The organism is Gallaecimonas xiamenensis 3-C-1, assembly GCF_000299915.1.
Taxonomy (GTDB): Bacteria; Pseudomonadota; Gammaproteobacteria; order Enterobacterales; family Gallaecimonadaceae; genus Gallaecimonas; species Gallaecimonas xiamenensis.
This window is the reverse complement of the sequence record NZ_AMRI01000012.1, coordinates 1-57,351: the sequence shown is the minus strand read 5'-3', so window position 1 is coordinate 57,351 and position 57,351 is coordinate 1. Positions and strand designations below refer to the sequence as shown.

General features: G+C 62.0%; 46 protein-coding genes (1 of these 46 only partly in view). 18 read left to right on the top strand and 28 right to left on the bottom strand.

Going from position 1 to position 57,351, the window contains the following annotated elements; genetic code table 11:
• The 3 genes from gluQRS to sfsA form a co-directional block, all read right to left on the bottom strand.
• Positions 1–362, bottom strand: the start of a protein-coding gene (gluQRS, locus tag B3C1_RS09815) for a tRNA glutamyl-Q(34) synthetase GluQRS (protein ID WP_008484556.1). The gene continues 496 nt to the left of window position 1, outside the view; the window shows 362 of its 858 coding nt (coding positions 1–362); it begins with the start codon at positions 360–362; its stop codon lies beyond the left edge, outside the window.
• Positions 362–811, bottom strand: coding sequence for an RNA polymerase-binding protein DksA (gene dksA, locus B3C1_RS09810; RefSeq protein ID WP_008484553.1), 450 nt, complete (start codon positions 809–811; stop codon positions 362–364). Before dksA ends, gluQRS begins: the two co-directional genes overlap by 1 nt.
• 88 nt (positions 812–899) lie before the next feature.
• Positions 900–1,595: a DNA/RNA nuclease SfsA gene (sfsA, locus tag B3C1_RS09805; protein ID WP_008484552.1), complete on the bottom strand. Its 696-nt coding sequence runs from the start codon at positions 1,593–1,595 to the stop codon at positions 900–902.
• Between the two features lie 81 nt (positions 1,596–1,676).
• On the opposite strand from sfsA, the gene pepB reads away from it, so the two are divergent.
• The 3 genes from pepB to B3C1_RS09790 all read left to right on the top strand — a co-directional run bounded on the left by pepB (position 1,677) and on the right by B3C1_RS09790 (position 6,213).
• Positions 1,677–2,948, top strand: a complete 1,272-nt coding sequence (gene pepB, locus B3C1_RS09800; protein WP_336391116.1) for an aminopeptidase PepB — start codon at positions 1,677–1,679, stop codon at positions 2,946–2,948.
• 77 nt (positions 2,949–3,025) lie between these two features.
• Positions 3,026–4,975 (top strand): alpha/beta hydrolase family protein, encoded by a 1,950-nt coding sequence (locus tag B3C1_RS09795; RefSeq protein WP_192813365.1) that lies wholly within the window; start codon positions 3,026–3,028, stop codon positions 4,973–4,975.
• A gap of 83 nt (positions 4,976–5,058) precedes the next feature.
• On the top strand, positions 5,059–6,213 hold the full coding sequence (locus tag B3C1_RS09790; protein WP_008484549.1) for a dicarboxylate/amino acid:cation symporter: 1,155 nt from the start codon (positions 5,059–5,061) through the stop codon (positions 6,211–6,213).
• On the opposite strand, the gene thpR is transcribed toward B3C1_RS09790, so the two are convergent.
• Complete coding sequence (gene thpR, locus B3C1_RS09785) at positions 6,186–6,680, bottom strand: RNA 2',3'-cyclic phosphodiesterase (RefSeq protein WP_192813364.1); 495 nt, start codon at positions 6,678–6,680, stop codon at positions 6,186–6,188. The genes B3C1_RS09790 and thpR overlap by 28 nt on opposite strands.
• 49 nt (positions 6,681–6,729) lie before the next feature.
• On the opposite strand from thpR, the gene hrpB reads away from it, so the two are divergent.
• The 4 genes from hrpB to B3C1_RS09765 all read left to right on the top strand — a co-directional run bounded on the left by hrpB (position 6,730) and on the right by B3C1_RS09765 (position 12,877).
• A complete protein-coding gene (gene hrpB / locus B3C1_RS09780) occupies positions 6,730–9,162 on the top strand; it encodes an ATP-dependent helicase HrpB (RefSeq protein WP_008484547.1) in 2,433 nt (810 codons plus the stop codon).
• Positions 9,159–11,447: a penicillin-binding protein 1B gene (gene mrcB / locus B3C1_RS09775; protein WP_008484545.1), complete on the top strand. Its 2,289-nt coding sequence runs from the start codon at positions 9,159–9,161 to the stop codon at positions 11,445–11,447. Before hrpB ends, mrcB begins: the two co-directional genes overlap by 4 nt.
• A gap of 105 nt (positions 11,448–11,552) precedes the next feature.
• Positions 11,553–12,020 carry a MarR family winged helix-turn-helix transcriptional regulator gene (locus B3C1_RS09770; protein ID WP_008484543.1) on the top strand — a complete coding sequence of 156 codons (468 nt, stop codon included), beginning with the start codon at positions 11,553–11,555 and terminating at the stop codon, positions 12,018–12,020.
• 98 nt (positions 12,021–12,118) lie between these two features.
• The gene (locus tag B3C1_RS09765; protein WP_008484540.1) at positions 12,119–12,877 is read left to right on the top strand and encodes a protein kinase family protein; all 759 of its coding nucleotides are present in this window, start codon (positions 12,119–12,121) and stop codon (positions 12,875–12,877) included.
• Here the strand turns inward: B3C1_RS09765 and B3C1_RS09760 are convergent.
• From B3C1_RS09760 to B3C1_RS09745, 4 genes are all read right to left on the bottom strand, one after another.
• The gene (locus B3C1_RS09760; protein ID WP_008484539.1) at positions 12,874–14,718 is read right to left on the bottom strand and encodes a putative bifunctional diguanylate cyclase/phosphodiesterase; all 1,845 of its coding nucleotides are present in this window, start codon (positions 14,716–14,718) and stop codon (positions 12,874–12,876) included. The genes B3C1_RS09765 and B3C1_RS09760 overlap by 4 nt on opposite strands.
• Positions 14,709–15,761 (bottom strand): FIST N-terminal domain-containing protein, encoded by a 1,053-nt coding sequence (locus tag B3C1_RS09755; protein ID WP_083858298.1) that lies wholly within the window; start codon positions 15,759–15,761, stop codon positions 14,709–14,711. The genes B3C1_RS09760 and B3C1_RS09755 overlap by 10 nt, the downstream gene beginning before the upstream one ends.
• A gap of 89 nt (positions 15,762–15,850) precedes the next feature.
• Entirely contained in the window at positions 15,851–17,131 is a 1,281-nt protein-coding gene (hemL, locus tag B3C1_RS09750; RefSeq protein WP_008484537.1) for a glutamate-1-semialdehyde 2,1-aminomutase, read from the bottom strand.
• A 12-nt stretch (positions 17,132–17,143) separates the two neighbouring features.
• On the bottom strand, positions 17,144–18,163 hold the full coding sequence (locus B3C1_RS09745) for an aspartate carbamoyltransferase (protein WP_008484536.1): 1,020 nt from the start codon (positions 18,161–18,163) through the stop codon (positions 17,144–17,146).
• Between the two features lie 161 nt (positions 18,164–18,324).
• On the opposite strand from B3C1_RS09745, the gene clcA reads away from it, so the two are divergent.
• The 3 genes from clcA to erpA are packed head-to-tail and all read left to right on the top strand — an operon-like array spanning position 18,325 to position 20,671.
• Positions 18,325–19,677: a H(+)/Cl(-) exchange transporter ClcA gene (gene clcA / locus B3C1_RS09740; protein WP_008484535.1), complete on the top strand. Its 1,353-nt coding sequence runs from the start codon at positions 18,325–18,327 to the stop codon at positions 19,675–19,677.
• Positions 19,664–20,299 (top strand): DUF6776 family protein, encoded by a 636-nt coding sequence (locus B3C1_RS09735; protein WP_008484534.1) that lies wholly within the window; start codon positions 19,664–19,666, stop codon positions 20,297–20,299. Before clcA ends, B3C1_RS09735 begins: the two co-directional genes overlap by 14 nt.
• Positions 20,300–20,329: 30 nt before the next feature.
• On the top strand, positions 20,330–20,671 hold the full coding sequence (gene erpA / locus B3C1_RS09730; RefSeq protein ID WP_008484533.1) for an iron-sulfur cluster insertion protein ErpA: 342 nt from the start codon (positions 20,330–20,332) through the stop codon (positions 20,669–20,671).
• 65 nt (positions 20,672–20,736) lie between these two features.
• On the opposite strand, the gene B3C1_RS09725 is transcribed toward erpA, so the two are convergent.
• From B3C1_RS09725 to B3C1_RS09710, 4 genes are all read right to left on the bottom strand, one after another.
• Positions 20,737–22,092 carry an MATE family efflux transporter gene (locus tag B3C1_RS09725; RefSeq protein ID WP_035481699.1) on the bottom strand — a complete coding sequence of 452 codons (1,356 nt, stop codon included), beginning with the start codon at positions 22,090–22,092 and terminating at the stop codon, positions 20,737–20,739.
• Between the two features lie 25 nt (positions 22,093–22,117).
• The gene (locus B3C1_RS09720; RefSeq protein ID WP_008484531.1) at positions 22,118–22,543 is read right to left on the bottom strand and encodes a MarR family winged helix-turn-helix transcriptional regulator; all 426 of its coding nucleotides are present in this window, start codon (positions 22,541–22,543) and stop codon (positions 22,118–22,120) included.
• Between the two features lie 70 nt (positions 22,544–22,613).
• On the bottom strand, positions 22,614–23,045 hold the full coding sequence (locus B3C1_RS09715; protein ID WP_008484529.1) for a hypothetical protein: 432 nt from the start codon (positions 23,043–23,045) through the stop codon (positions 22,614–22,616).
• 88 nt (positions 23,046–23,133) lie between these two features.
• On the bottom strand, positions 23,134–23,979 hold the full coding sequence (locus B3C1_RS09710) for an N-acetylmuramoyl-L-alanine amidase (protein ID WP_008484528.1): 846 nt from the start codon (positions 23,977–23,979) through the stop codon (positions 23,134–23,136).
• Positions 23,980–24,114: 135 nt separating this feature from the next.
• Between B3C1_RS09710 and B3C1_RS09705 the strand changes: the two genes are divergently transcribed.
• Positions 24,115–24,972 (top strand): oxygenase MpaB family protein, encoded by an 858-nt coding sequence (locus B3C1_RS09705; protein WP_008484527.1) that lies wholly within the window; start codon positions 24,115–24,117, stop codon positions 24,970–24,972.
• A 103-nt stretch (positions 24,973–25,075) separates the two neighbouring features.
• A complete protein-coding gene (locus tag B3C1_RS09700) occupies positions 25,076–25,939 on the top strand; it encodes a dioxygenase family protein (protein WP_008484526.1) in 864 nt (287 codons plus the stop codon).
• Position 25,940: 1 nt separating this feature from the next.
• Here the strand turns inward: B3C1_RS09700 and B3C1_RS09695 are convergent, their stop codons facing one another.
• Genes B3C1_RS09695 through B3C1_RS09680 form a run of 4 tightly spaced genes read right to left on the bottom strand, consistent with a single transcriptional unit; the run spans position 25,941 to position 33,797 of the window.
• A complete protein-coding gene (locus B3C1_RS09695; protein ID WP_035481740.1) occupies positions 25,941–26,876 on the bottom strand; it encodes a DUF4331 family protein in 936 nt (311 codons plus the stop codon).
• A 14-nt stretch (positions 26,877–26,890) separates the two neighbouring features.
• Positions 26,891–29,260: a hypothetical protein gene (locus B3C1_RS09690; protein ID WP_008484523.1), complete on the bottom strand. Its 2,370-nt coding sequence runs from the start codon at positions 29,258–29,260 to the stop codon at positions 26,891–26,893.
• A 58-nt stretch (positions 29,261–29,318) separates the two neighbouring features.
• Positions 29,319–31,289, bottom strand: a complete 1,971-nt coding sequence (locus B3C1_RS09685) for a GMC family oxidoreductase (RefSeq protein ID WP_008484522.1) — start codon at positions 31,287–31,289, stop codon at positions 29,319–29,321.
• A gap of 12 nt (positions 31,290–31,301) precedes the next feature.
• A complete protein-coding gene (locus tag B3C1_RS09680; protein WP_008484521.1) occupies positions 31,302–33,797 on the bottom strand; it encodes a c-type cytochrome in 2,496 nt (831 codons plus the stop codon).
• Between the two features lie 403 nt (positions 33,798–34,200).
• Between B3C1_RS09680 and B3C1_RS19375 the strand changes: the two genes are divergently transcribed.
• Both B3C1_RS19375 and B3C1_RS09670 read left to right on the top strand, forming a co-directional pair.
• The gene (locus tag B3C1_RS19375) at positions 34,201–34,641 is read left to right on the top strand and encodes a lysozyme inhibitor LprI family protein (protein WP_008484520.1); all 441 of its coding nucleotides are present in this window, start codon (positions 34,201–34,203) and stop codon (positions 34,639–34,641) included.
• A gap of 79 nt (positions 34,642–34,720) precedes the next feature.
• On the top strand, positions 34,721–35,458 hold the full coding sequence (locus B3C1_RS09670; RefSeq protein WP_008484519.1) for an endonuclease/exonuclease/phosphatase family protein: 738 nt from the start codon (positions 34,721–34,723) through the stop codon (positions 35,456–35,458).
• Positions 35,459–35,485: 27 nt separating this feature from the next.
• On the opposite strand, the gene B3C1_RS09665 is transcribed toward B3C1_RS09670, so the two are convergent.
• Both B3C1_RS09665 and B3C1_RS09660 read right to left on the bottom strand, forming a co-directional pair.
• The gene (locus B3C1_RS09665) at positions 35,486–35,830 is read right to left on the bottom strand and encodes a hypothetical protein (RefSeq protein ID WP_156804517.1); all 345 of its coding nucleotides are present in this window, start codon (positions 35,828–35,830) and stop codon (positions 35,486–35,488) included.
• A 62-nt stretch (positions 35,831–35,892) separates the two neighbouring features.
• On the bottom strand, positions 35,893–37,134 hold the full coding sequence (locus B3C1_RS09660) for a glycerophosphodiester phosphodiesterase family protein (protein WP_336391115.1): 1,242 nt from the start codon (positions 37,132–37,134) through the stop codon (positions 35,893–35,895).
• A 283-nt stretch (positions 37,135–37,417) separates the two neighbouring features.
• On the opposite strand from B3C1_RS09660, the gene B3C1_RS09655 reads away from it, so the two are divergent.
• Complete coding sequence (locus B3C1_RS09655; RefSeq protein ID WP_008484514.1) at positions 37,418–38,584, top strand: acetylornithine transaminase; 1,167 nt, start codon at positions 37,418–37,420, stop codon at positions 38,582–38,584.
• A gap of 33 nt (positions 38,585–38,617) precedes the next feature.
• Here B3C1_RS09655 and B3C1_RS09650 read toward each other — a convergent pair whose 3' ends face one another.
• From B3C1_RS09650 to B3C1_RS09630, 5 genes are all read right to left on the bottom strand, one after another.
• Positions 38,618–41,431 carry a hypothetical protein gene (locus tag B3C1_RS09650; RefSeq protein WP_008484513.1) on the bottom strand — a complete coding sequence of 938 codons (2,814 nt, stop codon included), beginning with the start codon at positions 41,429–41,431 and terminating at the stop codon, positions 38,618–38,620.
• Positions 41,424–41,957, bottom strand: a complete 534-nt coding sequence (locus tag B3C1_RS09645) for a condensin complex protein MksE (protein ID WP_008484511.1) — start codon at positions 41,955–41,957, stop codon at positions 41,424–41,426. The genes B3C1_RS09650 and B3C1_RS09645 overlap by 8 nt, the downstream gene beginning before the upstream one ends.
• A complete protein-coding gene (locus B3C1_RS09640; protein WP_008484510.1) occupies positions 41,947–43,167 on the bottom strand; it encodes a hypothetical protein in 1,221 nt (406 codons plus the stop codon). The genes B3C1_RS09645 and B3C1_RS09640 overlap by 11 nt, the downstream gene beginning before the upstream one ends.
• A 16-nt stretch (positions 43,168–43,183) precedes the next feature.
• Positions 43,184–44,254 (bottom strand): anhydro-N-acetylmuramic acid kinase, encoded by a 1,071-nt coding sequence (locus B3C1_RS09635; protein ID WP_008484509.1) that lies wholly within the window; start codon positions 44,252–44,254, stop codon positions 43,184–43,186.
• A 91-nt stretch (positions 44,255–44,345) separates the two neighbouring features.
• Entirely contained in the window at positions 44,346–45,638 is a 1,293-nt protein-coding gene (locus tag B3C1_RS09630; protein ID WP_008484507.1) for a peptidoglycan DD-metalloendopeptidase family protein, read from the bottom strand.
• Between the two features lie 143 nt (positions 45,639–45,781).
• Here B3C1_RS09630 and tyrS point away from each other — a divergent pair, with 143 nt between their 5' ends.
• The gene (gene tyrS / locus B3C1_RS09625; RefSeq protein WP_008484505.1) at positions 45,782–46,981 is read left to right on the top strand and encodes a tyrosine--tRNA ligase; all 1,200 of its coding nucleotides are present in this window, start codon (positions 45,782–45,784) and stop codon (positions 46,979–46,981) included.
• Between the two features lie 61 nt (positions 46,982–47,042).
• Here the strand turns inward: tyrS and B3C1_RS09620 are convergent, their stop codons facing one another.
• Complete coding sequence (locus B3C1_RS09620) at positions 47,043–49,055, bottom strand: S8 family serine peptidase (RefSeq protein ID WP_008484504.1); 2,013 nt, start codon at positions 49,053–49,055, stop codon at positions 47,043–47,045.
• Between the two features lie 169 nt (positions 49,056–49,224).
• Entirely contained in the window at positions 49,225–49,809 is a 585-nt protein-coding gene (locus B3C1_RS09615; RefSeq protein ID WP_008484503.1) for a nucleoside deaminase, read from the bottom strand.
• Positions 49,810–50,021: 212 nt separating this feature from the next.
• Between B3C1_RS09615 and B3C1_RS09610 the strand changes: the two genes are divergently transcribed.
• Complete coding sequence (locus tag B3C1_RS09610) at positions 50,022–51,539, top strand: OpgD/OpgG family glucan biosynthesis protein (RefSeq protein WP_008484502.1); 1,518 nt, start codon at positions 50,022–50,024, stop codon at positions 51,537–51,539.
• Entirely contained in the window at positions 51,536–53,644 is a 2,109-nt protein-coding gene (mdoH, locus tag B3C1_RS09605) for a glucans biosynthesis glucosyltransferase MdoH (RefSeq protein WP_008484501.1), read from the top strand. Before B3C1_RS09610 ends, mdoH begins: the two co-directional genes overlap by 4 nt.
• A gap of 2 nt (positions 53,645–53,646) precedes the next feature.
• Here mdoH and B3C1_RS09600 read toward each other — a convergent pair whose 3' ends face one another.
• From B3C1_RS09600 to B3C1_RS09590, 3 genes are all read right to left on the bottom strand, one after another.
• On the bottom strand, positions 53,647–55,386 hold the full coding sequence (locus B3C1_RS09600) for a sugar phosphorylase (protein WP_008484500.1): 1,740 nt from the start codon (positions 55,384–55,386) through the stop codon (positions 53,647–53,649).
• A 2-nt stretch (positions 55,387–55,388) separates the two neighbouring features.
• The gene (locus tag B3C1_RS09595; RefSeq protein WP_008484499.1) at positions 55,389–56,615 is read right to left on the bottom strand and encodes a glycosyltransferase family protein; all 1,227 of its coding nucleotides are present in this window, start codon (positions 56,613–56,615) and stop codon (positions 55,389–55,391) included.
• Positions 56,616–56,617: 2 nt separating this feature from the next.
• On the bottom strand, positions 56,618–57,351 hold a 734-nt coding region (locus tag B3C1_RS09590; RefSeq protein WP_008484498.1), incomplete at its 5' end, for an HAD-IIB family hydrolase.

Here is a 57,351-nt window from a genome sequence, read left to right as displayed (position 1 = left end):
TCCGGCGGGCAACAATGCTGGCGCTGGTGCAGCCCCTGGGCCTTGAGCTGCTTGCGGGTGCAGGCGCAGCGGTACAGCAGGCCCTGGCTCTCCAGGTGTGCCAACAGGGCGTCATAGTCGCCGTGATGCTGGCTTTGGTAGCGCACCTTGTCGTCCCAATGCAGGCCAAAGGCTTCCAGGGTACGGAGGATGGCGTCGCTGGCGCCTGGCATTTCACGGGGAGGGTCTATGTCTTCGATGCGGACCAGCCAGCGGCCTTGGTTGGCGCGGGCGTCCAAAAAAGAACCTAGGGCCGCCACCAGGGAACCCAGGTGTAGCGGCCCAGAAGGACTGGGGGCAAAACGCCCCACATAACCGGCCATCAGCCAGCCATTTGCTTCTCGCGGATCTCCGCCAGGGTTTTGCAGTCGATGCAAAGCTCGGCAGTAGGACGGGCTTCGAGGCGGCGGATGCCGATCTCAACGCCACAGGACTCGCAGAAGCCGTAGTCACCGTCTTCGATGATCTGCAGGGTTTTTTCAATCTTCTTGATGAGTTTGCGCTCGCGGTCGCGGGTGCGCAGCTCCAGACTGAACTCCTCCTCCTGGGAGGCCCTGTCCGCCGGGTCGGCGAAGTTGGCTGCTTCATCCTTCATGTGGGTCACGGTGCGATCCACTTCTTCCCTGAGCTGGCGACGCCATGCTTCGAGGATCTTGCGAAAATGCGCAAGCTGACCCTCGCTCATGTACTCTTCGCCTGGCTTCTCTTGATAAGGCCCCACGCCGGCAATCGCCAGTACCCCCAGGGAGCTTGTCTTTTTGATTTCAGCCATGCTGACTCTCCTAATCACCAGGATGATGTGAGCCTTCAGCTCGTTTAAGGCGGCTATCTATAGCAGATAGTCCCGGCCAGGACAACGTCTAGATGACGACTTTCACAGGCCTGTCAAGAACCATTGTGTCTTTATCGATCCGGGCCTTGCGGGCCAATACCTTTACACCGGCCTGTACCACCTCTGTAAGCCTTTGAGCATAGGCCGGATCGATGTGGCTGGCCGCCTGCACTTTATCGATACCTGTGTGCAGTACTGTAAACAAAAGTGCAGCTTCCTCGCCTGCCTGCACCTTGGCGACCAGAGCGTCCAGATGCTTGAGGGCCCTTTGGCTTTTCGCGTCGGGAAAAGCACCCAGGCCATCCCCCAGGTGCAGGGTGACGCTTTTGACCTCCAGCCACAGCCGTCGGCCCTGGCCTTCCAGTACGAAGTCGACCCGGCTGCCATGGCCGTCGGCCTGTTCAGGCAGCACCTTGTCTGCCCAGGCCAGCTCTTCGATGCTGCCCTCGGCCAGGGCCTCTTTTACCAGGCTGTTGGCCCTGGCAGTATTGATGCAAATCAGGTGGCCGTCCTTTTCGGTCAGTTCCCAGCTGCCTACCAGTTTCTTTTTGGGACTGGGGTCGTAGCGGTACCAGATGCTGTCGCCACTGTCGCCACAGCCGGTCATGGCGCCGGTGTTAGCACAGTGGATGGTCAGTTCACCACGGGGGCTGTCGATGTCGGCCAAGAAACGCTTGTAACGGCGGATAAGGGTCGCCCTTTCCAAGGGCGGCTGAAACTTCATGGGGCCTCTCTGGGTTCGCCAAAGCCCCTAGTGTATGCTCTTTATCTTGTTTATCCCCAATTCGCCGTCCCTAAGGAGTCTTTGATGAGTGATTGGTTGAAGGTCAATTTGTCTGCCCAAACCGCAGCCGCCCAATGGGGCCCCAATGCCCTGCTGAGCTTTAACGAAGGCAGCGCCACTGTCCACGCCACCGAGCGCCGCCGTATCCAGCAGGCCGGCCGCCGCCTGCGCAGCCAGGGCCTGACCCAGGTCGAGTTGGGCGAAGGTTTCGGCCAGGAGCAGCAGTGGGCCTTTGCCGAAGGCTTCATGTCCGCCCTGGGCGGCGAGCAAATTCGTTGGGCCGGTGACAGCGCTGAACTTGAAGCCCGCTTCAAGGTAGCCCGCTGGGTGCGCGACATCACCAACAAGGGCCCCGAGCAGCAATCTCCCCAGATGCTGGCGTCCGAAGCTGCTTCCTTTATTACTGCTCTGGGTGGTGAAAAGGTCAGCTATAAGATGATCTCCGGCGAGGCCCTCAAGGATGCCGGCTGGACCGGCCTATACAATGTGGGCCGAGGTTCAGAGCGCCCCCCTGTGATGCTGGTGCTGGACTATAACCCCGGTACCGAAGACACCCCGGTGGCCGCCGCCCTGGTGGGCAAGGGCATTACCTTTGACTCAGGTGGCTACTCCATCAAGGCCTCCGAAGGCATGCTCTATATGAAGGCCGACATGGGCGGCGCCGCCATGGTGGCCGGTGGCCTGGCCCTGTCCATACTGCGTGGCCTGCAAAAGCGGGTGCGGCTGATCCTCTGCTGCGCCGAGAACCTGGTGTCCGGCAATGCTTACAAGCTAGGTGACGTGCTGACTTATAAGAACGGCACCACAGTCGAGATCGTCAACACCGACGCCGAAGGCCGCCTGGTATTGGCCGACGGCCTGTTGGTGGCCAGCGAGTCCGGTGCGCCGCTTATCATCGATGCCGCCACCCTCACCGGCGCCGCCGTTACCGCCGTGGGCAGCAGCTACAACGCCCTCTTTGCCCTGGACCGGGAGATGGCCGCCAAGGTTAACGCCATTGCCAATGCCGAAGACGAGCCAGCCTGGCCGCTGCCCTTGGAGCCCTTCCACCAGTTCGAGTGCCCCAGTGCCTACGCTGACACCGCCAACAGCCGACCGGTTAAAGGTGGCGGTGCCGGTGGCGCGTCCAATGCCGCCGGCTTCCTGTCCCGCTTTGTGCGTGACCAGGGGCAAGGCTGGGTACACCTGGATTTGGCCGCCTGTTTTAACAACAACGAGAACGGCCTCTGGTCGGCCGGTGCCACGGCGCGGGGTATCCGCACCATAGCCCGCAGCTTGTTGGACTTGACCTGAGTTGCAACGATGTTAAAAAAGAGGGCTTAAGCCCTCTTTTTTATATCTAGGATTTAATGATTATGACAAGGACGTGGTTGTTCCTGCTGTCGTTGCTTCCCTGCCTGACCTTGGCTGCTGAAGCGTTACCCTCCGACATTCCTCTGGCTGACTTTGCCAGCCACCCGAAATTCCAAGAGATCAAGATCTCGCCTGACGGCAGTTATTTGGCCGCCAAGATCCAGAATGATGAAGGCAATATGGGGTTGGCCGTGCTTAAGCGCGGGGAAAGGGATCTCGGTATTGCTTCGGTCATGCAGTTCAACGGGCAGGATTCCCTTGGCTCATTCTACTGGGCGAATAACGAACGCTTGATCATGACGATCACGCGCCAGTTGGGTTCATTCGATCGGCCAGCAGGAACCGGTGATTTGTTCGCCATGAATGCTGATGGCAGTAAAAAGATGATGATCTTCGGCCCCAGAGGCGAACGGCAGAAAACTTATGCCGGATCACAGATCATCAGCTTCCTCAAAGGCAATGATGATGAAGTGCTACTGGCTACTCAGCCGTTTGGCCTGAAAGATGCGTCTTATCCCACCGTCTATCGCCTCAATATCTACTCTGGTCGTCTGATCAAGGTGACCAAACCGCCAGTCAAGGGCTTCAATGTGTTGGCGGACAATAAAGGACAGGTGCGATTTGCTGTCGGTGCCGATTTGAAGAAGGGGAATGAAAACGTCGTCATCTATCGTGACAGTGCTGATGATGACTGGCGTGAATTGGCGCGTTTCAGTGAAGAAAAAGGCGAAGGCCTTATGCCCATTGCCTTTTTCAAAGACAACAAGAGGGTGATCGCCAGTACCCAGGGCGGCTCTGCCGGCGACACTGCGGGCATTGTTGTCCTCGATACCAGTACTGGTAAGAAAACCAAGCTGTATCAGCGGGATGATGTAGATGTCTCACCTATCATCGCTATCGACAGTGAGGGTGAGCGACAGGTTATCGGTGCGACTTGGAATTCGGGAAAACCAGAGCAGGTGTTCTTTGACTCGGCAAACGATCAAGACTACGTATCGGATTACAAAGGTTTGATTGCGGCTTTCCCTGACAAGGCGGTCAGCATCACGTCTGCAACCCGCGATATGCGGGAAATGGTCATCGCCGTATATGCGGATAATGAGCCCGGTCAGTTTTATCTGTTCAATCGAGAAAGCAAGCAAGTCACTTTCCTGCTGAGCGCAATGCCCTGGCTTGACTCTAAGTTGCTTGCCAAGGTCCGGCCCATTTCCTATCAGGCCCGGGATGGCAAAACCATACACGGCTATTTGACGCTACCCAAAGGCAAAAACAAAGACTTACCGCTGGTAATGATGCCTCACGGCGGCCCCCATGGTGTCCGTGATGAATGGGGCTATGACCCTTCCGTACAGGTCCTTGCCAGCCGTGGTTACGCTGTCTTCCAGCCAAACTTTCGTGGGTCAGGTGGCTTTGGCAGTGATTTCATGGCTGCGGGCTATAAGAAATGGGGCACCAGCATGATCGACGATATGACCGATGGGGTTAACTACCTTATCGGCCAGGGGATCGTTGATAAAAACAGAGTCTGTTCCATGGGTGGATCCTATGGTGGCTATGCGGCGGTGATGAGCGCCGAGCGCGAACCTGATCTGTACCGCTGCGCCGTGGGTTATGTGGGAGTCTATGACCTGGAAATGCTATCCAGCCATCCAGGCGCTTACCGTGGCTTGGGCTCTGACAACTTCCGCAAGAAAGTCTTGCCAGATAGCGAAGCAGAATTGCGGGCCCAGTCGCCTCGGTACCAGGTGGCCAAGCTTAAGGCGCCGGTGCTGATCGTAGCCGGTGGTAAGGATGAAATTGCTCCTATAGAGCACTCCGAAGCCCTGCGCGATGCCATGGAGGCGGCAGGTAAGCCCTACGAGTGGTATGTAGAGCCCAATGAGGGGCACGGGTTTTACCTGCCAGAGCATAACCAGGAACTCTACAAGCGGGTACTCACTTTCCTGGATAAGCACATAGGCCAGTGATCGGGCTTGTTTGAAAGGTCGCTTTAGGCCAAGCTGTGACGCCTCCTTCGGGAGGCGTTGTTGTTTTAATCGGCAGGTGATGGATGAATTTGGTAGTACGTTTGCTGATCGGCTTGGCTTTCGGGGTGCTTTGCGGCCTGCTGGCGCCGGAGTTGTTGGTCAGGTTGTTGATGACGGTGAAAGCCATAGTGGGTGAGCTGATCGGCTTTTCGGTGCCCTTGATATTGCTGTTCTATATCAGCTCTGGCATCGCCAGCCTGCCGGCCGGGTCGGGCAGGTTATTGGGGCGGACCCTGGGCCTGGCCTATGGTTCAACCTTGCTGGCCGGTACCCTGGCCTTCCTGGTGGCGCGCTACGTGTTGCCCATCTTGGTCAGTCCCCATCAGTTGGCTGGCGATACCGGCCAGCAGCTGACGCCCTTTTTCACCCTGGCTATTCCTGCCCCCATGGCGGTGATGACGGCCCTGGTGCTGGCCTTTGTGCTGGGCCTGGCCCTGGCCGGTCGTGAGTCGGCCTTGCGCCAGGTGCTGGAAGACGGCAAGGGGGTGGTGGAAAAACTGCTGGCCAATCTCATTATCCCGGCCCTGCCATTCTATATTGCCGGTGAGTTCGCCCAGATGACCTTCGAAGGCAAGGTATGGTCAACCTTGCAGACTTTCGGCCTGGTGCTGGTGATGGCGGTGATGCTGCACTGGCTTTGGCTGGCGGTGCTCTACGGGGCGACGGGGGCAGTCCGGGGGCGCTCTGGGCTGCTGCTGCTCAAAACCATGGTGCCGGCCTATGTGACGGCCATCGGCACCATGTCCAGCGCCGCCACTATCCCGGTGGCCTTGCGCCAGGCCAAGAAGAACGGTGTATCCGAGCCGGTGGCCGATTTTGCCATGCCGCTGCTGGCCAACATCCACCTGTCCGGTTCCACTATTACCCTGGTCAGCTGCACCACGGCGGTGATGCTGCTCAACCCTGAACTGGGTATTCCCGACTTGGGCACCATGCTGGGCTTTATCCTGATGTTGGGGGTAACCATGATTGCGGCCCCCGGCGCACCGGGTGGAGCGGTAATGGCGGCCCTGGGCTTGCTGTCCTCCATGTTGGGCTTCAGCGAAGCCAACCTGGCGCTGATGATTGCCCTGTATCTGGCCCAGGACAGCTTCGGTACCGCCTGTAACGTTACAGGGGACGGCGCACTGGCTCTGCTGGCCGACTCGGCTCAGCCGAAGTTGGCCACCGACAGGTAACGCCCCTGGTCTGAATGGAAGAGGTCAAAGCCGGTCACCGACAGGGTCAGGGCCGGTGGCGCCAGGCGCGGCACCAGGGGCTGGTGCTGGGCCCTGGCCAAGGTCAGGTGCGGCTGGTAGCGGCGCTTGTCACAAAAGCCCCCCAGGTCGCAGCTGAGCTGCTGCAGGGCGGTAGCCAAGGCCAGCAAGGGCGCTGGCGGCTGGCTGGGGGCCAGAAAGCTGATGCCGCTGCGTGGCCATTGGCCGAAACTGTCCAGGGTCAGGGAAAAGGGACTGAAGGGCAGGGCGGCGGCCCCGGCAAGGGCTTGCTCCAAATGACCCTGGGGCAGCTCCCCCATAAAGGCCAGGGTCAGGTGATAGTTGCGGGCCGGCACCGCCTTGGGCAGATGGCCAAGGGCTGCCCGGCTCCACTGCTGCACCTGCTCGCTGTCGGCCCTGTCCAGGGCAATGCCGAAAAATAGTCTCATGCTCATCATGTTACACTGCCGCTTCCCCTTTCATTGAGGAAGTTCGGCCTTGCATTCCCTGCCTGTGGACGAGGTACTGGCGCAATTGGTCACAGACCTGGCCCGCCATGACCGCGTGATCCTTGAAGCTCCCCCCGGCGCCGGTAAATCAACCCAGGTCCCTTTAGCGCTGCTTAAGGAGCTTGAAGGCCGCATCATTATGCTTGAACCACGGCGCCTGGCTGCCCGCAGCCTGGCCCGTTACTTGGCTGCCCGTTTGGGGGAGAAACCGGGAGAAACCGTTGGCTATCGAACCCGTACCGACAGCGCCGTGGGGCCAGCTACTCGGCTTGAGATCGTCACCGAGGGAATACTGGTTCGCCGCTTGCAGCAGGACCCGGAGTTGGCCGGGGTCAGCCTGGTCATCTTCGACGAATTCCACGAGCGCAATTTGTTTGGGGATCTGGCTCTGGCCCTGATCCTGGACGTTCAGGAGGGGCTGCGGGACGATCTTAAGATCCTGGTGATGTCTGCCACCCTGGACGGGGAGCGCCTCAAGGCCTTCCTCAGCCCCTGCGCCAGCCTTAAGAGCGAAGGGCGCAGCTTCCCGGTGGAGGTGCGCTACCAGGCCCCCAAGGCCAACCAGCCCTGGGTGGGCCTGTGCGAGTCGGTGGTGCTCAATGCCTTGGCCGGTGAGCCCGGCTCCATGTTGGTATTTCTACCGGGTGGCGGTGAGATACGCCGCCTGGCCGAACGCCTGGAAGGGCGGTTGCCGGCGGATGTCAGCCTCTACCCCCTCTATGGCGATCTAGACAAGGCCCTGCAAGATGCCGCCATAGCGCCGCCGGCCCAGGGCCAGCGCAAACTGGTGCTGGCCACCCCCATTGCCGAGACCTCCCTGACCATCGAAGGGGTGCGGGTGGTGGTGGACAGCGGCTGGTGCCGCCGCCCTGTGCTGGACAGTGCCACCGGCATGAGCCAGCTCAAGCTGTGCCGCATCTCCCAGGCTTCCGCTACCCAGCGGGCCGGCCGGGCCGGGCGTCTGGCGCCGGGCATTGCCATCCGTCTGTGGGGGGAAAGCCAGCAGCAGAGCCTGGTGGTCCAAACCCCGGCAGAGATCATGGAAGCAGATCTCGGTCCCCTGGCCTTGGAACTGGCCCTGTGGGGCATAGCCCAGCCGGCGGAACTGCGCTGGCTGGACCTGCCGCCGCCACGCCCCTGGCGTGACGCCCAGACGTTGTTGGACCAGCTTGATGCGGTGCAGGGCGGCAAGATCACCGCCGCCGGCAAGGCCATGGGCCGGCTCGGTTGCCATCCCAGGCTGGCCCACATGCTGACCCGGGTGGCCTCTGAGGCCAGCGCCAGCCTCAAGGAGGCCTGCCTGCTGGCCGCCCTTTTGGAAGAGCGCGATCCCATGGGCCACTGGGACAGCGATCTGGCCAGCCGCCTGTCGGCCCTGGGCCAGCATCCCATCCGCCGCCAGGCCGAGCGCTACCAACGCCAGCTAAAAGGGCAGGGCGGTGCTGCCTGGTCTTTGGGCGCCATCTTGAGCCTGGCCTACCCCGAACGCATTGCCCAGCAGGTGGCGCCTGGCCGCTATCGCCTGGCCATGGGCCGGGGCGCGGTGCTGGCCGAAGGAGACAGGCTCTGGGGCAGCCCCTGGCTGGTGGTGGCGCAGATGAGCGGTGACAAGGGCGACGCCCTTATTCGCCAGGCCGCCCCTGTAGATGAAGCGGACTGGCGGGCCCTGCACCAGCGCCATATCCAGTGGCAACCCAGGCTGGACTGGGCCGGTGAGCGGCTGGTGGCTGTTGAGGAAGAGCGCTACGGCGCCCTGGTGCTGGCCAGCCGGCCCTTGCCCAAGCTGGACCAAAGTGAAAGGACCAAGGCCCTTTGCGACTGGCTACGCCGCCAGGGCAGCGATGCCCTCCCTTGGGACGAGCAGTGCCGCCAGTGGCAGACCCGGGTGCAGTGTGCCGCCCGCTGGCTGCCCGAGCAGCCCTGGCCGGTGGTGGATGATGCCAGCCTGCTGGCCGAACTGGAAAACTGGCTGGGGCCCTATCTTGGCAATATCACCAGCAAACAGGCCCTGGCCAAGGTGGATTTGTTCGCTGCCCTGCAGTCGCTGTTACCCTGGCCCTTGCCGTCTGTGCTGGCCAGCCAGTTGCCGACCCGCCTGGAAGTGCCCACCGGCCAGCAGTTCGCTCTGGAATACCGGGAGGAGGAGCCGCCGGTGCTGTCAGTGCCGATTCAGGCCCTTTATGGTCAATTGGCGTCTCCTACCATCTGCGAAGGCCGGGTCACCGTCACCTGCGCCCTGTTGTCGCCGGCCCGCCGGCCCTTGCAGGTGACCCGGGATCTGGCCGGCTTCTGGGCCGGCAGCTACGGTGAAGTGCGCAAGGAAATGCGTGGCCGTTATCCCAAGCATGAGTGGCCGGAAGACCCGGCTAATGCCAAGCCCACCCGCTTTACCAAGAAACGCCAGCAGAGTGAGAGCCAGTGACTAAGAAGAAGACCACCGCCAAGAAAAGTGCCCCGGCCAAGGCCAGCCGGCGCAAGCGCATACTGATGTGGACCCTGAAGATAGGGCTGGCCCTGCTGGCGGCCCTGGCCCTTTATTGTGTTTACCTCGACGGCCAGGTACGTAGCCGTTTCGAAGGGCAAACCTTCCAGCTACCGGCGCAGATCTACTCGCGCCCCCTGGCCCTCTATGCGGGGGCGCCACTGTCCCGAGACCAGCTCATCGAAGAGCTGCGCCTGCTCAAGTACCGCAAGGTGGCCAACCCGGACCAGCCGGGGGAGTTTTCCGCCTCCGACACCAAGGTGGAAGTGTTCAGGCGCACCTTCCTGTTTCCCGAAGGCCAGGAACCGGCCCGCCGACTGATGGTGGTGTTTGACGGTGACAGGGTTGATGAGGTCTACGACAGCCAAAGCCAGCAGCCCCTGGCGGTAGAGCGGGTTGAGCCGTTGCTGGTGGAACTGCTGTCCCAGAGCACCGACGAGGAAGAACGGATCTTCGTGCCCTTGGAAGAAATGCCGCCGCTGCTGCCCAAGACCCTGATCCAGGTGGAAGACCGCAAGTTCTATGAGCATTACGGTGTTTCTCCCCTGTCCATTGCCCGGGCCTTCTGGGTCAATATGAAGGCCGGCCATACGGTGCAGGGAGGCTCCACCCTGACTCAGCAGCTGGCCAAGAACTTCTTCTTGACCAGGGAAAAGAGCCTGGTGCGCAAGTTCAATGAAGCGCTGATGGCGCTGATCATCGATCTGCGTTACGACAAGGACAGGATCCTTGAGGCCTATCTCAACGAGATCTTCCTGGGCCAGGCCAGCGCCCAGGCGGTGCACGGCATGGGCCTGGCTTCGCGTTTCTACTTTGGCCGCCCCGCCTCTGAACTGACCCCGGACCAGGTGGCACTGCTGGTGGGTATCATCAAGGGCCCCTCCTATTACGACCCCCGCCGCCACCCCGACCGGGCCCGCAAGCGCCGCGATCTGGTGCTTAAGGTGATGCTTGAAGACAACCTCATCGACAGCAACACCTATCAGCGCTCGGTGATGGCGCCCCTGGGGGTCAGCAAGGAGCGCAACCTGCTCAGCGCCACGGTACCTGCCTATATGCAGGCGGTGCGCCGTGAGCTGGCCGGCATAGTGCAACCCTTTATCGAAGACGAGCAGGGAGTCAGGGTCTTCACCGGCCTGGAGCCTTTGGCCCAAAAGGCCCTGGAGAAGGCCATCGACAGCAGTTTTGCCAACATTGCCGGCAACAAGCCCCTGGAGATGGCGGCGGTGGTCTCCGACCCCCGCACTGGCCTGGCCAAGGCCATGGCCGGCGGCAAAACGGTGGACTTTGCCGGCTTCAACCGGGCCCTGGATGCCAAACGGCAGATCGGCTCCCTGGCCAAGCCGGCGGTGTACCTGACCGCCCTGTCCGAGCCCGAGTTCAACCTGGCCACGCCCCTGGACGACCAGCCCGTCACCCTGCGTTCGCAAAACGGCGATGTCTGGGAACCCAAGAATTATGATCGCCAATTCAGGGGCAAGGTCGCCTTGGTGGATGCCCTGTCCCACTCCTTGAACGTGCCCACCGTCAACCTGGGCATGAAGCTGGGAGTGCCGGCGGTGCTGGATACCTTCAGGGCCCTGGGGGTCCATGGTGACCTGCCTCCCTATCCCTCGGTGTTCCTGGGCACCGCTGCCCTGTCGCCCTGGCAGGTCAACCAGATGTATCTGACCCTGGCCAAGGGAGGCGCCCAGGTGCCCCTGGCTGCCGTGTCCGAGGTGACCAGTGGCAACGGCAAGCTGCTTTGGAAGCGCTCCGACAAGGCGGTGCAGACCGTCAGCAAGGAAGGGGCCTTCCTGACCGACTATGCCCTGACCGAGGTGATGAACCAGGGCACCGGCCGCTTCGTTGGCCGCCGTTTCCCCGGCAAGCTGCTGGCGGGTAAGACCGGCACCACAGACGATCTGCGCGATTCGTGGTTTTCCGGCTTTGACGCCCGCGACGTGGCCACCTTCTGGGTGGGCCAGGACGACAACGGTGCCACCAACCTGACCGGTGCTACCGGTGCCCTGCGCCTTTATGGGCGCTACCTGGATTACCGCCGTCCCATCAGCCTGCGGCTGCGCCCACCCAGTGACGTGGTGGATGCCCTTTTCGACGAAGAAGGTAACTACCTGGGGGACTGCAACCGCACCGGCCGTCTACTGCCCGCCGACGGCCGCAACCTGCCCGAGGTCAAATGCGACCGATTGCGGGGCTTCCTGGACCGCCTTTTTGGCAATTAATCGAAAAAGCCGGAGACTGTCTCCGGTTTTTTAATACAGCCTTAAGGTTGAATAAATTGCTGCCTAGGCAATAAAATAGATGTCAGTTTTATTGCAGAGTCAGCCATGGTCCGCGCCCGTACTCCCACCTGCCAGCATGAAGAGACCGTCGACCCCGTCGGCGATCTGGGCTGGCTGTTGGTTACCGCCCGTAACCAACTGATGCGCAAAGTCGACAAAGTGTTGGCGCCGTTGGACCTAACCACTGCCCAGTACGGGGTTGTCGCCAGCCTTGCCAAAGGCCGGGCCGATACCCCGGCCCAGCTGTGCGACCTGTTGGATTATGACAGGGGCGCCATGACCCGGCTGTTGGACAGGGTGGAGGCCAAGGGCCTTATTCTGCGCCTGCCCAACGAAGCAGATAGGCGTTGTGTCACCCTGAAACTGACGGACAAGGGCCTGGCCCTGTATCCCCAGGTCCAGCCGCTGATCCGCTCTGTCTATTTGTCCGCCCTGGGTTGCTTTGACGAAGCCGAGGCCGAGGCGAAGCAACTGGCCACCCTGTTGTGCCGGCTCATCGCCAACCTGGACTGACCCTGCTCTTCTTTTTCGGTTGAGGCCCCCGGCTTAGCGCTGGCGGGGGCTCTTTGGTCCCTCTGGGATAGTGCGCTTTTGCTGTAGAGGTTTGCTTTATGGATAAGCTGAAAAGCCGGGTGTTGACGGCCCTGGCACGCCAGTTCCCCGATCGGTCCTTCGCCTATGACAAGCTGACGGTGATGCACAAAGGGCGTTTTGCCAATGCCATCGTCTTTCGTTACTGCGATGACGGCCTTGACCTGGTTATCAAGGATTTCTCCCATTGCCCCCTGCCGGTGCGTTGGACCGCCGGGCGCTTTTTTATCGGCCGTGAAGCCAAGGCCCTTGGCCGCCTGGGGGGGATCAAAGGGGTGGCGGCCAGCTACTATCGCCTCAGCCCACTGATGCTGGCCTATCCCTTTATCGCCGGCCAGCCCCTGCGCAGCCTGACCCGCAGCGGAGAAACCCTGCCCAGGGGCTTTTTCGAGTCACTGGAAAAGATGGTGGGGCAGATGCACCGCCGGGGCGTGGTGCATCTGGATCTTCGCAACCTGGGTAATGTACTGAGGGGAGACGACGGCCAACCTTATTTCATCGACTTTCAGTCATCCATGCGCTTTGGGCCTTTCCCCCGTTGGGTGCAGACCTTTATGCGTGGTGCCGACCTGTCCGGTGTCTACAAGGCCTGGCGGGCTCTTTGTGACGAGCCCCTGCCGGCACGCAAGGGGCGCTTCTTCGACAACTTCGCCCAGGTGCGCAAACGCTGGATCTTCAAGGGTTACCCTCTGACCCGCACCGCCAACAGAATGAAACTGCTCAGCACCCAATTGGCCAGCGGTGAGCTGCTGCGCAACTTCCTGGAGCGTTTCTTCTAGGCCTTGAGGTGCCAGGTAGCGCCCTGGCACTGCAAGCGTGCCAGCAGCGTCAAGGGATCCAAGGGGCGGCTCAGCAGGTAGCCCTGCACCAGGGGGCATTGCAGGGTTTCCAGCAATGCCTGCTGCTCGGCCGTCTCCACCCCTTCTGCCACCACATCCATGCCCAGCTTCTGGGCCGTGGCCACAAAGGCTGCCACCAGGGCGTACTCGCGGCCCTTGGCCGGCAGCGCCTGCACAAAGCTCTTGTCGATTTTCACCACCGTAAAGGGGTGCTCGGTGAGGTAGCGCAGGGACGAGTAGCCGGTACCGAAATCGTCCAGGGCCAGCCTGACCCCCAGCTCCGCAATGCGGGCCAGGGACAGGCGAACCTGGGGATGGGTGTCGTCCAGTACCACCCTTTCCGTCAATTCCAGTTCCAATTGCCCCGGCGCCAGCCGGTAGCGGGCCAGCAGGGCTTCGAGCTGCGGTATCAGTTCTGGACTGCGCAGCTGCCGGGCTGACAGGTTGACGGCCATGGTTGGGGCAAAGCCCTGGTCACGCCATTGGGCCAACTGCCGGCAGGCTTCTTCCAACACCCAAAGGCCTATGGCCAGGATCTGGCCGTTCTCTTCGGCCAGGGGAATAAACTGGTCTGGCGGTACCAGGCCCAGCTTGGGGCTGTGCCAACGCAGCAGGGCTTCGACCCCGGTAACCTGGCCATCTGCCAGGCGCAGCTGTGGCTGGTAGACCAGGGTGAACTCACCATTGGCGATGGCCTGGCGCAAGGCCGACTCCACCACCAGTCGCCTGGACAGGGACGCATTCAGGGCCGGGGTAAAGAAGCGGTAGTGGGTGTCGTCGGACTCTTTGGCCTGGATATGGGCCACGTCGGCATTGCGGATCAGTACCGACGGGTCTTGGCCGTCTTCGGGGTAGATGGCGATACCGATATGGGCGTCCGCCTTGATCAGCTTGCCGTTGATGCTGAACGGCTCGGCTAGGCAGTCCAGCAGCTTCTGGGCTACCACTTCGGCGGTCTTGGCCTTGGCGGCCCTTTCCAGCAGCACCAGAAATTGGTCGGAACCTAACCTGGCCAGGGTGTCGGCAGGGCGTAGGGCGGCCCGCCAGCGCGCGGCCACCGCCGCCAACAGCTGGTCTCCCAGCCAATGGCCATGGCTGTTGTTGATGTCTTTGAAACGGCTCAGGTCGGCAAAGAGCACCATGATGTGACCGTCCTCCGGCTCATGGCTGACCATGGCCTGCTGCAGGCGGTCAAAGGCCAGGATGCGGTTGGGCAGTTTGGTGAGCGGATCCAGGGTGGTCTGTTGTTTGAGACTCTGGCCCATGCGAAAACGCTGGATGAGTTCGGAAAACAGCGACAGTACCGCCTCGATAAAGCTGGCTTCTTCCGGGTCCAGGCGCAGCCCTGCGCCTTCGTCCAGGCCCAGACCCAGCAGCAAGGCCCATTCGCCGTTGCAGGCCAGGGTCAGGTGGCGAAAGTGCCCCTGCCCGGGGTGCAGGGGAGCCAGTTGGGCGGGCAGGGCTGCGCCTGCCTGCCAATGGCAATTGGCACTGTCCCTGGGTAGAGGAGGCAGGGCCCCTTGCCAGCGGCCCAGCTGGCTTTGGCAATACCAGACCTGGTCACCCCGGCAGTAAAGGGCCACCCCGTCCAGCAGGCTGCTTTTAAGCAACAGGTGCAGCAGGGAACGCACCAGGGCGCTCTCTTCCTCGGCTTCGCTGGCTTCCCGGTAACCTTCCCGCACCAGCAGCGACAGGATGCGGCTGCGCCTGACCTCACGGGTCAGGTGGTGCTGGGTGGCCAGGGAGGCGGCCAACTGCTTGCGAAGTTCCGTCAACTCCATTGCATCAAGACCCCTGTCCAGTTCATCAGCCTGGGCTGGCCATTAAGGCTGGCCAGTTCGGCACCGGAGAAGATCCCGGCCATCTCCCGGCCCAGGTATTGGCGTACCAGCTCGGACTCTTCCTGCAAGGCGCCGCTGAAGGCGGCGGTACGACCGGCACAGTTGATGTAGAAACTGGGTTTGTCTTTACCAAAAGCGGCCAACTGCATACGGGTGTCCTGCCAGGTGCTGTCCACGGAGCGGCTCATCAACACCACCTTCTGGCCCGTCTCGAATTGGCCCGTACCCAGGTGCAGGCTGCGGCTCTGGCTGTCTAACTTGGCGATCATGTGACTCGAATAAGTATTGTTCCAGGGTTGGCCGAGGGAAAGTTGGTGCAGCAACGAGCCGCGCAGCTTAGCCTCGTCCTGGCCCAGGAGAGCCAGCAGGCAGTCCAGGGCGGGTTGGCCGTCCAGGCTTTGGACCAGGCCACCTTGGCCGGCGGTGATGGTCAACGGATCGCTGATGGGAATGGCGCCGTGGCTGACGGCCATGGTCGTTGGAGCGGGCAGCTTGATGGCCAACAGACAGTCGTTGGCCACCTTGTCGCCGCAGAACATGAAACTGGTGCGAAGGCCGAAATCCCCCAGCAGGGCAGCTCCTTGCAGCTGCTGATGGCGGGCCGAGTCGAACAGATCCCTGACCGGACTACCCAGCAGATCGAAAAAGCACAAGGCGTGATCATTACCGATCCAGTTCAGCAGCCCTTGCTGGTCTTGCTGGGGCAGGCAGAGGCTGTCGCAGGGGCTGTCGAACAGCAGCAACAGCGCCTCAAAACCGCCGTAGTCAACGCCGGCCGGGGTGATGATACCGCAGCAGCTGCCGCCAAACAGGGGCTTGTCCCCCAATAGGCGGCGAACCTCGGAAAACAGCCACTGTGGCTGGTGAAAACCGCTGGCGAAAAGCATTCCCCAGCGTGCCGAAGCGGCAAAAGGTTGGTGCCTGACCAGATCCATCGCCGCCAGGCGGCTATCCGGTTGCAGGCTCCAGCTCGCATTAAACATGGTTGTAATAGTGTTAGGAGCGTCAGGCCAATCTAGACCTGCATCAGACAGTTGTAAAGGGGCTGTTGCAACAGCCCCTTTAGCATTGCTTAAAGTGCGGCGAAGGCACGTTCGGCGGCGGCCAGGGTGGCCTGGATATCGGCCTCGGTATGGGCCAGGGACAGGAAACCAGCTTCGAAGGCGCTGGGGGCCAGGTAAACCCCTTCGGCCAGCATCAGGTGGAAGAAGCGCTTGAACTTGTCCACGTCACAGGCGCAGGCCTGGGCAAAGTTGCTAACGGAGGGCTCTTCGGTGAAGAAGAAACCGAACATGCCGCCGGCATAGTTGATGGCCAAGGGCACGCCGGCCTTTTCGGCTGCGGCCTTAAGGCCAAGGGCCAGCTGTTCGGTAAGCTTGGCCAGGTGGGCTTCGTTGCCGGGCTGGTCCAGGGTATCCAGGGCGGCCAGGCCGGCCGACATAGCTACCGGGTTACCGGACAGGGTGCCGGCCTGGTAGACAGGGCCTATGGGGGCCAAGAATTCCATGATCTCCCGTTTGCCACCGAAGGCCCCTACCGGCATGCCGCCGCCGATGACCTTACCCAGGGTGGTCAGATCCGGCTTGACGCCGTAGAAGGCCTGGGCGCCGCCCAGTGCAACCCGAAAACCTGTCATCACTTCGTCGAAGATCAGTACGGCGCCGAAGCGGTCGCAGATGGCCCGCAGCCCTTCCAGGAAGCCTTCGATGGGCGGGATGCAGTTCATGTTGCCCGCTACCGGCTCCACTATGATGGCGGCGATGTCGTCACCCACTTCCTGGAAAATGGCCTCCACCGAGTCGAGATCGTTATAGGTGGCGGTCAGGGTGTGCTGGGCGAACTCGGCAGGCACCCCGGGGGAGGTGGGCACCCCCATGGTCAGCATGCCGGAGCCGGCTTTGACCAGCAAGGTGTCGGCATGGCCGTGGTAGTTGCCCTCGAACTTCACAATCTTGTTGCGGTTGGTGTAGCCCCGGGCCAGGCGGATGGCGCTCATGGTGGCTTCGGTACCGGAGTTGACCATGCGCACCATGTCCATGCTGGGCACCAGGGTGCAGACCTTTTCGGCCATGGCCACTTCCAGGGCGGTGGGGGCGCCGAAAGACAGCCCCTTCTGGGCGGCCTTGATCACGGCGTCGCGGATGGCGCTGTGGTTGTGGCCCAGGATCATCGGGCCCCAGGAGCCGACGTAGTCGATGTAGCGCTTGCCGTCTTCATCAAAGACGTAGGCGCCGTCGGCGTGTTCGATAAAGAGCGGGGTGCCCCCTACACCGTTAAAGGCGCGCACCGGGGAGTTGACGCCGCCGGGGATGCGGCGGCGGGCTTGGCTGAACAGATCGTCGGAACGGGACATGAAACTTTCCTTTTAAAGGCCCTGGGCCTTGGTGGAGTGCCAAAGCACGGGGGCGTCGTATTTTTCCAGCAGATGGTCCACCCCCAGGGTCAGGGCGAACAGGGCCATGCGGATCAGCACGCCGTTGTCGGCCTGGCGGAAGATGGCCAGGCTGGGGTTCTCGTTTAGGTCATTGTCCAATTCGTTGGCCTCGGCCCGTGAGTCCCGGGGCAGGGGATGCATGATCACGGTGTTGGACTTGCAATGCTGGGTGTAGATGGACTGGTTGAGGCGAAAGCGGCCACGGTACTGGCGGGCATCTTCCAAGGAAGGGAAGCGCTCTTCCTGGATACGGGTCAGGTAGCAGATGTCGGCCTGGCTGAGGCTGCCTTCCAGGCGGTCTGTTACCACCACCTGGTGGCCGGCGTCGTCGAGGATGGCGATCACTTCGTCTGGCATGGCCAGCTCAGGGGGGGACACCAGGGTGAAACGGATGTTCTTGTACAGGCGCAGCAGTTTGGCCAGGGAATGGACGGTGCGGCCGTGCTTAAGGTCGCCGACCATGGCGATGTGCATGCCGTCTATGCCCTGGCCCCGGCCCTGGAGTTCTTTTTCAATGGTGTAGAGGTCCAGCAGCGCCTGGGTGGGGTGTTCGTTGGCGCCGTCGCCGCCGTTGATGACCGGCACCCTTGAGCCCTTGGCAAACTCGGCCACCGACCCGGCGTCGGGGTGGCGCATGGCAATCACGTCCGAGTAACTGGACAGCACCCGGGCCGTGTCGAACAGGCTTTCCCCCTTGGAAAGAGACGAGCTGGCCAGGCCTACGGTTTCACGCACCATGCCCCCCAGCAGGTTGAAGGCACAGCCAAAGCTGACCCGGGTGCGGGTGCTGGGTTCGAAAAACAGGTTACCGAGGATGGCCCCTTCCAGCACCTTGGTGCGCTTACGGCGATGGGCATAGGGTTCCATCCGATCCGCCACCGCAAAGATCTCGCCAATGGCGTCGCGGTCCAGTTGTTTGACGGAAAGGATATTGGCTCCGGTGAAAATCATGGGCGTCCTCATAGGGTGGGGAGAAGGGCGCCGTCCAGCCGTAGAGTGGACTGGCCTGGCTGGACGCACATTATAGTGGTTAAGGCCCTCGTACAAAAGCCAACTTTTTCAACACATTTGATATACTGCCAAGCCTTCGCAACCCACTGTCTCCTAACGCCATGGCATTCAAAGCCCAGTCAAGCAGTCTGGTCCGGCTTTTTCTCGTAGCCGACAAGGCTCCGCTTTGGCTGTTGCTGCTGGCGGCTCTGGTGGGAGTGGTTGCCGGGCTGTTTGCCACCGGTTTTCAATTGGGGCTACACCAGGTGCTGGCCTGGCGTGTCGAGGGGCTGAGCCTCTGGGCCCAATGGGGCCTGCCGCGCTGGCTGCTGGCCATGGCAATGACGGCGGTGATGACGGTGCTGGCCCTGTGGTTGACCTTCCGCTTTGCCCCTGAGGCGGCTGGCTCCGGCATTCCCGAAATCGAAGGGGCCTTGGACAACCTGCGCCCGGTGCGCTGGTGGCGGGTGCTGCCGGTCAAGGTGTTCGGGGGCTTTTTAGCCCAGGGAGGCGGCCTGGTATTGGGCCGGGAAGGGCCCACGGTGCAGCTGGGTGGCGCCGCCGGCAAAATGGTGGCCGATCTGTTCAAGGTCAGTAAGGACAACGCCCATGCCCTGCTGGCGGCGGGCGCCGCCGGTGGCCTGTCGGCGGCCTTTAACGCCCCCCTGGCCGGGGTATTGTTCGTTATCGAAGAGATGCGCCCGCAGTTTCGCTACGGGCTGATTTCCATCAAGTGCGTCTTTATCGGCACAGTGGTGGCCAACGTGGTCTATCGCACCTTCCTTGGCCAGAACGCCTCCATCGAAATGCCCAGCTACAGCCCTCCCGAGCTGGGCACCCTGGCGCTGTTCTTGTTGCTGGGCGGCCTGTTCGGCGCCTTTGGCATCCTCTTTAACAAGGCCATTTTGCTGACCCAGGACTGGTATGGCCGTTTCCACCAAGGCCGCCTGGGCCGGCGGCTGCTGATCGGCGCCGTACTGGGGGCCGCCCTTGGCTGGCTGACCGTCTATGGCCCCGATCTTACCGGCGGCGGCATCGAATTGATCCCCGCCGTCACCGTCGGCAGCTTCACCGTCGGCGCCTTGCTGATGCTCTTTATCGGCCGGGTGGTAACCACCCTGCTGTGCTTCGGCTCCGGCGCTCCCGGCGGTATCTTTGCCCCCATGCTGGCCCTTGGCACCCTCTTTGGCATGGGCTTTGGGGTGCTGTGCCAGGCCCTGTTGCCGGGGCTCGATATTCAGCCCGGCACCTTCGCCATCGCCGGCATGGGGGCCCTCTTTGCGGCGACGGTGCGGGCGCCCCTGACCGGTATCATCCTGGTCATCGAAATGACCAACAACTACCTGCTGATCTTACCGCTGCTGATCACCTGCCTGGGGGCGACCATGGTGGCCCAGGCCCTGGGTGGCAAGCCCCTTTACGGCCAGTTGCTGGCTCGCACCCTGGCGGCCAAGGTGGACAGTGAAAAGGCGTGAACCCTGGATAGCGGCGGCTTTATGCCTGGTACTGGGCTTTGCGGTTGGCAGGCTCAGTAAGCTGAGCAACGCCGAGATGGCCGCCAAGCTGGTGCAGACCCAGACCGACAGCACGGTGGCCCAGGCCCGCAGCGAAGCCTTGGCCGCCACCAACGAGGCCCTGCGTGGGCAACTGGCCACCCTGGTGGCGGACAACCAGCGCCAGGCGGCCGACCTTGACCGCCTCGGCCAGGCCCTGAGCCCCCAGGACAACCTGGTGCGGGTGCAGCAGCTGGCCATGGTCGCCGAAGGCGAAGGGGCCTGGCGCTATGAGTTGGCGCTGATGGGGGTGGGCGGCCGGGCCATCAAGGGCCGCCTTGGGCTGCAATTGTCCGGTACCTTGAATGGCCTGCCCTTTAGCCTGGACCTGGTGGAAGCGGCCAATGGCGACAAGGGCAAGGCCGGTATCGACTGGCAACCCTTTGAAGTGCGTAACCTGCAATTGCTGTCGGGGCGCTTTTGGCTGCCGGACGGTTTCAAGCCCCAGACCCTGGATCTGCACCTCAAGGCCAAGGGCCTGGGACACAGCCTGCGCCACTACCCCTGGGCGGAACTTGCACAGGCCGCCTCCCCAGGGGGATAATGGCCGGGAAGTTGGATTTTGGAGTCATTCATGAGCGATGCACCTATGCCCGTCAATTTTACCGAGGCTGCGGCCCTCAAGGTAAAGGGGCTGATCGAGGAAGAGCAGAACCCCGAGCTGAAGCTGCGGGTCTATGTGACCGGCGGTGGCTGCTCCGGTTTCCAGTACGGCTTCACCTTCGACGAGAAAGCCAACGAAGGGGACACCCTGATTGAAAAAGAAGGGGTGACCCTGGTGGTGGACCCCATGAGCCTCCAATACCTGGTGGGCGGCACTGTCGACTACACCGAAGGCCTGCAAGGCTCCCGGTTCCTGGTTAACAACCCCAACGCCACCACCACCTGTGGCTGCGGCTCCAGCTTCTCGGTGTAAGGCGTTGGCGCACTATGCGCCCCCCAGAAAAAAGCAGGCCTAGGCCTGCTTTTTTTGTGCCTGTATCAGGCGGTGGCCGGGGCCGCTGCCGGCCACTGGCGCCGCAGCTGGCGGTAGGCAAGGGCCAGGCTCAGCACCGCCTGCATGGCCACTGTGGCGATGGACCAGTACCAGAGGTGGTCCAGGCTGAAGCCGGGCCTGGCCGCCAACAGTAGGGCGCCGCCGGCGAACACCAGCAACCGCAGCAGGGAGCTGGCCAGGGCCGGTAAGGTATTACCCATGCCCTGGAAGAAGCTGGAGCAGGTGAAGGTAATGCCGCTGGCCACAAACACCATGGACAAAATACTCAAAAACTGCACCGCAAAGGCCAGCACAGCCGGGTCTTCGGTAAAGTGGCGGGCCAGCAGGTCCGGGTGCCAGCGACAAAGCAGCATGGCCACCAGCATCAACACCCCTTCGATCAGCAAGGTGCTTTGCAGGGCCTTGCGCACCCTGTCCCCAAGGCCGGCCCCCAGGTTCTGGCCTACTATGGCGGGCAGGGCGAAAGACACCGCCATGGCCGGCATAAAGAACAGCTGCATCAGCCGGCTACCTACCCCGTAAGCGGCCTGGGCTTGGGCGCCGAAATCCTTGATAAGCCAATAGACCAAGGCGGTGCTGGTGAACATCACCAGGAACTCGCAGCCCGACGGCATGCCGATGGCCAACAGGCGGCGCCAGCTGGCCCAATGGGGCTTGAGCATGGCCTTGTCGAGCTTCACCGTGTGTTCCAGGCGCAGGAAATACCAGCCCAGCATCAGCACCCCGCTCAGCACAGCCAGGCTGCTGGACAGGGCCGCCCCTTTGACCCCCATGGGGTGGCCGGTCAGCCAGCCGGCGGTCATCACCGGGGTGAGGATGATGTTCACCAGCACCGTCAGCATCTGCACCACCATGGTGGGCTTGACGATGCCGGTTGCCCGCAGGGCGGCGCCCATGGCGGTGCTGATAAACATCAGCGCCAGGCCGGGCAGGTACCAGTGCAGGTAGACAAGGCCCTGGGCCTGGCTGGCGGCGTCGGCCGCCAGGGACGCCATGTAATGCTCGGCAACCCAGTAACCGCTGGCCAGGGTCAGCAGGGTCAGCAGCAGGGCAATGAGCGCCGACTGGTTGAAGATGAGGTTGGCCTGGGGCTGGTCCCGGGCGCCGACGGCGCGGGCGATCAGCGCGACGGCGCCGACGCTGAGCATCTGCGACAGGGCCACCACCAGCAGCATCAAGTTGGACGCGGCGTTAACGCCAGCCAGGGCGGTACTGCCAAGGGCCGAGACGAAGTACAAATCCACCATCAGATACAGGGTCTGTACCAGCATGCTGAGGGTGATGGGCAGCGCCATCCGCACTATGTGGCGACTGACGGAGCCTTGGGTTAAATCGTGCATGGATAACCTACGACTTGAGGGCCAATCAGGCCTTGTCCAACAGTAACTCGGCCAAGGCCTGCATTTGCTTGACCTGGTCTTCGGTAAGGGGGGAGAGCAGTTCGTCGGCAACCAGGGCAAAGGTCACCTTGGCGTCAGCCAGGCACTGGGCCCCCGGCGTGGCCAGCCGCACCAGGCTGACCCTGGCGTCCCGGGGGTTGGCTTCCCGTTCTACCAGATGGCGTTTTTCCATGGGCAGCAGCAGCCGGGTAACACCGGAGGCGCTGAGGCTCAGCTGCTCGGCCAAGTCGATGCGGCGCAGGCTTTGGCCCGGGGCCGCCGCCAGATGCTTGAGGACCTTGAGCTCGGTAAAACTCAGGCCGTGCAGGCTGAGGCGCTGCTCGGTTTTCTTGATGAGCTGGCCATGGAGGCGGCCCAGGGTCATCACCAGGTTCTGGTTGAGGGATGTCATTGCTTGTGTAGTGCTTGATTTATGCTTGAGTGATCAAATAATTGATCTGAACGGACAAGCTGTCAAGCCCTTACTCGGGTTGCAACCTTGGCGGTCTTTGGTAGAGCAGGGCCAACAGGGGCCCCAGAGGTGCCAGCAGCATCACCACCACCAGGTGGGCCTGATGCCACCAGGGGGCTTCGCCCATTCCCAGGGGCAGGCCTGCCCACCAGGGTGACACCAGGTAGATATAAAGCAGCTCTCCGGCCGCCAACAACAGGCCCAGCTGCCACCAGCGGCTGCGGCGCCAATAGCCCAGCAATAGGCCGGTGGCCACCAGCAGTATGCCGAAGGCGGGCATCTGTACCATCAGGCAGTCCCAGAGCAGAAGGGCGACGCGGCTATCTTCAAAGCCTTGCAGGAAAGTGGTGGGTGCCGTGAATGCGGCGGTATAACCCAGGGGATAGGAGCCCAGTATGGCCACGACCATACCGGCCAGGAGGCCTATTACTACGTCTTTCATGCCTTCTCCATGGCAGTCGGGGACCTAGGCCATTTTTATCATCTTTACCTATGGTTAAGCAATGTCCAATTGAGCGTTGACTGAAATATCAGCCTCCGGCCAGCAGGGTGGCTGCCTTGTCGGGGAAGTACTTGTCCAGCAGCGCAAAGAGCGCCGCCGCTGTCTGCAGATCGGCCTGGCCACTGAGGTGCCAGGGCAGAAAATGCATCTGGAAGGCCAGCAGGCAGTCCTGGGTGCGGCGGTCTGGCTCGCCGCTCGCTGCCAGGCCGTAGCCATAGGCAGCCAGGGCCTGTTGCACCAGGGTCAGGCTGGGGGGCTCGGCGCTAAATTGCTGGCTGAAACGGCTGACGTCGGCATCGTCATACCAGGCGCCGACCCCGGCTTGGTAAAGCTCAAACCAGGGGAAACGGGGGCCGGGGTCGTCCTTGCGGCTGGGGGCGATATCGGCATGGCCCACCACCTGGGTCGGCCCTATGTCGGGGTAGCGGGCCAGGATGTCTTTGGCCAGGGCCTGCACCAGGGCCATCTGCGCGGGGGCAAAGTCTGGGTATTGGCACTGGCGACGGCCCGAGGGGTAGGGCGGTGGCTCGCAGCTGGGCTGGTTGACGATCTCGATGCCGATGGATTGGTCATTGAGGTTGCTGCGCCCCTGCCACTGGCTGGCCCCGGCGTGCCAGGCCCTGTCCTTTTCCGCCACCAGTTGGAAGATCTTCAGCTTGCCATAGGGGTAGGTGGGGTCATCGGGCTGTGGGATAAGGTAGTGGCTGCTGACCAGGCCGCTGTGTACCAAGGCATCCACCGAGCCCTGGAAATGCTCGGCGGTAAAATGCAGCACCAGAAACTGCACCCGGCCGTTAAAGCTTTGGCTGGGCAGGGGCTCGACTGGCAGCCGGCTGCAGCCGGCCAGCACCAGGCAAAGTAGCCAGTATCGCATCAACTCCTCCTTGCCGCTTTTTATCATCCTAGGAGAAGTCCCAGCCTCCACCAACTAATCTGTTGTTTTCATTAACAAGGCGAGGGATCTTGCGGTAGGCTTTGCCATCGCAAATGCTGCCGTAATGAAGAGCCGATGCGCCGTTTGATTGAAAGCCAGGTACTGGGCCTGACCGGCCTTGCCATAGGGGGCGTGGATTACCACCAGCCCAAGGGCGATCCTGGGCTCTACGGGCCCGATTCCATGGTTTGGGCAGTCCACGGTGATTTTAGCGCCATGCTCTGTGGCGGTATCGCCGCCTTGCTGTTGCAGATGCTCGAACCTCGCACCCTGGCTGGGGTTTGGGACCACTCCAATTTCCGCCAGGACATGCTGGGCCGGCTGCGGCTGACCGCCCGCTTTATCGCCGCCACCTCCTTTGCCCCCAAAGCCCAGGCCCTGGGGCTAATAGACAGGGTCAAAATGGTGCATGGCCATATCCAGGGCCATTGCCCAGACGGCCGTCCCTACAGCGCCAATGACCCCGAGCTGCTGACCTGGGTCCATGTCAGCGAAGTGTCCTCTTTCCTGGCCGCCCACCTGCGTTACCAGGGGCCCTTGTCCGGCGCCGACCAAGACCGTTATTACCAAGAAGCGGCTTTGACCGCCAGGCTGCTGGGGGCCGAGGACATCCCCCAGTCCCGGGCCGAGGTTGCCGACTACCTGGCGGCCATGGCCCCGACCTTGCGCTTCGACCAGCGTACCCGCACCGTTCGGGACCTGTTGCTGGCAGGGCCTGAGGACCTAAAACACCTGCGGCCTGTGCTGGGGCTCTTTATGGCTGCCGGCATCGATCTGCTGCCGCCCTTTGCCGCCGAGCTACTGCAATCTTCCCTTGGGGAAGGCAAGCGGCGCTGGGTGCGCCGTGGCGTGGCCTGCACCGCCGGGGTGCTGCGCTGGGCGGTGCGCGACAGCGGCCGGCTGCGGGCCTTGGCGCGCATGGACCTGGCCTGAGCTGCGCTTCCTTATTCTTTGCCCAGTCTTGCTTGCCGTCCTTCTCTACTCTGCATAAGAAGGCCGAAACCGGCCCCTGCAAAGGAAGGGAAGAGGACACCTCATGGCAACCGACATTCACCAAAAAAAGCTGGGCCGCCGCCAAGTGCTGGGCGCCCTGGGTACGGCACTGCTGGCCGCCCCTTTTCTGGGGCTGATCAGCTGCTCGTCTGACGACGACAACACCCCGGCAGTCGATAACGGCAGCGGCGATAGCACCGGCGGTGACCAGGGCTCTGTCGACACCATTTGGGCCAGCGGCGGCACCGCCAGCATGACCGCCAATTTTCCCGACGACAGCCTGTTCGACCTTGCCAGCAGCTGCACCCTGGCCTTGACCGGCGCCCTGACTCAGGGCCCCTGCTACTTTACGGCCGATGTGCTGGACGATATTTCAGAAGGCCAGGGCGGCCTGCCCATGCAGCTTTGCCTTAGGGTGGTCGATAGCACCTGCAATCCGGTTTCCGGCCTGGAGGTGGAGGTCTGGCACTGTGACGTGGCTGGCCTTTACTCGGCCGACAGCAGTGACGCAGCTGATGAAGGCCGCGACTTCAACAGCGGTTTTTGCAGTGGCAATGACAGCAGCGCATTGCAATCGCGCTGGTTCAGGGGTAGCCAGGTGACCGACAGCCAGGGCCGGGTCAACTTCAAGAGTTGCTTTCCCGGTTGGTACTCGGGGCGCACCATCCATATCCACTTCAAGGTACGCAGCAACAGTAGTGAGAGCCTGACCTCCCAGTTCTGCTTCCCCGAAAGCCTGACCAGTGACGTCTGTGCCAATCACCCCGAATACAGCGGGCGTGGCCTGCAGGACACCTCCCTGGCTCGCGACAACGTCTACGGCGGCCAGTATCAGGATTACCTCTTTGACTGGCAGCAAAACGAGGACGGCTCCCTGCTGGCCTTCAAGCAGATCCAGGTAGCCTGAATCAGGGCCAGGGTTCAGCCAGGTAGGGAAACTGGGGCAGGAAGGCCTTGTCGTTGACTGTCTGCCTGGGCCAGTCCTTGCCGTCGGCAAAGGACAGCTCCCAGAGCAGGCAATCGCCCCATTGGCAGCTGATGGCGGCTACGTCGTCGCTAAGACGCCGGCCGTTGGGATAGCCGGCGGGGCGCCGCCTGGAGTAGATCATCACGTCCGGAAACAGGTCGTAATGGCGGATGGCGAAGAGCGGCTGCACCTCTTTCATCAGAAAGTTCTGGAAGACGTTGGGGTTGTAGAAGCGCTGCTCCAGGGCCGCCAGGTGCTGGGACGGCGGCAGGGTGTTGAGGAGGTTGAGCCTGGGGTTCATGGTGCGCAGGGACCGGCCCACGTGGTCTATCTGTTTGCTGTTGCGGTAGGAGGTGGCCCAGACCAGCCAGTCCTGCTGGCCGGCAGGAAAGGCCGCCAGGGGCAGGCTCAGCACCATGGCCACCACATTGGTGCCGAAGAATTTCGGGAAGATGAAGGGATCGTCCCTCAGCCCTGTCCACAGCTTGATGTCCTGTTCGTCATTAAAGCCCTGGTAGTTGGCCTCCTTGACGCTTAAATCGCTGTTGAGGGCCAAGGTGATGGTCATGTCGGCCTTGATGTCCTGGGGAAGGGCCACAGAACCGCCGTAGCGGACCAACTGGGCCTGATCGTCGAAGTTGACCTGGCTGTGGGTGTCAAAGTGCAGCTGGTAGCGGTATTTGGCCAGGTTCAGGGGCGACTTGCTGGTCAGCCCAGGGTAGGTGGTCAGTACCACCACCAGCCTGTCTCCATCCGGGAACAGGAACAGGCCGGTCAGGCCGGCATCGGGCTTTTTGTTGAACAAGGGGTCGGCATGGTCCGACGCCCGGGCTTGGCCCAGTGCCAGCAGGGCCAGCAGCAATAGTGTTCTTATCATGATCTGACCTCCTGTCAGGGTAGAAGGGCCAAGGCCTTGTCGTCCACCAGCAGCTGTTTGGTGAGCTGGTAACCCAGTTCCCGGTAGGCCTCGAACTGGCGCTCATCGAAGAACTGGTCCAGGGTCGGCTGGTTGGGATAGCTGGGGTAGCTGGCCCTGTAGGCATAAAGGTCCCCGGGCAGGTTGCGGGTCAAGGTGGCCTTGATATAGACCAGCCGCCCCACAAAGCCCTTTTGGCCCCTGGCGTCCGGATACACCAGATCGGCAATGGCAAAGCCACGCTCGGCCAGCTGGTACTTGGCGTCGTAGACTTGCGGCGCCCCCAGGCTGACGGCGGCCTGGCTGCCGGGCAGCATCCCGGCCAGTTCGTAGCCGGGGTGGCAGAAGCGTACCGACACCCCGAAGTCCACCCGGATCCGCTCCACTGCGTTGCCGAAGTCATCAAAGGTGGCATTGGGATCGGCACCGCCGTCGGACAGTATGATCACCGGCAGGCGGCGGCGTACCAGCTCGTAAAGGCCGGTGTTGTCGAAGTGGCCGCCGTCCGACAACTCCACGAAGGTACTGTCTTCGGCGTGGCCGAAGTTGAGCAGGCCATAGAGGCCGGGCAGCAGGTAATTGGGCCTGAATACCCGACCCAGACGGCGGATTGGGCTGGCCGGGCTGTAGGCCCAATAGCCCAGGCGCAGGCCCAAAAAGCTCATCAGGAAGGCCACCAGGGGGTTAAGGGTGGCGCCTCGGCCCGATACCCCGGCATGGGGGTTTTCCGCCGCCCCCGAGATGGACATGGCGGTAGCCAGGGTCATGTTGCCGCCGACGAAGTGTTCGGTATCCACGTATTGGGTGGCCTGGGAACCGCAGTAGAGCGCCGACATGGTAAAGCTGTCACCAAAGCGGCCCCGGTACTTGGGATTGGCGGCGTTGTTGAGGATGACGTTGCAGTTGATGAGGTGATAGGGGGACCAATAAGGGGAAAGGGCCAAATCTCTGAGGCTGGTGCGGTTAGCTTCACTGCTGCGCTGGCACAAGGGGGCCTGGGGCGGCACACCGGGGGAATTCATAAAGGTCTCCATCAACCGGTCCCGGTACATCTTGTGGGGGGAAACCTGGTTGACGTTGACCAGCAGCAGCACCGCCAAGGCGACCAGCAGCATCAGCAGCGGCCAGAGATATCCCTGGCGGTGGGCGTCGTGGTAGGACTCGGCCAAGGCGTAGGACAGCAGGAAGATGGAGAAGGTAAACAGCAACACGCTGGCCCAGGTCAGCACCTTGTTGAACAGGCTGCGACTGGCTTCGTTGTTCTCGGCCTTTTTGCGAAAATTGGAGATCGCCGAGGCAATGGCCACCAGGGCCGAGGTTAAAGACCCCATCAGGCCATTGTCGCCCTTTTCCAGGCTGGCCCCGAAGATGGCAAAAAAGGCCAGGGGCAGGCCTGCAAAAAACAGCGCCACCGCCGTCCACACCAGCAACCGGCCCAGTAGCCGCTGCACCCAGACCCGGTAGCAATAGGCCCTGGAAAACCAATGGCGGGTGTAGCTGCTAAAACCGTAGAAAAACACCAACAGCAGGTACAGTGTGCCCATCAGCAGGGCCAGGCTGATGAAAAAGCTGGAAAAGTTGAGCTTGTCCTCGTCGATGTAACCGTCGGCCCTGAGCTGGGTCAGGGGCAGTGAAAAGTCGTGAAGCAGGGCTTTGACGCTGGTGTCGTTGAAGAGGCTGAGGTTGAGCAACTGGCTGACCCAGTCGGAGGAGATCAGCAAGGTCAGCAGGTAAAGCAGGCTGGTAAAAAAGAGGGTGTAGGCCACCACCGAGTGCAGCAGGCTCAGCAATATGGTGCCAAGGAGCGACGGCAGCCCCAGTTGGCGCGGGGTCAGGTATTTACCGTGCTGGCGGATATGGCTGAGCACCAGGTCCCCGGGCTTTTCGCTGTAGTTGCTACCGGCGTAGCTGCCGATGTCGCCGAAGGGGAAAAGGTCATGCAGCTTCTGATGCCAGTTGAGGGCGGCGCCGGTGTAGCCTCCCCCGGATACCGACGATTGGTAGGCGACCCTGTCGAACAAGGGTGGTTTGTCTCCCAAGAACCCCTTGTTGTTGAGGGCCTGGATCACCCCTATGGCAAAAGAGGCTGAACGAATACCTCCCCCCGACAGGGCCAGGCCGTACCAGGGTCTGTCCTTTTCAGGGTAAGCCTCGGGGTCGAGGAAGCTGTACTGGCTTTTGACGTATTCGGGGTACTGCTGCTGCACAAACTGTTGGAAGTCACCGGCCAGGTAGTCGGGATACTGGCTGTCGAAGTGGGCGCTGTAGGCCGGGCCAAGGTAGTCCCGCTCGGCGGCCATCACCTGCTCGGGCCCGACGCTGCCATTGAGACCCATCTTTTTCATCAATGTCGTTAACACAGGTTGTCCTGTGCCGGCCCCTGTCCCTGGGCCGGCGGTTGGGTCAGCGTTGCTGCAGTTCGAGGTCGGGCGCCGCCTTGGCGGCGGCCTTGTCCTGGGCGTCCTGGTCCTTGTTGGCCGCACGGCTGGCCGGGGCCAGATCGTTGCGCTGCTTGAAGATCACCTCGGCTGCCTTTTCGGCAGCGGTGTAGATAGACGTGACGATGAAAAAGCCGGGGATCTTGGGGAAGATGGAGGCATCCACCACCCTCAGGCCCTTGACGCCCCTGACCCTGAAGTCGCTGTCCAGTACCGCCATGGGGTCATCGTCTGCCCCTATGGGGCAGGTGCAGGAGGCATGGTGGCCCCAGGCGTGGTTGCGGACAAAGTCCCGCAGCTGCTCGTCGGTCTGCACCGCCTCCCCGGGCAGCTCTTCCTCGGCAATAAGGCCTTGGGCCTTGAGAGGAGCGGTAAGGGTGCGTACGAACTTGATGCCTTCCACCACCGACTGCAGATCTTCCCCCTCGATATCGCTGCCCTCTTCGAAGTAGCAAAAATTAATGTAGGGCGTGTCCAGGGGATCGGCCGATCGCAGGGTGACAAAACCGGCCCTGTTGTTGGTGTGGGCCTTGAGGATGGCCCAGGTCAGGTAGTTGAGGTGCTCCTTGATGAGCTTGGAGTAACCGGGGAAGTAGCCACGAAACAGTGCCAAGAGGGCAAAGCAGAACAGGTCTGGCAAGGGTTTGTCTTTCAAGGAGCGCTTGATCACCGCCAGTACGGCGCCGTTGGTGGTGTAGACGCCCTTACGCTGCTCGGCCCACTGTTGGTACTGGGGGTCGCCCTTGGCGTACTGGGCACCCTTGAGCACCTCCCAGTTCTTGAAGGCCATACGGTTGACTACCCCCACCTCATAGCGGTCCTGTAGGTTCTGGCCCACTCCGGGCAGCTCGACCCGCAGGGGAATGCCGTGTTTTTCCAGCTCTTCACGGGGGCCAATGCCGGACAACATCAGCAGCTGCGGGCTGTTGAAGGCGCCGCCGGCGAGGATCACCTCCTTGCTGGCGTAGATCTGCTGGCGCTCGCCGGTGCTGCCCCTTGGCAGGCTGCAGGCCCGGTACAACCTTTCGCCCTTGAGGTATTCGACCCCAATGGCCCTGTTGTCCTCGTCAAAGAGCACCTGGGTGACCAGGGCATTGAGCTCGATATGCAGCCGTTCCGGGTGCTTTTGGGCCATGTCCAGCAGCCGTTCACGGGTGCCGTTACGTTGGTGGTGGTTGGTGGCCAAAGGGGGGTAACGGACCCCTATGGCGTTGTCTTCTACCAGGCGCCAGTCGTTGGGGTCGCCGGCGCCCCGCAGCTGCCAACGCAGCCGCTTGAAGGGCTCCCCCAGCTTGTTGAAGGCTCCCTCGGCGGAGCTGACGATGGTGTCCACCAGGGACTTGTCCCCCAGTACCGCTTCGGGTACCGCTTTTTCGGTACGCAGCCAGCCGCCCCAGCCGTGGCGGCCCGGATTGATGCCGAACTTGCCCAGCAACCGGTAGAAGGGCCTGTGGTGGCAGTTCTCCAGGCGCTCGAAGTACCCGCGCATCTTGTCGGCCCGCCAGGACTCGTCACCGGTTAAATCGGCGATCTGCTCCCAGTCGTCGTTGTGGGGGTAGACGGTGATCATGGCGTTGTGGGCGGTGCAGCCCCCCAGGCAGCCGGCCCTGGGGTAGAGCACCCCGTCAACGGCTTCACCCTGGTAGCTGGCGGTAAATTTGGGGTCCTTGAGCTGGCGGCTGTCCTCGCCGTAATGGCGCACGAAGTAGTCCCATTTCATGGCGTCGTTTTCGGTGGAGATGGCGTGGAACACCGGTACCTGGTAGTCCTCCGGCAGGCGGTTGTCCTTGGACAGGGCGTCGCCACCCTTGAGCTTGACCGGATCGCCCCCGGACTCCAGCACCAGCACCTTCATGCCGTTCTCGGCCAGGCGGGCGGCCAGAGTGCCGCCACCGGCACCCGACCCCACCACGATGTAATCGAAATCGCTCTGCATGTTGTCGCCCCGTCAGAAGGTTTTAAGGAAGGCGATAAGGGCACGCTTGTCCTCGTCGCTCAGGCCGGGCTCCCCTTCCAGGTAGCCGGTGCCGAAGTAGTGGCCCTTGTTCACCACAAAATCGGGGCACTTGTTGACGTCCAGCAGGGGCTTGAGCAGGCCGGAAAACACCTCTTTGGCTTGCTCGTCGCTGGCACCGGGGGGCAGGGCCTTGAGGTCATGCTTGAGCTTGACCAGCAGCTTGAGCACCTTGCCTCTTTCCTCCATGTCGATATTGGAGATGAGGTTGACCGGGGTGCCTTTGGGGATGGGGCCGATTTGCACCCCGTCGTCCCCGAACAACCAGGGCAGCCAGCGGGCCAGGGGGCCTTGCAGGTCGGACAGGAAGTCCGGCAGGTAGCCGCTGCTGACCCGCAGGTAGCTGGTGCTGGTGGTGCGGTCTATCTGGCCTGGGTGGCGTTTGCCGGAACGGGTGATCACCTCAAAGTCCCCTTCGCGCTTCTCGGGCCAGAGCAGTTTCTCGATGCTGTCGTCAAAAGAGGCCATGCGGTCTTGTACCGAGCCGGTCCAGTAGAAGTCCCCCAGGCTGTTGTTGAGCAGGAAGGGGGCCGAACTCCACATGCTGACCAGGGATGCGGGGCGGGTGTAGCCACGGCCACCGCCGGGCAGCTTGTAGTCGCTCAACTGGCCGGTGTAGGGGTTTTGCACCTGGATGGTGCCCACCGCTGGCAGTTTTTTATAGGACTCGGACGAGAAGTTGTCCCAGATGTTGTCCTCGATGGCGTTGGTAGCCAGGGGGCTGCAGGCGTTGGTTTCCAGCAAGGTCACCGGCACCCTCAGTTCGGTGGACAGGAAGTTGTCCTTGAGGAAGTCGTCGGCCAGCACTATGTCCCGTAGCTCGGCTTTGGCCTGGTCGGTCTTGGTCCACTGCCAGTAGTCGTTCCAACACTTGAGGTAGTTGCCGTTGACGCAGCCCTCGTTCGGGAAGAAGGCCCAGGCCTCATCGGGCAGCTTGCTGGAATGGCAGCGGGCGCAGTTCTCGGCAAAGACGGTTTTGCCCTGCTGCAGCTGGTCGCTGTCCTGGCTCAAGTAGCGCTCGCCACCCGGCGCCTGGGCCAGGTAGTCGGGCTGGGCCGAGGCCAGGAAAAACAGCGCCAGGTCCGGGGTTTGCGCCTCGTTGGCGTTCCAGAAACTGGAGTTCTTGCGGGCCACTTCGATTTCAAAAGGGGTGATGCGCTTGCCGCCGATCAGCGGCCGAAAGTGGGTGAACCACTCGTCGCTGAACAGGCCGATGTTGACAAATACCCGGTTCAGGGCGCCCAGGGCCCCCACGGAGTCGGCGCCGTCCTTGAGCACCCTTGGGGTCAGCACCGTATCCGGCGCTTGGTAGAAGTTGTTCAGGGCGCTGTCGCTGGGCACCTCAGGCACCTGATTGAATTGTTTATTGTTCTTGCTGCCGCCGGCCAGCTTTTCCTTGCCCAGCTTGCCGGCCAGGGCCACCCGCGCCGGCAGGTTATAGATGGCGTTCATGGTCCTGGGGTTGTTGATGTAGTCGCTGGACACCAGGGAGGTGTCCAGGGCGCCGGGCCTGGAGGTGTGGAACAACTGGAAGGGGAAGTTGCTGGGGTCCTGCTTCCACATGAAGATGCGGTCTACCCAAAAGTACTGGGCGCCGGGGTTGGAGTTGAGGTTGGCCCAGCTGGGGTGTTCCGGATCGGCCGGTGGATTGGTGGGGTTGGGGCCAACGTGGCAGAAACCACAAGACATGCCGACCCGATAGGGTTTGACCAGCTTCTTGTCGTTGTAGTAGCTGGGGTCGTTGTAGTAGCGCTCCGGGTCCCAATTGGCCTTGGCGTCTTCGTCAAAGTCGGGGTTGGGGAACAGGCGCAGCCCCACTATGCCGGTGCCGTAACCGTAGTAGGACCCCAAGGGCACCGTCTTGCCCCTGGCGCCGATGGCGATGCCGGGGTACTTGGCTTCGTCTTCGAAGGGATCGGCGCCGCAGGCCGGGTCACGGTTGTCCAGGTACAGGCCGAAGCGGTCGGCCCTGGGCTTGTCACCCTTGGTGTAGCAAGGCTCGTTTACCACCCCCAGGTACTGCCAGCGGTTGTCGCGGCTGTAACCCAGGCTGGGGTGGTTGGAAACGGTCTTGAGCAGGTCCAGGTTGCCGACACTGACTCGGGACAGCTCGTCCCAGAGGGTGTCGTTGCCGGCGGTCCAGACAATCCAGTTGTTGCGGCCCCGGACAAAGGCCTTGAGGGCCTCGTCTTCGGTGATACCGGGGATGAATGGCTCCAGCCTGGCCTGTACTTCGGCCGGGTTATGGCTCAGGCCATAGTCCATGTCGGCAAAATAGTCGTCGTCGGCGGCTTTGAGACTGTCGGCATCACGGCCGACACATTTGGCCTCGTCAAGGATCTTGCCGGAGGTGCTGCCGCAGGGGGCTTCGGCGCCGCAGCCAGCCAGCAGCAGGGGAGTCAGAAGCAGTAGGTAGGCTAATTTAGTCATGATGTGTCCCTTCAAGAAAATGAGTATCCAACGGTAGGCAGGGCGTTAGCTTGGGGGGACCGCAACCCAGAGTGGGGTGAGTCAGGGACAACGAGGGGCTGAGGGCGGCCATGGCGACGTCCTTGTAAGGCCGGTTCCACCTTGAGTCGGCAATATTCCCTGCAGACTCCTATGGGTGGGACGGCTGGCTAAAAATTAACATCCTGTTGATATTTAATATGCATAGACGCTAATAAAAAAGGGTGCAAGGACAGTGCCCTTTCCTGGCAGGCAAGCCTTTAAAAAAGCGAGCTGGCTCCCACTTTTACGGCCTTGAGACCAGGGAGTGCCCGGTGGGGATAAAGGCAGGTTTCTTTTGTTTATTAAATGTTATCTTGTTGGTGTGTTGGAATAGGAGGTGTCCATGAAGGTGACTGTTCCCAGCCTGGCGTTGGCCGGTTTGTTGCTTTGCAGCTCGGTCTGGGCCATCGACAATCCAGACAGTTCCGACCCTCTGGAGAGTTTTCGCACCAAGGCCAGGCCCTTTGCCGCCCAGATCCAGTCCCCTGCCAACTCCACCCAGGATTACCACCGCATCTACGGCGATTACCTGCAGTTTCTGGACAAGGAGTTGAACCAGGCTTACCAATCCCTGATGATCCGCCTGGGCGATACTGAAAAGCGCCAGTTGCGGCTGGCTCAGCGCCAGTGGCTTAAATACCGGGACGCCGAATTCCAGTTCGTGGACCGCAACTGGACTGCGGCCCAGTTTGGCTCTTCATCTGGCTTGTCCCGTGGTGCCTATAAAACCAGCCTGGTCAGGGCCAGGGTGGAAGCCTTGCTGGGGTACCTGCAAAACTACTGAAGCGAGCCTTGATCTCAACCCTGCAACCGGCCCGTTGGCGATGCTAGGATGAAAGCCTGGTCACCCTGCAGGGCCCGTCATGCTCAAGCCCTTGTCTTTGCCCCAGCACCTGCTGCATCACCAGGATGGCGAACTGGCCCAGGCCTTCGGTGTTCTGTGCTGGAATACCCAGAAGAAGACCCTGGACCGGCGCTTCCAGCACCGCCTGTGGATGTTGATGCATCAGTATCCGGCCCAGATGTTGCTGCTTCAGGAAGCCAAGCTGCCCCAGCAGCAGAAGCTGAACCTGGCCGGGCTCTCTTATGCCATGGCCCCCAATATCCAGACCCCAAGGCACCACTTCGGGGTGTTGACCGCTTCCAGCGCTGCCTTTGACCAGATGGAACCGCTGCTGAGCCGCACCCGTGAACTGCGCTTTGCCACCCATAAGAGCGCCATGCTGAGCTGGCATCGCCTGGCCAGCGGCCAACCGCTGTTGGTGGCCAATGTCCACGCCGTCAACTTCGTGCACCACAAGCGTTTTTTGGGGGAGATGGAAGGGTTGATGACCCGCCTTGGCGAGCACCGGGGGCCCATGGTGGTAGCGGGGGATTTCAATGTCTGGAGCCCAAGGCGCCAGCATTATCTCAAGGCTTTCTCCCAGGAGCTGGGCTTGGCCCAGGCGGTGATGGAAGATGCCCATCACATCAAGAGCCTGTTCCGCCGGCCCCTGGATTTCATCTTCTACCGGGGCCTGAAACTGGAGATGGCTACCGCCATCGATACCGACGTGGTGTCCGACCACAACCCCATCTATGCCCGCTTCCAGCAGCTGTGAAAAGGGCCCCTGAGGGGCCCTTGCTTGTTAGGGTTCGCTGCGGCCGCGGCCCAGCAAGGGACAGAGGAAGTACATGTCTTCCAGATCCATCACCTGGTTGTTATTGAGATCCACCCACCAGCGGCCTCCCAGGTAGCCAACGTCCCCTGGGCCGAACTCGGTCTGGGCGCCGCTCACGCCCATTTCCAATTTCTGGAAGGGGCCCGAATCCGGCAGGGCTTCTACTGCGGCAAAGGTGTCGAAGTAAAGGCCCTGGCTGGTGACGTAAATGGGGTTGCCGCCGCTACGCCGGCCTTGGCCGTTGCCCGGCGCTGCCTGGGCACTGAGTGCCACCATGGCCAGCACCAGGGCCATTGTCATTAAGGTTTTCATCTTGCCTCCCGTAAATGGTCAAAGGGGCAAGGCAGAAAGACCGGTTAGGGCCCCGTGGGCTTTCACCTTTTCTTCATGCAGCTGGCGTAGTAGGTGACGGTGCCGGGCCAGTCGCTGAAGATGCCCCTCACCCCTACGTCCCTGGCCAGTACGTCCACCAGGGTCATCATGTCGCCGTCGTTGTTGATGGCGTCGCTGACGCTTTGGTAGTACCAACCGCCGCCCCCGGCCAGGGGGCCGGACCTTTCCAGGCTCCAGGCGATAAGGTCGAGGCCGGCGGCCTTGGCTTTGCGGGCGTAGAGGGAGGGCACCATCCGGCCCTGGGAGTCCAGGGTCACCAGCATCCACAGGGGCGGCGCCAGGATGTTGACCCCTTTGGCCTTCAACTGGTCCATGGACGGATGCCAGCTGTGCTCGTCCATGGGGTCAAAGGCCGGATCGGCGTCGCGATCGTCAAGGTACACCCCCTGGCGGCCAAAGTCCGGGGCCTGGGCCAGCCAGTATTCCAGATCCGCCAGATTGAACGATTGGGGGAACACCTGGTTGGCCGGAATCCCGGCGGCCCGGTATTCGTTGATGAGTTTCTGGGCGTAATCCTGCTGGCTCATGCCGTCAAAGGGCATGGCCACCTGGGGGCTTTTCAGCTCGGGGGTGAACTTAACGCCTAGCTGTTTAAAGAGGGTAATGCTCTCGGCGTGGGTTATCAGGGTGCCGGTCTGGCTGTACAGGTCGGTGCGCCAGCCCGGGGTACCCAGGATGAACTCCAAGGGGGTCTGGGCCCTGGGATTAAAGCCGTCCATCTTGCCCTTAAGCTGCTTGAATTCGGCCAGGGTGATATCGGAGGTGCAGCAGGTGGCGCTGGCCGGGGTGTCGCCGTGGGCCGGGGTAAAGGGCTGGCTGCACTTGGCGGCCAGTTCCGGTATGGCCAGGATATTGGTGGTGGTGGCCAGGTCGCACTGGCTGTGACGGCAGACCAGCTCCTTGTCCTTGGTGAAGGTCACATCGCATTCCAGCACCCCGGCGCCCATGGCAGCCGCCGCCTGGTAGGACTCCCTGGTGTGTTCGGGAAACTGCAGGGGCGCCCCCCTGTGGCCAATGGAAAAGTCGGTGCGGTAAAAGGGCCCCTTGGCACATTGCTGCAACTTGGTTTTTAGGGGGCCTGGGTCCATATCGGCCACCAGATAGAAGGGCCGGGGGCCGACCTGGGCCTGTTTGTGGCCCCGCAAGCTAGCCGGGGTGGCGGCGCAGGCGGTATTGGCAAGGGCCACGGCTGCCAGCAGCCAGGCCAGGTGAGCGTATTTCATGGTCATCTTCCCTCTGGGTGTCCTTATCGTCCAGGCCTAAAGCCTAGCGGGGAGCCATGACGGTTTAAGGGCGGTTCGGTGACAATGCCCAGGGCGGCGTTGCACCACCTTGTGGTTTTTAATTCGTTAAAATTGACTTTTTATTCGTTCGATCGGATCTTGTGCCCACGACATCCCGCTGAGCGCCCCCTTGGCCAAGTACCGGCCGGCGCCCCGGCTGAGCCTGGGTCCGTGGCGCCCAAGCCGCAGCCGTCGCTGCGGTTTTTTGTTGCCTGGAGATCCTATGACCAGCTCCGCCTATTCCGCCCTTATCCCCGTGGCCAAGCGCCCTGGGCAACTCTTTGTCAAAGGGCAGGGCAGTTATCTGTTTGACGATACCAACAAGGGCTACCTGGATCTGGTGCAGGGCTGGGCGGTAAATACCCTGGGCCATAGCCCTTTGGTCATGCAAGAAGCCCTGGCCCGCCAGGCCGCCACCCTGGTGAACGCCAGCCCCGGTTTTTACAACGGCCCCATGGTGGAGCTGGCCAACACTTTGGTGAAGCATTCTGTGTTCGACCAGGTGTTTTTTGCCTCCAGCGGCGCCGAGGCCAATGAAGGGGCCATCAAGCTCGCCCGCCGCTGGGGCCAAAAACACAAGAACGGCGCCTTTAAAATCATCACCTTCGAAGGGGGCTTTCACGGCCGCACCCTGGCCTGCATGTCCGCCTGCGGCAAACCGGCCTTTGAGGCGCTGTTCGAGCCCAAGGTGCCGGGCTTTATCAAGGTGCCCTTTAACGATTTGGCGGCGGTAGCCGCGGCCATGGACGACGCCACGGTGGCGGTGATGCTCGAACCCATACAGGGGGAGGCGGGAGTGGTGGAGGCCAGCTGCGATTTCCTGCAAGGCCTGGCTGCCCTTTGCCAGGCACAAAATGCGCTGCTCATTTTTGACGAGGTACAGACCGGCATCGGCCGCACCGGCAAGCTCTTTGCCTATGAGCACCACGGCATCAAGCCCCATATCATGACCCTGGCCAAGGGCCTGGGCGGCGGTGTGCCGCTGTCGGCGATGCTGATAGATAACGCGGTCAGCTGCTTTGAATACGGCGACCAGGGCGGCACCTTCAGCGGCAACCCGCTGATGTGCGCCGTGGGCCAGGCCATGGTAGAGGCGGTCACCGCCCCCGGCTTTTTGGCAGGGGTCAATGCCCGCAGCCAGCAATTGAAAGCAGGCCTGGGTCTGCTGAGCGCCAAGTACGGCCTTGGCGAGGTGCGGGGCCAGGGCCTGCTGCTGGCGCTCAATACCGGGATGCTGGATGCCAGCGCCCTGGTGGAAAAGGCCATGGCGCTTGGGCTCTTTATCAACGCCCCCAGGGCCAATACCCTGCGCTTTATGCCGGCGCTCAATATCAGCGAGGCCGAAGTGGCCGAGGCCCTTGGCCTATTGGACAAGCTATTTAGCCAGTAAAAAAGCCGCCCTCGGGCGGCTTTTTTACTGCGTTTAGGCTTCTTCCATTGCCGATTCCGGCTCGGGGGCCTTGGCGTCGATAAAGATCCAGTCTTTTTCTTCCACCAGGTTGACGGTGCCGTCGCGGGTGGTGCGAATGGGCACCACCACGTCACAGGAAATTTGCGGTTTCACCGAGGCGAAAATCGGCACAAAGCCAAAGTGGCGGGCGGTGTCGATAATGGCCCGCTGGTTGGAGGGGTCGATGTCCGCCGCTTCGTCGATATAAAGGGGAATGCGGTACAGGCCGCGCTCTTTTTCGCTGAGTAGCTGGCGGATAAACAGCATGCCGCAAAGCAGCTTGATGGTGATACGGGTACCGTTGGAGCCGGCCGAGTCGATTTTGTCGTAAGAGTCGGTGTTGCCGGCTCTGTCGGTGACCTTAAAGCGGATATCAAAAAGGTCGTCCAGGGTCAGGCCGGCGGCGTCGGTGCCCACCTTGATAAGGTAATCCTTGGCCTCGCCAAGGGCTTTGTCGTCGGTGGGTTGGTTGAGGTCAAGAAGGTCAAAGCTCTCGCCGCTCTCGTAGGTGCGGGAGGTCTCCAAGATGGTGTCGATGTGCTGCACCAGCTGCGGCCTGTCCACCACCTCGATTTTAAAACCCTTGAGGTTGGAGATGGGGTGGCGGGTAATGCCCTGGTTAAAGCGCTCCATCTCGCCGTGCAGGCGGTGCAGGTCGTTACGCAAGGAACTTAAGGTCCCTGCCACGTCCACCAGCGCCGCACGGGCCTGGCGGGCAATGACTTCCCGCTCTGCCGGCAGGTTGTGGAAGCTGTTAATCAGCTTCATGCAGCGGGTTTCTTCGTCCGGCTCGCCGTCAAACTGGCTGATGCCTTGCTTGAACAGGTGCATGTAGGTGTTGCTGATGCCAAGGTCGTGGTCGCGCAGCTCCCGGCACTCGCGGTTAAAGTGCTCCAGGCTCTCACTCAGGGCGTCCATGTCCAGGCGGATATCAATCATGTAAGGGGTGGTGCGGCCGCTGATAAGATCCAGCTGGTCATCGATACGTTGGCCCTTGACCCGGCTCAGGGTCTCGTCCTGGCGCTTGAATTGGTCTTCGGTGACTTTCAGTTGCATCAGCTGGTCGTTAAGGCGGCTTTCCATGGCCCTAAGCTCTTCGAGCTGCTCGCGAAGGCCCGCTTCTTCCTCGGCCAGGGTGTCGAACTGGGCCTGGCGCTCAGGGTAAAGGGCCTGCATCTCCTCAAAGCGCTTGAAGGCGCGAAGGGCCGCTTGTTCTTCTTCCACCTGCCGTTCCAGGGCGCTCTTTTCGGCCAGTTTGGCTTCCAGGTCCTGGGCCACTTTCAGCTGGGCGTTAAGCTGGTTGAGCTCCGCTTCCTGCTGGTCGATGGTTTCTTTCAAATGCAGCTTGTCTTCGCTGGCGGAGAACTGCGCCGAGTGCAGGTGGCTCAAATCCACCGTCGCCCCCGGCAGCTGCATGATATGGCCCTTGATGGCGCTGGCCACGGCTTCCAAGAAGTCGCCAAAGGCGCTGTCGTCGGTGATCTCCACCTCGCCGCCCTTGGCAGTGGAGAGCGCCAGCAGATCCGGGTTCAGCAGCTTGCTGACTTCGGCCATTTCCCCCGGCGCCAGATCTTCACGGAGCCTTGAGTAGAGGTTGTACTCGAGGTTTTTAAATTGCAGCTTATTGGAGCTGAGCTGGCGGCGAAGGTCCTTGATGCGCCGCTCGATGGCGGACATCGGCTGGGCCTTGGCCGAGGCCAGCAGGCCCACCAATTCTTCGTATTCGGCCTTGAGGCTGGCGATATTGGCCTTGAGGGTGGGCTCGTCCACCAGGGCAAAGTCCTGGTAGAGGGCGTTGTACTCGTCCAGCCATTGGCCAAGGCTGGTCTTGGTGCCGCCCAGGGCCAGCATCTGGTTTTGCAAGAAGCTGAACTTGTCTTTGAGGCCTGCTTTGTCTTCTGACAGTTGCTCGCGGCGGGACGACAGCTCGTGGTGCTTCTCGTCCATATGGTCGTGCCACTGCACCAGGGCTTCGTCCAGGCGCGGCTGGTAGGCGGCCAGTTTGCCCTTGAGCACGGCGCGGCTGTCTAAGAGGTGCTCCAGGGCCTTAACGGCGTCGGCTTCTTTTTCCATGGCCAAAAGCTGGGCGCGCATGCGGTTAACCCGGTCAAAGGCGCTGTGCCACACCGCCAAAAAATCGATGCGGGCATTGGAAAAATGCCGGTCGAAGACCTTGAGCATAAAGCCCTTCACGTCCTGGGCGGTGAGCTTGTGCAGGTTCAGCATGCGCCGGAAAATTTCTTTATAAACCGGCGCGTCCGAGACGTTATTGAGGGGAATGAGCTTCATGGCCAGGTGGTCGTAAGGGCTGGCGCCACCGGTCAAAAGGGCGTTCAGTTCAGAGGCTTTTAGCTCCTGGGGAATGCGGCCGTATTGCTGCAAACGCTCCATCAGCTTGCCGTAGGGCAGTATCGCCTTGCCGTCCATGTAGTCGCTCATGTCCAGCGGCCCTTCGTAGCAGAAGTACTGGTACTGGTAGCCGCTGGCCTTGCCCCGGCCGGCAACGCCTATGGTCATGGCGCGGTCGCCCGGCAGGCGCGCTTCCAGCAGCACATAGGAGCGGTCGGTGGCGAAGTAGAACTTGCGGGTTTCTTCAAAGCTGTGGCCGTCCCATTCGGTGAGGCGCATGTCGTTGATCAGGGGAAACTGCAAGGCGTTGATCACCGACGATTTGCCGGTGTTGTTGGGGGCGCACACCGACACCGATTTATCCAATGGCAGCACGCACTTGCCGTAACCGGCGGTATTCAAAAGGGCCAGCTTGGTCAGGCCATAACACTCAGCCATCGACTTTCTCCTCGGTCAGGGCCAGGGCGGCGTCCAGGAAACGGTGGCAGGGAGCCAGCAGTTTGAAGCCGTCGCCCTCTTCGCGGGCAAAGCCCAGGCGCACCATGCGGTTAAAGACTTCCTTGCGAAGGTCCGAGGCGCTTTGCACGTTGAGCTGCTCAAAAAGCGGCAGGTGGCGGCTCACCAATTGGTCCATCTCGGTAAAGCCCAAGACGTTGTCAAAAAGGGCGTTGACCGGGTCTTTGCCGGCGTCGGCAAAGTCTTCCACCAGGCAGTAGAGGGTCAGGGCAAACCACTGGGAGGTCTTCGACATGTTCACCGAGGTTTCCGGGGTGTCGAAGTAAAAAAAACCGCGCTCGTCATGCTTGAGGCTGTAGCCCAGAGCAGCAAAAAGGGCGGCGTAGGCGTCGTGCTGGGCGCTTAGATCCAGCCACAGGCCGGGCTCGGTTTCACTCAGGTGATAGCCGGCCGCCAGCTTGCGGTGAATGTCTTCCAGGGCCTTGAGTTCGGCCAAATCAATCTGCATGGCGGATCTCCAGCGGATGAAGTTGAATGGTACAGTCTTTGAGTTCCAGGGTTTGGCGCTCGCCGTGGGGCGCCTCGGCCTGAAGCTGAATGTGTTGGTAGAGGTGCAAAAGCTCGTCTGCCGCCAGATCTGGGTAGCTGGCCACCAACCAGTGAATGGCGCTCTGCTGGCCTGAGGCCTTGAAGGCGCTTTGCACCTCGGCCGGATCTGGCAGGTGCATGTGGCTGGGCGGCGCGAGGTCGTCATCGTCGGGCAGCACCACTTCTTGTTCTTGGAAGTTAGCGATATCACCCAAGTAGGCCAGCAACTGGTGTTGGCTGGCCAAGGTGCGGCGCTGGCCGTCGGAGGCCAGCACCGGCATGGCGGTCAGGGCCCGCTCCAGGCCTTTTTTTCGCACCTCACCCAAGAGCGCCGAGGCGGCTTTGGCAATCAGGGTGTTTTTACGCAGTTCCTGGCGCAGGGGCAGCAGCAGGTCGGAGGCGCGGCGCAGGCTCTCACGGCCCTCGTTAAAGAGCACCAAAATGCGGGTGCGCAGCAGCAACAGGCCATTACGCACCTCAAAAAGGTGGCCGGCCCTTTCCAGGCGGCGGTGCTGGTAATGAAGGTTAACCGACAAGGCGTCCAGGGCCTGGGCAAAGCGGCCGTTGGTGTCGAGCATGTCCACCATGGGCTCGATGTAATCGTCAAAGGCGTCCAACACCAGTTGATAGCGGTGGTTCAGGGACAGGCTGCTTTGGCCCTTGGCAGTTTCTGCCAGGCGGTAGATGGCCCCTTCGTTGTCCTTGAACTGGCTGCCGATTTTACGCACCAGGTTGTCGATGCGGCGCAGGTAACGGCGGCTGTCCTCCGTGTCCAGGGCTTCGAGGCTTTCCTCGAGTTTGGCGCTTAAGCGGGCAATTTCTTCGAGCTGGGCTTCGATTTCCCCGGCCAGGCCCAACTGGTGCTCTTTGACCAGGTACTGGACGAACTCGAAGACAGCGCCATTCAGCTCCAGCAGGCTGGATTTTGGTAGCGGCAGCACCAGGTCCAGGCTCAGCAGCCTTTCGGCTTCCTTGAAGACCTTGTCGTGGCCCCAGTCCGGGTATTGCTGGCGAAACAGGCCTTGCAGATCCTGAAAACTAAAGGGGCTGAAGCCGAACCGTTCTACCAACCGTTCGAAGGTAGGCCAGTGTTCGGCCAGCAAGCGAATGATTTTGCTGGGGTGATGCATGCAGTGTCTCAGCCTTTTACCAGGCTTTGGTCAGTTGTCCCAATATGGCGGGGCGCGCGGCGCCGGTCGCCTGTGGCAGGTTGCCGGGTTGTCCCTTTATAAACTGCCTGGCCAGCCAGGCAAAGGCCATGGCTTCGAGCCAGTCGCCGGGAATGCCCTGCTGGTCTGTGGTGGTCCAGCCAAGGGACGGCAGCCGGGTGGCCAAGGCCTGGCACAGCACCGGGTTTTGGGCGCCGCCGCCACACAGGGCCACAGAGTCGCTTACTCCCAACTGTTCCAGGTGCCGGGCTATGGACTCCACGGTCAGGGCCAGCAGGGTGGCCTGCACGTCGGCCGGGGCCTCCTGACCGGTTAAGGCGGCGTCCAGCCAGTCCAGGTGAAAGAGTTCGCGGCCGGTGGACTTGGGCCAGGGCTGGCTGAAATAAGGCTCTGCCAACAGGGTGGCCAGCAGCTCGGGCAGCACCTGGCCACTGGCGGCAAAGGTGCCGTCTTTGTCATAGCTCTGGCCCAGGTGGCGGCGCACCCAGGCGTCCATCAGGGTGTTGCCTGGGCCGGTGTCAAAGCCGCAGACCTTGTCCCCAAGGTGGGTGACATTGGCGATGCCGCCGATATTGAGCACCGCTTCACTGCTGAGCACTGCCTTGTGAAAGGCGGGCACCAGGGGCGCGCCCTGGCCGCCCAGGGCCAAATCCTTCATGCGAAAGTTGCTGACCACATCGATGCCGGTTGCCACCGCAAGGGTGGCGGCGTCGCCAATCTGCACGCTGTAGCCCCACTGGGGCCGGTGGCGTATGGTTTGGCCATGGCTGCCGATGGCTTCGACCTGCGCCGCTGCCACCCCGGCTGCCTTAAGTAGCTGTTGCACCGCCTGGGCTGACGTCTGGGCAAAGGCCAGGCTCAGGCTCATCACCGCCTCCAAGTTATCGCTGCCGGGTTGGCAAAGACCGTGCAGGCCCTGGCAGAGTTTTGGTGGCAGTGGCTGTAAATGGCTGGCCAGCAGCACCGGCTTGGTCCCGGCAAAATCCACCAGTACCGCATCGATGCCGTCCATGCTGGTGCCGCTCATCAGGCCTATGTACAGTTCCATCTCGGCTATCCCTTCGGTTAACGCAATGGGGCCGGCGATATGCCGGCCCCATCAAGATAAATGGTGCAGTGCCAACCTAAGCCAAACCGCCTCAGCGCATGGCCAGCATGATGCGGCGGTGGCTCTCCAGACGGGCCAGCATATCGCCGGCCTGGGCCTTGAAGGCCGCCAATTCGCCCTTGGGTACCGGGCTCGCTTCGGGCAGCTTGACGGTGCGGGGGTTACGGTGCACGCCGTTGACCAGGAATTCATAGTGCAGGTGCGGCCCGGTAACCCGGCCGGTGGCGCCGACGTTGCCGATACGCTGACCCTGTTTGACCTTCTGGCCGGTCTTGACCATGCGCTTGGACAGGTGCAGGTACTTGGTCACGAACTGCTCGCCATGGCGGATAAAGACATAGTTGCCGTTGAGGCTGGAGTAGCCGGAGCGCATCACCCGGCCGTCGCCGGAGGCGTAGACGGGGGTGCCGGTCTTGGCGGCGTAGTCGATACCGTTATGGGGGCGGACCCGGCCGGTGACCGGGTGCAGGCGGCGCGGGTTGAAGCTGGACGAGATGTACTTGTAGCTCACCGGCGAGCGCAGGAAGGCTTTGCGCAGGGACTTGCCCTCGGGGCTGTAGTAGTTGCCGTCACTGTGGCGCACTGCGTTGTAGGTCTGGCCTTGGTTGGTAAAGCTGACCGCCAGGATGTCGCTATCGGCCAGGAAGTCGCCGTCCACGAAGTCCTGGTTGTAGATCACCGCAAAGCTGTCCCCTTCACGCAGTTCCAGGGCGAAGTCGATGTCATAGCCGAGGATATTGGCGATGCCGTCAATGACGGCGGGGCTGAGGCCTGCGCTGATGCCGGCGTTCCAGAAATTAGAGGTGATGGTGCCGGTGGCGAACTGCTCCCTGTGCTCCACAGGCAGGCTCTGGTCGCTGAGGCGATACTGGTCGCCGTCCTTGACCACATCGATGATGCGGGTGCGGCTGGGGGCGTAGCGGATGGCCAGCAGGGTACCGTCTTCGTCCTTGGCAAAATCGAGAGTCTCGCCGGGGCGCAGCACGGTCAGGGGTTTGCCGGCGTCACCCAGTTGGCTGAGCAGCTCATGCAGGGTGCGGGCGGACAAGCCGGCCCTGTCGAACAGTTTGGCAAGGCTGTCGCCGGATTTGACGGTCTCGGTACGCCAGGCGTACTCGGGAGCCACGTCGGACTCCACCAAGGGGCGTGACTCTACGTCGACCACCAGCGGATAGCGTTCGCCGACCTTGAGCTTTTCCAAGTCATGATCGCGAATGGCCTCGGCGTCGTCCGACGGCAGTATCAGCAGCAGTGCCAGCAGGGCCGACACGCTACCAACCAGAATTTTGTGGCCTTTGGGCAAGGTTTTAAAAAGATGCAGCATGGCTTCTAAATGACTTAAGCAAATAAGAAAACCAGCGCAGCTGAGCTGCCTGATCTTTGAGGAGTCTATCGGCTTTTAATGCTCGAGGCCAATCGGATACACTAGGCCCTTATGTCTTTTTGCCGTGAAATGAGGTTTAGATCATGACTGTGGTCCAGGACGCCCTGGAAATTCTCAAGCGGGGTGTGGAAGAGATCCTGGTTGAAGATGAACTGGTGGCCAAACTCAAGGAAAACCGTCCGCTGCGCATCAAACTGGGGGCTGACCCGACGGCGCCGGATATCCACCTTGGCCACACTGTGGTGCTCAACAAGATGCGCCAGTTCCAGGATCTGGGCCATGAGGTGATTTTCCTTATCGGTGACTTTACCGGCATGATCGGCGATCCGTCCGGCAAGAACACCACCCGCCCGCCTTTGACCCGCGAAGACGTGCTGCGCAACGCCGAAACCTACAAGGAACAGGTGTTCAAGATCCTCGATCCGGCCAAGACCCAGGTGGTGTTCAACTCCAGCTGGCTCGAAGAGCTTGGCGCCGCCGGCATGCTCAAGCTGGCCTCCAACCTCACCGTGGCGCGGATGCTGGAGCGAGACGACTTTAAAAAGCGCTTTGCCGGCAACCAGCCTATCGCCATCCATGAATTCATGTACCCGCTGCTGCAAGGCTATGACTCTGTGGCCCTGAAAGCGGACGTGGAGCTGGGGGGGACCGACCAGAAGTTCAACCTGCTGATGGGCCGCGAGCTGCAAAAATCCGAAGGCCAGTCCACCCAGGTGGTGGTGATGATGCCGCTGCTCGAAGGCCTGGACGGCGTCAAGAAGATGTCCAAGTCGGCCGGCAACTACATCGGCATCAGCGAAGCCCCCACCGAGATGTTCGGCAAGATCATGTCGGTCAGCGACGATCTGATGTGGCGTTACTACGAGCTGCTGTCCTTCCGCCCCATGGACGAAATTCGCGGTTTTCGCCAGGCCATTAGCGAAGGCGCCAACCCCCGCGACTATAAAATTCTGCTGGCCAAGGAAATCATCGCCCGCTTCCACAGCGACAGCGATGCCGAAGCGGCCCACCAGGACTTTATCCAGCGCTTCCAGAAGAACGCCATGCCCGACGAAATGGACGAGCTGACCCTGGACGCCGGTAGCGAAGGCCTGGCCATTGCCAACTTGCTGAAGGAAGCCGGCCTGGTGGCTTCCACCTCCGACGGTATGCGCATGATCAAGCAAGGGGCCGTCAAGATGGACGGTGACAAGGTCGATGATGCCAAGCTGGTGGTGCCCCAGGGCACCGTCGCCGTGTTCCAGGTGGGTAAACGCAAATTCGCCCGGGTGACACTGGGTTGATAAAAAAACGGCGCCCAAGGCGCCGTTTTTAGTGAAAGCCCCTCAGCGAGGGGCTTTTTTATTACTGGTAGCTCACGTCCAGGGTCAGGCCGGAGAAGGCCCGGTAGGCGCGGATGCCGATGTACCAGGTGTCTTCGGCCGGGGCGCTGAAGCTGCAGCTTTCGCTGTTACCACCCTGGTAGGGGCGGCAGTCATAGCTGCTGGTGGTGGGCTGGGCGCCACGCTTGACGTAGAGGTCGGCGTCGCCGCTGCCGCCACTGATGCTGACGTTCAGCGCGCTGGTGCCGGCTGGCACATCGACGCTGTAATAGAGCCAGGCGTTGCGCTTGGCGGTCAGGTCAGTCTCGGTGAAGCCGCCCGGTTCGCCGCCGGGATCGCCACCGCCGTCACAGCCGTTTTCGGCGAGGTAGTCCACGGCGTCCTGTGCCTGCACCAGGCCATAACCGTAGTAGTTGTCGCGACCGGCCGTGCCAAGATCCTTGGCAGTGGCGGTCAGGGCGCTGCGGATCTGGCTGGCGGTGCAGCTGGGGTAGTAGCTCCACACCAGGGCGGCTACGCCGGCCACGTGGGGGGTAGCCATGGAGGTGCCGTTGTAATAGTCGTAGTCCTGGCCGCCCACCACGGTCAGGGTGGCGCTTTGACCGGCCTTGGCGGCCAAGTCCAGGCCGGTGGCCCTGTTCACAGAGGCGGTGGGGAAGCTGACGCTGTTGTTCTGGTCAATCAGGTAGTTGGACTGCAGGCCGGGCATGCTGGCCTTGGAGTAGACAATGGCGCCGACACCGCCGGCGTTGGCACAGGCCTGAACGGCGTTGAACTCAGGGTAGCCGCTGGCAGACTCGTTGGCGGTCCTTTCCACCACACAGATCTTGCCGCTGGCGCCGCTGCAGCTGGCAGTAGAGCCGCTGGTGGTACAGGCGGCCAGGGGCGCGGTGACGGTGCCGTTGATGTCGGCGGCCACATAGCTGCCGCCGCTGACGTAGTAGCGCAGGTGCGGTACTACGCCGAGATCGGCATAGGTGGCGCCGCCGACGCTTATCTGGGCTTCGCGGCCGTCACCGGGGATAACGGTGGAGCGGATGGCAACCCCTGGGGCAGACAGTTCAACCTGGCTGTTGTACTGGGAGAAGTAGGCCCATTGCTCGTTGCTGTCCACGGCGCCCACGGACACCACGGAGCTGTAGGAAGCAGGGTAGGACAGGGAACTGTCGGCACCGTTACCGGAGGCGGCAATGGACAATACCCCTTGGCTCAGCAACTGGCTGAAGGCATTGGACTCGGTGGTGGAAGAACCGCTGCCACCCAGGCTCATGTTGATCACGGAGGCGCCGCCGTCGGCACAGGCCTCGGCAGCGTCAACCAGGTCGGAGGCGGTGGGCCAGCTGCCGTTGTTGTCGAACACCTTGACCACATAGATGCCGACCTGGTCGGCCGGGAATATCCCCACCACCCCTTCGCCGTTGTTGGCCAGGCCCGCTATGGTACCGGCTACGTGGGTACCGTGGCTGACACCAGGAGAGCTCCAGACGCCGGTACCGCTGTTGCCTTCGCCGCTGACATTGCTGCTGGTCAGATCGCCATGGCCAAGGGCATAGCCGGTGTCCATGACACAGACGGTCTTGCCGGTGGGGGCGTTGTTGCCCAGGGCGCCAGCGGCCTGCACCTTGCTGATACCCCAGGGCAGGATCTCGTTGAGGCTGGACGCCATGGGTTTACGGATGGGGTCGGCTTCGACGTATTCCACTTCAGGGTCGGCCTTGAGGGCCTTGAGCTGGGCGGCATTGAGTTTGGCACCCACGGCATTGAAGCGTTCCAGGCGGTTGCGGATGGTACCGCCGGCCTTGCTGACGCGCTGGGCGTTGTCCTTGGCCCTGGCCACCCTTTCCAGGGCGTTCATGGCTTGCACGGACTTGTTGCCCCTTTCCTTGAATTTGACGATGTAGCGGCCAGAGTCCTGATCCTGGTTGTCCAGGAAGGGCGGTGCCATCCCCTGGCCAGCGGCCAGAGCGGGGGTCATTACAGCGCACAGAGCGAGGGTCACTGGCGCCAGGCGCAGTGCCGTCTTCTTATAAGTCATGGTGGTGTGTCCTCGTTAGTGATTGTTTTTATTCCCGCGACCACCGTCGACTGCTCCTTCTGACGCGCGGGTCTCCACCATTTCACAAATGTTTCAAAATTGTAGTGATAGCGATCTCTTTTTTGATGCAACCCAGGCTGGTCTGTTTTTCAGCTATGGCTAATTCGCCTTAGGGGTTGTAGATGGGGCCGCCTTTGGCCTGGTAGGCGTCCAAGACCCCTTTGCCTTCGGTGCGCATCAGGCCCCTTTGGATGCGGACACCGGCCCTTTCCAGGTAGCGGTAGGACTCGTAGAACACCGGGCCTTCATCGAAACCTATGGCCCTGGCGTCGTCACCGCTGGCGGCGCACACCATGCGTTTGACACCGCTCCAAAGGGTAGCCCCCAGGCACATGGCGCAGGGCTCGCAAGAGCTGAACAGGGCGCAGTCCTGCTCGGCCAGGCTGAAATGCTGCTGGCGATTCTGGGCCATCATGATCGCCATCACTTCGGCGTGCAGGCAGCTGTTGTGGTTGGTCACCACCGCATTGACACCGACCCCCAGCAGGCGGCCGTCTACTTCGCTGAAGATGGCGGCGCCGAAAGGGCCGCCGGTTTGGCGGGCGACGTTTTCACGGGCCAGGCTGATGGCCAGGGCCATCTTGGATTTGTCGTCGGGGTAGGACTTGTCCCAGTCCAAAGAGGGCAGCACCCAGTGCGGCAGTTGCAGTTCCAGGGCGGTGCTCGGCGGTCGCAGGGCAGTGGCGAGATCCATGGCAAGACTCCTTTTTTGCTATTTACCTTGTCTCAGCCATTAGCATGGGTCAGGGCCGGAGAAGAAGAAGAAACTTTACGAAAACGTTTCTATAACAATCTCTTGTGATCAAGCTCAGGGATTTTTTACCGGCCAGAATCAGCAAGAGTTAATGGAGGCCGTGGAAGGATGAAAGGCAGCGTCCACTGACCTACCGGGATTGAGGAGGAAGGGTGAAACCCTATTTGATGATGGGGCTGCTGTTGCTGCCCTTAGGCCTGGCCCAGGCAGCCACACCCGTCGCCAGTTATACCCAGGATGGTACCTTCAGCCGCGATACGGTGGTGGAACTGGCCAGGCAATTGTCGAAAAAACCTTTCAAGGCCCCGGAAAAACCCCTGCCTGAGGTGCTGGACGACATCAGTTACGACCAGTACCGGGACATCCGTTTCTCCCCTTCTGCGGCGATCTGGGCCAACAGTGGCCTGCCTTACCAGATGCAGTTTTTCCTGCGCGGCCTCTACTTCAAAGACCCGGTGGAAGTGGCAGTGGTAGAGGACGGCAAGGCCCGTCACCTGGCCTACGACCCGGCCATGTTCAGCACCGGCGCCGTGATGAACCAGCCCCTGCCGGCCCAGGACATCGGTTTTTCCGGCTTTCGCCTCCATGCCCCCATCAACAAGGCCGACTATTACGACGAAGTGGCAGTGTTCCAGGGCGCCAGCTATTTCCGCTCTTTGGGCCGCAACCAAAACTACGGCCTCTCTGCCCGTGGTCTGGCGGTAAAGACCGCCGACCCCCAAGGGGAGGAATTCCCGGCCTTTCGCGCCTTCTGGGTGGAAAAACCCTCCAAGGAAAGCAACTCCATACTGGTCTACGCCCTGCTGGACAGCCCCAGCACCACCGGTGCTTACCGCTTTACCATCAGGCCCGGTGACAACACCATCATGGACGTGGAGGCCACCCTCTTTCCCCGGGTGGATCTGGACAAGATAGGGCTGGCCCCGGCCACCAGCATGTACATGTTTTCCATGAACGGCCGCCAGGGCGCCGACGATTACCGGCCCCAGGTCCACGACTCGGACGGCCTGCTTATCCTCAACGGCAAAGGGGAGCGGCTGTGGCGACCCCTGGCCAACCCGGCTTCCCTGCAGATCAGTGCCTTTGAAGACACCGCCCCCATGGGCTTTGGCCTGATGCAGCGCGAACGCAACTTCGACCGCTACCAGGACCTGGAGGCCCATTACGAAAACCGCCCCAGCCTCTGGGTCGAGCCGGTGGGCAACTGGGGCAAGGGCGCCGTAACATTGGTGGAGATCCCCAGCCAATCGGAGATCCACGACAATATCGTCAGCTACTGGGACCCGGCCGAGCTGCTCAAGGCCGGGTCCGAATACAGCTTTGCCTATCGCCTCAGCTGGGGCACCGAGCCCCTGTCACGTTCGGTCAGGGTAGCGGCAAGCCGCGCTGGTCGTGCCGACATCAAAGGGCCCACCCCGGACCGGCTGTTCGTGGTGGACTACCAGGACACTCAGCCGCCGTCAGGACAGTTGCCCCAGGCCCAGGCCACCACTTCGGCCGGAACCATCAGCGACGTGGTGGTGCAACCCAACCCCAGCGTCCAGGGCTACCGGGTCAGTTTCCGGCTGCATACCGACGACAGCCCCCTGGCCGAGTTGCGCCTGGAACTCAAGTTCCAAGACGGCCGCCAGGCGGAAACCTGGCTCTATCGCTGGACCCCTGACGCATGAGGGGTACCCCGGAAGAATTGGCCGGCGCCATGCCGGCCCAGGACTTGAGTAGCCTGAGCCACCGCCAACCGCAACAGCCAGGAGCGGTGCGTTCCCGTTGGTGGCGCCGGCTGCTGGTGGTGGGCGGCGCCCTGGTGCTGGCCGCCTATGCCATCTTCGAGATGTGGCTGGTGTTTGACGCCGGTGGTGTCACCTGGCCCGAATACGTGGTGCTGGTGCTCTTTGCCCTGACCTTCAGCTGGATTGCCCTGGCCTGCACTACGGGTATCGCCGGCTTTTGCGTGCAGCGCTTTGGCAAGGCCCCCAACTGGCTTGATGCTCCCCTGACCGGCAGGACTGTGGTGCTGATGCCCACCTACAACGAGGATCCGGCGCGGATCTTCGCCGCCATCGAGGTGATGGCCAAGGGCATTATCGAGGCAGGGGAGGGCGAGGCCTTCGACTGGTTTATCATCGCCGACACCACCAACCCCGAGGTGATGCTGCAGGAAGAAGAAGCCCTGCTGGCCATTCGCCAACGGCTGGGGGACAAGGCCCGCATTTTTTACCGGCGCCGCCGGGAAAACCAGGCCCGCAAGGCCGGCAACGTCGCCGACTTTTGCCGCCGCTGGGGCCGCCATTACCACCATATGCTGGTGCTGGACGCCGACAGCCTGATGGCGCCCAAAACCCTTATCCAATTGGCCCGGCGTATGGAAGCCAGCCCCGATACCGGCCTTATCCAGACCATACCCCGGCTTATTCGCGGCACCACAGTGGTGGCCCGGGTGCAGCAGTTCGCCACCCGCATCTACGGGCCCATGGTGGGCACTGGCCTGGCCTGGTGGGTGGACCGGGACGGCAACTTCTGGGGCCACAACGCCATTATCCGCACCAGCGCCTTTATGGCCTGTGCCGGCCTGCCGGAGCTGCCCGGCAAGGCCCCTTTCGGCGGCCATATCCTCAGCCACGACTTTGTGGAAGCGGCCTTGCTACGCCGGGCCGGCTGGGTGGTGGACATCGCCTGGGACTTGGATGGCTCCTATGAAGAAAGCCCGCCGTCGCTGATTGACATGGCGGTGCGGGACAGGCGCTGGTGCCAGGGCAACCTGCAACATGCCAAGGTGCTGCCGGCCAAGGGGCTAAGCTGGGTCAGCCGGCTGCACATGGTCACCGGCATCATGTCTTACCTGAGCTCCTCCCTGTGGCTGCTGCTGGTGCTGGCCGGTTTTGCCCTGGCTTTGCAGGCGCAATTTATCCGCCCCGAATATTTTCCCGACAGCTTCTCCCTGTTCCCGGCCTGGCCGGTACTGGATGCCGAAAAGGCGCTGTGGTTGTTCGGGGTCACCCTGGGGGTGCTGTTTGCGCCCAAGATCCTGGGGTTGGTGCACAGCTTGCTGGACGGTGATTGCCGCCGGGGCTGCGGCGGCGCCTGGCGCCTGCTGCGCAGCTTTGTGCTGGAGGTGCTGGTGTCGGCGCTGATCGCCCCGGTGATGATGCTTATTCACAGTGGCGCCGTGCTGGCGGTGCTGCTGGGGGCCGACAGCGGCTGGAACCCCCAGCGCCGGGACGACGGCAGCCTGCCCTGGGCCGATGTCTGGCGCCGCCACCGTAGCCATGTGGCCACCGGGTTGTTGCTGGCGGTGGCGGCCTGGTTCAACTCCTGGCAGCTGCTGGCCTGGCTGTCGCCGGCCATTCTCGGCATGCTGCTGGCGGTGCCCCTGTCCTATTACACGGCGGCCAGCGGCCTTGGCCAGCGCCTTAAGAACAAGGGCTGGTTGCAAATCCCCGAAGAAGCCCAGGCCCCGGCCATCGAAATGGCCCTGGAGCAAATCCTGCCCTGGTACCAAGAACGCCTGGCCCAGGCTCCCACTCTGGCGGTGCTGGCCAATGACCCTGTCCTTGGCCGCCGGCGCCTGGGGCTTATCGACCCCATAGCGCCGCGCCTGCCTGGGCAGGTCAAGGTATTGGATGCCATGGTGGGTACCAAGCTGGGGGACAGCCAGGACCCGGCCCAGGCCCTGGCCTTTATGGACACCAAGGAGCAGGCCTGGCTGCTGTCTACCCCCGCCCTCTACCAGGGCTTTTTGGCCCTGGGGGCGGCGGTGGTGACCGCCGAGGCCTGAGCCTAGTCCGAGGCGCCATAGTCGCGGTTACTGAGCCACAGGCACTGGTAGGGGGCCAGTTCCAGCTCCTGTTGGACGTCGCCGAACAGCTGGCCGCTGATCAAGTCGAACCAGAGGTCGGTGCTGACCAGGTTGATGCTGGACAACGGCAGCACCTGGGGTTGGTTGCTGACATTATGGATGGCAAAGATGCTCTGGCTGCGGTCCAGGCTCTGGCGCCAGACCCCGAAGATCTGCAGCCCCAGGTGCAGGGTGAACTGGGTGGCGTTGGGGTGGAAGGCCGGCTGGGCGCGGCGCACCTGGATCAGGTGGCGCAGGGCCTCGAAGGCCTGCTGGTGGTGGCTGCCGTTACTCAAGGAGGTGCGCAGGGCCTCCAGGGTCCAGCTGTGGCGGTTGATGGAGCGGTTACGGGAGGTCAGGGCCACCTTCTGGGTGTCGTTCTCGGTGGCAAACAGGCTGTGGATATAAAAGGCCGGTATGCCTTCGAGGCCCAGCATCAGGGTATGGGCGCACAGGAAACGGGCCAGCTGCCATTGCTGGTCGCCGCCACTGACCGACTCCTTGAGGGCGTCCCACAGGCTGATATTGAGTTCGTAGGGCTTGTCCTCATCCCCCTTGCGCCGGTAGCTCACCAAGCCACCCGAACGGCTGACCGTGGCCACAAAGTCGGCCAGTTCCTCTTCGCTTAACAGATCCTCGGCCGGGCGCAGCCCGATGCCGTCATGGCTGGCAATGAAGTTCAAGTAGGCGGTGCCGTTCTGGGCCGGGGGCATGCTCATGGCCCAGGTCTTCAGATGCCGGCAACTGCCCGAGAGCAGGCAATGGATCAGCAGCGGCGGCAGGGAAAAGTTGTAGATCACATGGGCTTCGTTGGCGTTGCCGAAGTAGGTGAGGTTTTCCCGGTTGGGGACATTGGTCTCGGTGATCAGGATGGCGTCTTGGGCCTTGTGCTCCACCAGGGTGCGCAGCAGTTTGACCACCTCATGGGTTTGTTGCAGGTGGATGCTGCTGGTGCCCGGCACCTTCCACAGGTAGGCCACGGCGTCCAGGCGGAAGATGCGCACCCCCTGTTCCAGGTAAAAGGCGATGATGCGCACGAATTCCAGCAGCACAGTGGGGTTGGCAAAGTCCAGGTCCACCTGGTCGCTGCTGAAGGTGCACCAGACCCAGCGGTCGCCGTCTTCGGTGGCCACCTTGGTCAGCAGCGGGCTGGAACGGGGCCGCACCACTTGGCTCAAGTCGTCGTCGGGGCTGGCTTCCTTGAAGTAGTCCTTGCCCGGGTCCCGGCGGCGCTTGAAGTTGTCGAACCAGGCGCTGCGGCTGGACATGTGGTTGATCACCAGATCGGCCATCAGCACCTTGTGGGAGGCGATTTTGCTGATATGGCCCCAGTCTCCCAGGCCGTCGTTGACCGACACATAGTCGATGACCGAAAAGCCGTCGTCGGAGCTATAGGGGAAGAAGGGCAGTATGTGTACCGCCGTCAAACACTGGCCCAGCTCGCCGGTCAGCAGCTTATCCAGGGTCACCAGGGGCTTTTCCCCTTCGTCCACCACCGAATTGCCGTAGGTGATCAGCACTATGTCGTCCTGGCTCCACAGGTTCTGGTGCCCAGGCGGCGCCGGGCTGGCCGGGTCCAGGTCCATGGCGGCCAGCAACTGGCCGGCCAGGGGGCCGTTGTCCTGCTCCGGGTAGATCACCCGCAGGTGGCCCAATAACTGGCGAAAAAGGGCTGTGTCCATGGTCAGGCTCCGGCAAATTGCTGGGTGTCGTCTTCCACCGCCTGCTTGAGCTCGTCGAGGATATCCGGCAAGGCGCTCACCACCCGGCTCCAACTGGGCATAAAGGGGGTTTCCATGGGGTTGGCCAGGAAGGCGTTACCGGCTTCGACGATGTTCTGGGCAAACAGCTCCACCGCCTGTTCTTCCTTGTGCCTGTCGTAGGCCAGGCCGTTGAGGGTGGCGTCGTCGTTGAAGATATCGATGAAATCCAGGGCGATGCGGTAGTAAGTGGCCTTGATGGTGCGGATCTTCTCGGTACTGAAGATCTCGCCGTTGGTGGCCAGTTTGCGGAAAAAGGCCTTGGCGATGTCGGTGCTCATCTTGGACAGGCCCCGGGAGGCGTCTTCCGGGCTCAGGTCCTGGTGCTTGTGGTCGTAGTTGTCGCTGATGTCCACCTGGCAGATGCGCTGGGTGGAGCAGCTGCGGTACATCTCCGACAGCACGCCGATCTCCAGGCCCCAGTCGCTGGGGATATGCAGGTGTCCCACAAGGTCACGGCGCAGGGCAAACTCCCCGGCCAGGGAATAGCGAAAACCGTCCATGTAGTTGAGGTAGTCGTTGTAGCCGCAGACCTTTTGCATGCTGCGAATAAGCGGTGTCACCAGCAGCCGGTTGACCCGGCCGTGGAGCTTGCCGCCGGCCACCCGGGCGTAATAGCCCTTGGCGAAGTTGTAGTTGAACACCGGGTTGGCCACCGGGTAGAACAGCCTGGCCAGCATGTCGCGGCTATAGGTGAGAATGTCGCAGTCGTGCAGGGCCACCGCCTGGCCCTTGCCGCTGGCCAGCATATAGCCCAGGCAGTACCAGACATTGCGGCCCTTGCCCAGTTCGGTGGGGGCCAGGCCGTGGCTGGCCAGCTTGGCGTCCAGGGCCTTGAGCCGGGGGCCGTCGTTCCACAGCACCCTGTGGTTCTGGGGCAGCCTTGAGAAATACTGCAAGGCATGGCGGTATTGTTCCTGGTCGGCCCGGTCCAGGCCGATGATGATCTCCGACAGATAGGGCACCTTCTCCAGTTCGTCGAGGATACCGGCCAGGGCCGGGGCCTCCAGTTCGGAATAGAGGGAAGGCAGTACCAGGGACATGGGCCGGAAACGGCGAAAGCGCATCAGCTCCTTTTCCAGGGCCTCCACCGGCCGCCGGGTCAGGTTGTGCAGGGTCGCTATGGTGCCGTTCTGGTGAAAGTCCGCCATGGTTAACTCCTGTTATCGAGAATGTCCTGTATGGCCTGGTTCCAGCCGGCCGGGCCCGGTTGCTGGGTGCGGATGCAGGGGCCTAGCGGGCTGAGCAGATCGCTACGGGGTGAGCGGATCACCACGGCGATATCGGCCAGGTCCAGCATGGGGGCGTCGTTGGGGCTGTCCCCCAGGGCGATCAGGCGCCGGCCCGGGTAGCGGGCCCTAAGGGCACTGAGGCAGGCCCCCTTGGAATACTGGCCCATGACACTTAAAAAGCGCCCCCCTTGCTGGGCCTGCAAGCCGTGGCGGGCCAGGGCCTGGTGAAAGGCCGCCAGGGCGTCGTCGTCCCCTTGCCACAACAGCGGTTCGGTAAATTCCCTGTCCATGGCCAGGGCCGCCTGGGCCTGGTCAAGGCCGGTCATCCTGGCCACCTGGCGCCGATCCCAGTCGGCAAAACCTGCGAAGGCAAAGCCCTGGTCCCGCAGCTGGGCCAGTACCTGTAAAAGGTGCTGGCGCGGCTCGGCAAAGCCTTCGGCCCCGCCGTCACCCCAGTCCAGTATGGCGCCGTTTTCGGCGATAAAGGGACTGCTGAGGGATAGCTGCTGGCGCAGCTGGCGGATCTCGCTGCGGGTCTTGGAGGAATTGAGCACCACTGGAATGCCGAGCTTGCTCAGGCGGGCCAGGGCCGGTTTTGCAGGTGCCCAGCTGTAGCTTTGATGGTCCAGCAAGGTGCCGTCCAGATCGGTGACCA

Coding starts and splice junctions, on each gene's coding strand:
- thpR (WP_192813364.1), bottom strand. CDS start 6,680: ATGAGACTATTTTTCGGCATTGCCCTGGACAGGGCCGACAGCGAGCAG.
- B3C1_RS09635 (WP_008484509.1), bottom strand. CDS start 44,254: ATGGAACTGTACATAGGCCTGATGAGCGGCACCAGCATGGACGGCATC.
- B3C1_RS09700 (WP_008484526.1), top strand. CDS start 25,076: ATGGCAACCGACATTCACCAAAAAAAGCTGGGCCGCCGCCAAGTGCTG.
- B3C1_RS09705 (WP_008484527.1), top strand. CDS start 24,115: ATGCGCCGTTTGATTGAAAGCCAGGTACTGGGCCTGACCGGCCTTGCC.
- B3C1_RS09660 (WP_336391115.1), bottom strand. CDS start 37,134: ATGAAATACGCTCACCTGGCCTGGCTGCTGGCAGCCGTGGCCCTTGCC.
- hemL (WP_008484537.1), bottom strand. CDS start 17,131: ATGTCCCGTTCCGACGATCTGTTCAGCCAAGCCCGCCGCCGCATCCCC.
- B3C1_RS09600 (WP_008484500.1), bottom strand. CDS start 55,386: ATGGACACAGCCCTTTTTCGCCAGTTATTGGGCCACCTGCGGGTGATC.
- B3C1_RS09765 (WP_008484540.1), top strand. CDS start 12,119: ATGGATAAGCTGAAAAGCCGGGTGTTGACGGCCCTGGCACGCCAGTTC.
- tyrS (WP_008484505.1), top strand. CDS start 45,782: ATGACTGTGGTCCAGGACGCCCTGGAAATTCTCAAGCGGGGTGTGGAA.
- B3C1_RS09690 (WP_008484523.1), bottom strand. CDS start 29,260: ATGAAAAAGATGGGTCTCAATGGCAGCGTCGGGCCCGAGCAGGTGATG.
- clcA (WP_008484535.1), top strand. CDS start 18,325: ATGGCATTCAAAGCCCAGTCAAGCAGTCTGGTCCGGCTTTTTCTCGTA.
- B3C1_RS09615 (WP_008484503.1), bottom strand. CDS start 49,809: ATGGATCTCGCCACTGCCCTGCGACCGCCGAGCACCGCCCTGGAACTG.
- B3C1_RS09665 (WP_156804517.1), bottom strand. CDS start 35,830: ATGAAAACCTTAATGACAATGGCCCTGGTGCTGGCCATGGTGGCACTC.
- B3C1_RS09720 (WP_008484531.1), bottom strand. CDS start 22,543: ATGACATCCCTCAACCAGAACCTGGTGATGACCCTGGGCCGCCTCCAT.
- B3C1_RS09680 (WP_008484521.1), bottom strand. CDS start 33,797: ATGACTAAATTAGCCTACCTACTGCTTCTGACTCCCCTGCTGCTGGCT.
- B3C1_RS09760 (WP_008484539.1), bottom strand. CDS start 14,718: ATGGAGTTGACGGAACTTCGCAAGCAGTTGGCCGCCTCCCTGGCCACC.
- B3C1_RS09710 (WP_008484528.1), bottom strand. CDS start 23,979: ATGCGATACTGGCTACTTTGCCTGGTGCTGGCCGGCTGCAGCCGGCTG.
- B3C1_RS09770 (WP_008484543.1), top strand. CDS start 11,553: ATGGTCCGCGCCCGTACTCCCACCTGCCAGCATGAAGAGACCGTCGAC.
- B3C1_RS09745 (WP_008484536.1), bottom strand. CDS start 18,163: ATGATTTTCACCGGAGCCAATATCCTTTCCGTCAAACAACTGGACCGC.
- B3C1_RS09595 (WP_008484499.1), bottom strand. CDS start 56,615: ATGGCGGACTTTCACCAGAACGGCACCATAGCGACCCTGCACAACCTG.
- B3C1_RS09695 (WP_035481740.1), bottom strand. CDS start 26,876: ATGATAAGAACACTATTGCTGCTGGCCCTGCTGGCACTGGGCCAAGCC.
- B3C1_RS09755 (WP_083858298.1), bottom strand. CDS start 15,761: ATGTTTAATGCGAGCTGGAGCCTGCAACCGGATAGCCGCCTGGCGGCG.
- dksA (WP_008484553.1), bottom strand. CDS start 811: ATGGCTGAAATCAAAAAGACAAGCTCCCTGGGGGTACTGGCGATTGCC.
- B3C1_RS09685 (WP_008484522.1), bottom strand. CDS start 31,289: ATGCAGAGCGATTTCGATTACATCGTGGTGGGGTCGGGTGCCGGTGGC.
- sfsA (WP_008484552.1), bottom strand. CDS start 1,595: ATGAAGTTTCAGCCGCCCTTGGAAAGGGCGACCCTTATCCGCCGTTAC.
- B3C1_RS09640 (WP_008484510.1), bottom strand. CDS start 43,167: ATGCATCACCCCAGCAAAATCATTCGCTTGCTGGCCGAACACTGGCCT.
- B3C1_RS09670 (WP_008484519.1), top strand. CDS start 34,721: ATGCTCAAGCCCTTGTCTTTGCCCCAGCACCTGCTGCATCACCAGGAT.
- B3C1_RS09790 (WP_008484549.1), top strand. CDS start 5,059: ATGAATTTGGTAGTACGTTTGCTGATCGGCTTGGCTTTCGGGGTGCTT.
- B3C1_RS09655 (WP_008484514.1), top strand. CDS start 37,418: ATGACCAGCTCCGCCTATTCCGCCCTTATCCCCGTGGCCAAGCGCCCT.
- B3C1_RS09725 (WP_035481699.1), bottom strand. CDS start 22,092: ATGCACGATTTAACCCAAGGCTCCGTCAGTCGCCACATAGTGCGGATG.
- erpA (WP_008484533.1), top strand. CDS start 20,330: ATGAGCGATGCACCTATGCCCGTCAATTTTACCGAGGCTGCGGCCCTC.
- B3C1_RS19375 (WP_008484520.1), top strand. CDS start 34,201: ATGAAGGTGACTGTTCCCAGCCTGGCGTTGGCCGGTTTGTTGCTTTGC.
- B3C1_RS09715 (WP_008484529.1), bottom strand. CDS start 23,045: ATGAAAGACGTAGTAATAGGCCTCCTGGCCGGTATGGTCGTGGCCATA.
- B3C1_RS09645 (WP_008484511.1), bottom strand. CDS start 41,957: ATGCAGATTGATTTGGCCGAACTCAAGGCCCTGGAAGACATTCACCGC.
- mdoH (WP_008484501.1), top strand. CDS start 51,536: ATGAGGGGTACCCCGGAAGAATTGGCCGGCGCCATGCCGGCCCAGGAC.
- B3C1_RS09620 (WP_008484504.1), bottom strand. CDS start 49,055: ATGACTTATAAGAAGACGGCACTGCGCCTGGCGCCAGTGACCCTCGCT.
- B3C1_RS09630 (WP_008484507.1), bottom strand. CDS start 45,638: ATGCTGCATCTTTTTAAAACCTTGCCCAAAGGCCACAAAATTCTGGTT.
- B3C1_RS09650 (WP_008484513.1), bottom strand. CDS start 41,431: ATGGCTGAGTGTTATGGCCTGACCAAGCTGGCCCTTTTGAATACCGCC.